50 protein-coding genes (2 of these 50 only partly in view) are annotated in these 57,671 nt (G+C 50.5%); 31 read left to right on the plus strand and 19 right to left on the minus strand.

The window, feature by feature from the left end; genetic code table 11:
• Positions 1-977, minus strand: the start of a protein-coding gene (locus JIG40_RS22410) for an EAL domain-containing protein (protein ID WP_024374249.1). The gene continues 1,069 nt to the left of window position 1, outside the view; the window shows 977 of its 2,046 coding nt (coding positions 1-977); the start codon lies at positions 975-977; its stop codon lies off the left edge, out of view.
• A gap of 208 nt (positions 978-1,185) precedes the next feature.
• Between JIG40_RS22410 and JIG40_RS22415 the strand changes: the two genes are divergently transcribed.
• The 4 genes from JIG40_RS22415 to rimI all read left to right on the plus strand — a co-directional run bounded on the left by JIG40_RS22415 (position 1,186) and on the right by rimI (position 3,197).
• Positions 1,186-1,713 carry an SCP2 domain-containing protein gene (locus JIG40_RS22415; protein ID WP_024374250.1) on the plus strand — a complete coding sequence of 176 codons (528 nt, stop codon included), beginning with the start codon at positions 1,186-1,188 and terminating at the stop codon, positions 1,711-1,713.
• Positions 1,697-2,203 carry an N-acetyltransferase gene (locus tag JIG40_RS22420; RefSeq protein ID WP_024374251.1) on the plus strand — a complete coding sequence of 169 codons (507 nt, stop codon included), beginning with the start codon at positions 1,697-1,699 and terminating at the stop codon, positions 2,201-2,203. The genes JIG40_RS22415 and JIG40_RS22420 overlap by 17 nt, the downstream gene beginning before the upstream one ends.
• Before the next feature lie 140 nt (positions 2,204-2,343).
• On the plus strand, positions 2,344-2,751 hold the full coding sequence (locus JIG40_RS22425) for a DNA polymerase III subunit psi (RefSeq protein WP_158151754.1): 408 nt from the start codon (positions 2,344-2,346) through the stop codon (positions 2,749-2,751).
• Positions 2,751-3,197, plus strand: a complete 447-nt coding sequence (gene rimI, locus JIG40_RS22430; RefSeq protein WP_143683192.1) for a ribosomal protein S18-alanine N-acetyltransferase — start codon at positions 2,751-2,753, stop codon at positions 3,195-3,197. Before JIG40_RS22425 ends, rimI begins: the two co-directional genes overlap by 1 nt.
• Here rimI and JIG40_RS22435 read toward each other — a convergent pair whose 3' ends face one another.
• Positions 3,198-5,255 carry an EAL domain-containing protein gene (locus JIG40_RS22435; protein ID WP_055452134.1) on the minus strand — a complete coding sequence of 686 codons (2,058 nt, stop codon included), beginning with the start codon at positions 5,253-5,255 and terminating at the stop codon, positions 3,198-3,200.
• Positions 5,256-5,463: 208 nt separating this feature from the next.
• Here JIG40_RS22435 and prfC point away from each other — a divergent pair, with 208 nt between their 5' ends.
• A complete protein-coding gene (gene prfC, locus JIG40_RS22440) occupies positions 5,464-7,053 on the plus strand; it encodes a peptide chain release factor 3 (protein WP_199466113.1) in 1,590 nt (529 codons plus the stop codon).
• 100 nt (positions 7,054-7,153) lie between these two features.
• On the opposite strand, the gene srmB is transcribed toward prfC, so the two are convergent.
• Together srmB and JIG40_RS22450 are read right to left on the minus strand one after the other, a co-directional pair.
• Positions 7,154-8,401, minus strand: coding sequence for an ATP-dependent RNA helicase SrmB (gene srmB / locus JIG40_RS22445; RefSeq protein WP_020332066.1), 1,248 nt, complete (start codon positions 8,399-8,401; stop codon positions 7,154-7,156).
• A gap of 91 nt (positions 8,402-8,492) precedes the next feature.
• Entirely contained in the window at positions 8,493-9,212 is a 720-nt protein-coding gene (locus tag JIG40_RS22450; RefSeq protein ID WP_199466114.1) for a tRNA1(Val) (adenine(37)-N6)-methyltransferase, read from the minus strand.
• A gap of 307 nt (positions 9,213-9,519) precedes the next feature.
• On the opposite strand from JIG40_RS22450, the gene brnQ reads away from it, so the two are divergent.
• From brnQ to JIG40_RS22475, 5 genes are all read left to right on the plus strand, one after another.
• Positions 9,520-10,833, plus strand: coding sequence for a branched-chain amino acid transport system II carrier protein (brnQ, locus tag JIG40_RS22455; protein ID WP_020332069.1), 1,314 nt, complete (start codon positions 9,520-9,522; stop codon positions 10,831-10,833).
• Between the two features lie 174 nt (positions 10,834-11,007).
• Positions 11,008-12,106 (plus strand): peptide chain release factor 2 gene (gene prfB / locus JIG40_RS22460; RefSeq protein ID WP_100268275.1). Its coding sequence is split into 2 segments (ribosomal slippage): positions 11,008-11,082 and positions 11,084-12,106, totalling 1,098 coding nucleotides; the frame shifts between segments, so codons are not numbered across the junction.
• A 32-nt stretch (positions 12,107-12,138) separates the two neighbouring features.
• Positions 12,139-13,671 carry a lysine--tRNA ligase gene (gene lysS, locus JIG40_RS22465; RefSeq protein WP_020332071.1) on the plus strand — a complete coding sequence of 511 codons (1,533 nt, stop codon included), beginning with the start codon at positions 12,139-12,141 and terminating at the stop codon, positions 13,669-13,671.
• Positions 13,672-13,939: 268 nt separating this feature from the next.
• Positions 13,940-15,274 (plus strand): cyclic-di-GMP-binding transcriptional regulator VpsR, encoded by a 1,335-nt coding sequence (gene vpsR / locus JIG40_RS22470; RefSeq protein WP_024374499.1) that lies wholly within the window; start codon positions 13,940-13,942, stop codon positions 15,272-15,274.
• A 519-nt stretch (positions 15,275-15,793) separates the two neighbouring features.
• The gene (locus JIG40_RS22475) at positions 15,794-16,045 is read left to right on the plus strand and encodes a DUF1127 domain-containing protein (RefSeq protein WP_199466115.1); all 252 of its coding nucleotides are present in this window, start codon (positions 15,794-15,796) and stop codon (positions 16,043-16,045) included.
• Between the two features lie 39 nt (positions 16,046-16,084).
• Here the strand turns inward: JIG40_RS22475 and JIG40_RS22480 are convergent, their stop codons facing one another.
• The gene (locus JIG40_RS22480; protein ID WP_199466116.1) at positions 16,085-17,119 is read right to left on the minus strand and encodes an NADP(H)-dependent aldo-keto reductase; all 1,035 of its coding nucleotides are present in this window, start codon (positions 17,117-17,119) and stop codon (positions 16,085-16,087) included.
• Positions 17,120-17,310: 191 nt separating this feature from the next.
• On the opposite strand from JIG40_RS22480, the gene JIG40_RS22485 reads away from it, so the two are divergent.
• The gene (locus JIG40_RS22485; protein ID WP_020332076.1) at positions 17,311-17,616 is read left to right on the plus strand and encodes a DUF6482 family protein; all 306 of its coding nucleotides are present in this window, start codon (positions 17,311-17,313) and stop codon (positions 17,614-17,616) included.
• Positions 17,617-17,633: 17 nt separating this feature from the next.
• Here the strand turns inward: JIG40_RS22485 and mutH are convergent, their stop codons facing one another.
• Positions 17,634-18,299: a DNA mismatch repair endonuclease MutH gene (gene mutH, locus JIG40_RS22490; RefSeq protein WP_061056180.1), complete on the minus strand. Its 666-nt coding sequence runs from the start codon at positions 18,297-18,299 to the stop codon at positions 17,634-17,636.
• 618 nt (positions 18,300-18,917) lie between these two features.
• Between mutH and rppH the strand changes: the two genes are divergently transcribed.
• The 5 genes from rppH to JIG40_RS22515 are packed head-to-tail and all read left to right on the plus strand — an operon-like array spanning position 18,918 to position 24,197.
• Positions 18,918-19,436: an RNA pyrophosphohydrolase gene (rppH, locus tag JIG40_RS22495; protein ID WP_020332079.1), complete on the plus strand. Its 519-nt coding sequence runs from the start codon at positions 18,918-18,920 to the stop codon at positions 19,434-19,436.
• Between the two features lie 2 nt (positions 19,437-19,438).
• Positions 19,439-21,685, plus strand: coding sequence for a phosphoenolpyruvate--protein phosphotransferase (ptsP, locus tag JIG40_RS22500; RefSeq protein WP_020332080.1), 2,247 nt, complete (start codon positions 19,439-19,441; stop codon positions 21,683-21,685).
• A 9-nt stretch (positions 21,686-21,694) separates the two neighbouring features.
• Positions 21,695-22,489, plus strand: coding sequence for a sulfite exporter TauE/SafE family protein (locus tag JIG40_RS22505; protein WP_020430552.1), 795 nt, complete (start codon positions 21,695-21,697; stop codon positions 22,487-22,489).
• 31 nt (positions 22,490-22,520) lie between these two features.
• Positions 22,521-23,336 carry a prolipoprotein diacylglyceryl transferase gene (gene lgt, locus JIG40_RS22510; RefSeq protein WP_020332082.1) on the plus strand — a complete coding sequence of 272 codons (816 nt, stop codon included), beginning with the start codon at positions 22,521-22,523 and terminating at the stop codon, positions 23,334-23,336.
• A 9-nt stretch (positions 23,337-23,345) separates the two neighbouring features.
• On the plus strand, positions 23,346-24,197 hold the full coding sequence (locus JIG40_RS22515; protein ID WP_024374501.1) for a thymidylate synthase: 852 nt from the start codon (positions 23,346-23,348) through the stop codon (positions 24,195-24,197).
• A gap of 97 nt (positions 24,198-24,294) precedes the next feature.
• Here JIG40_RS22515 and JIG40_RS22520 read toward each other — a convergent pair whose 3' ends face one another.
• Positions 24,295-25,443, minus strand: coding sequence for a Na/Pi symporter (locus JIG40_RS22520; protein ID WP_020332084.1), 1,149 nt, complete (start codon positions 25,441-25,443; stop codon positions 24,295-24,297).
• A gap of 396 nt (positions 25,444-25,839) precedes the next feature.
• Here JIG40_RS22520 and nhaR point away from each other — a divergent pair, with 396 nt between their 5' ends.
• Positions 25,840-26,730 carry a transcriptional activator NhaR gene (gene nhaR, locus JIG40_RS22525; RefSeq protein WP_020332086.1) on the plus strand — a complete coding sequence of 297 codons (891 nt, stop codon included), beginning with the start codon at positions 25,840-25,842 and terminating at the stop codon, positions 26,728-26,730.
• 257 nt (positions 26,731-26,987) lie between these two features.
• Positions 26,988-27,284, plus strand: a complete 297-nt coding sequence (locus JIG40_RS22530) for a metalloregulator ArsR/SmtB family transcription factor (protein ID WP_038129795.1) — start codon at positions 26,988-26,990, stop codon at positions 27,282-27,284.
• A 154-nt stretch (positions 27,285-27,438) separates the two neighbouring features.
• Here JIG40_RS22530 and rpsT read toward each other — a convergent pair whose 3' ends face one another.
• On the minus strand, positions 27,439-27,699 hold the full coding sequence (gene rpsT, locus JIG40_RS22535) for a 30S ribosomal protein S20 (RefSeq protein WP_004728884.1): 261 nt from the start codon (positions 27,697-27,699) through the stop codon (positions 27,439-27,441).
• Positions 27,700-27,957: 258 nt separating this feature from the next.
• On the opposite strand from rpsT, the gene murJ reads away from it, so the two are divergent.
• The 6 genes from murJ to ispH all read left to right on the plus strand — a co-directional run bounded on the left by murJ (position 27,958) and on the right by ispH (position 35,562).
• Entirely contained in the window at positions 27,958-29,520 is a 1,563-nt protein-coding gene (murJ, locus tag JIG40_RS22540; protein WP_020332088.1) for a murein biosynthesis integral membrane protein MurJ, read from the plus strand.
• Positions 29,521-29,591: 71 nt separating this feature from the next.
• Positions 29,592-30,527 carry a bifunctional riboflavin kinase/FAD synthetase gene (ribF, locus tag JIG40_RS22545; RefSeq protein ID WP_020430559.1) on the plus strand — a complete coding sequence of 312 codons (936 nt, stop codon included), beginning with the start codon at positions 29,592-29,594 and terminating at the stop codon, positions 30,525-30,527.
• Between the two features lie 63 nt (positions 30,528-30,590).
• Positions 30,591-33,437 carry an isoleucine--tRNA ligase gene (gene ileS, locus JIG40_RS22550; protein WP_143683199.1) on the plus strand — a complete coding sequence of 949 codons (2,847 nt, stop codon included), beginning with the start codon at positions 30,591-30,593 and terminating at the stop codon, positions 33,435-33,437.
• 9 nt (positions 33,438-33,446) lie between these two features.
• Positions 33,447-33,953 (plus strand): signal peptidase II, encoded by a 507-nt coding sequence (gene lspA / locus JIG40_RS22555; protein WP_020332090.1) that lies wholly within the window; start codon positions 33,447-33,449, stop codon positions 33,951-33,953.
• A gap of 166 nt (positions 33,954-34,119) precedes the next feature.
• The gene (fkpB, locus tag JIG40_RS22560; RefSeq protein WP_020332091.1) at positions 34,120-34,566 is read left to right on the plus strand and encodes an FKBP-type peptidyl-prolyl cis-trans isomerase; all 447 of its coding nucleotides are present in this window, start codon (positions 34,120-34,122) and stop codon (positions 34,564-34,566) included.
• A 33-nt stretch (positions 34,567-34,599) separates the two neighbouring features.
• Positions 34,600-35,562 carry a 4-hydroxy-3-methylbut-2-enyl diphosphate reductase gene (ispH, locus tag JIG40_RS22565; RefSeq protein ID WP_032081028.1) on the plus strand — a complete coding sequence of 321 codons (963 nt, stop codon included), beginning with the start codon at positions 34,600-34,602 and terminating at the stop codon, positions 35,560-35,562.
• A 107-nt stretch (positions 35,563-35,669) separates the two neighbouring features.
• On the opposite strand, the gene JIG40_RS22570 is transcribed toward ispH, so the two are convergent.
• On the minus strand, positions 35,670-37,154 hold the full coding sequence (locus tag JIG40_RS22570) for a carbon starvation protein A (protein WP_024373694.1): 1,485 nt from the start codon (positions 37,152-37,154) through the stop codon (positions 35,670-35,672).
• A 239-nt stretch (positions 37,155-37,393) separates the two neighbouring features.
• Here JIG40_RS22570 and JIG40_RS22575 point away from each other — a divergent pair, with 239 nt between their 5' ends.
• Positions 37,394-37,735: a DUF2799 domain-containing protein gene (locus tag JIG40_RS22575; RefSeq protein WP_020332094.1), complete on the plus strand. Its 342-nt coding sequence runs from the start codon at positions 37,394-37,396 to the stop codon at positions 37,733-37,735.
• Positions 37,736-37,757: 22 nt separating this feature from the next.
• A complete protein-coding gene (locus JIG40_RS22580; RefSeq protein ID WP_199466117.1) occupies positions 37,758-39,557 on the plus strand; it encodes a sodium:proton antiporter in 1,800 nt (599 codons plus the stop codon).
• On the opposite strand, the gene murQ is transcribed toward JIG40_RS22580, so the two are convergent.
• Both murQ and JIG40_RS22590 read right to left on the minus strand, forming a co-directional pair.
• Entirely contained in the window at positions 39,554-40,486 is a 933-nt protein-coding gene (gene murQ, locus JIG40_RS22585; protein ID WP_199466118.1) for an N-acetylmuramic acid 6-phosphate etherase, read from the minus strand. The two genes, JIG40_RS22580 and murQ, sit on opposite strands and share 4 nt — an antisense overlap.
• A 43-nt stretch (positions 40,487-40,529) precedes the next feature.
• Positions 40,530-41,642: an anhydro-N-acetylmuramic acid kinase gene (locus JIG40_RS22590; RefSeq protein ID WP_199466119.1), complete on the minus strand. Its 1,113-nt coding sequence runs from the start codon at positions 41,640-41,642 to the stop codon at positions 40,530-40,532.
• 136 nt (positions 41,643-41,778) lie between these two features.
• On the opposite strand from JIG40_RS22590, the gene nagZ reads away from it, so the two are divergent.
• Complete coding sequence (gene nagZ, locus JIG40_RS22595; protein ID WP_199466120.1) at positions 41,779-42,768, plus strand: beta-N-acetylhexosaminidase; 990 nt, start codon at positions 41,779-41,781, stop codon at positions 42,766-42,768.
• 60 nt (positions 42,769-42,828) lie between these two features.
• On the opposite strand, the gene btsR is transcribed toward nagZ, so the two are convergent.
• Complete coding sequence (btsR, locus tag JIG40_RS22600; RefSeq protein WP_199466121.1) at positions 42,829-43,545, minus strand: two-component system response regulator BtsR; 717 nt, start codon at positions 43,543-43,545, stop codon at positions 42,829-42,831.
• Positions 43,545-45,221: a sensor histidine kinase gene (locus tag JIG40_RS22605; protein WP_024373699.1), complete on the minus strand. Its 1,677-nt coding sequence runs from the start codon at positions 45,219-45,221 to the stop codon at positions 43,545-43,547. The genes btsR and JIG40_RS22605 overlap by 1 nt, the downstream gene beginning before the upstream one ends.
• Positions 45,222-45,541: 320 nt before the next feature.
• Between JIG40_RS22605 and JIG40_RS22610 the strand changes: the two genes are divergently transcribed.
• Both JIG40_RS22610 and tyrA read left to right on the plus strand, forming a co-directional pair.
• A complete protein-coding gene (locus JIG40_RS22610) occupies positions 45,542-46,615 on the plus strand; it encodes a 3-deoxy-7-phosphoheptulonate synthase (RefSeq protein WP_047461292.1) in 1,074 nt (357 codons plus the stop codon).
• 14 nt (positions 46,616-46,629) lie between these two features.
• Positions 46,630-47,757: a bifunctional chorismate mutase/prephenate dehydrogenase gene (tyrA, locus tag JIG40_RS22615; RefSeq protein ID WP_199466122.1), complete on the plus strand. Its 1,128-nt coding sequence runs from the start codon at positions 46,630-46,632 to the stop codon at positions 47,755-47,757.
• Positions 47,758-47,808: 51 nt separating this feature from the next.
• Here tyrA and JIG40_RS22620 read toward each other — a convergent pair whose 3' ends face one another.
• A complete protein-coding gene (locus tag JIG40_RS22620) occupies positions 47,809-48,186 on the minus strand; it encodes a PilZ domain-containing protein (protein ID WP_020332104.1) in 378 nt (125 codons plus the stop codon).
• 134 nt (positions 48,187-48,320) lie between these two features.
• Entirely contained in the window at positions 48,321-49,988 is a 1,668-nt protein-coding gene (gene ettA, locus JIG40_RS22625) for an energy-dependent translational throttle protein EttA (protein WP_020332105.1), read from the minus strand.
• Between the two features lie 257 nt (positions 49,989-50,245).
• On the opposite strand from ettA, the gene sltY reads away from it, so the two are divergent.
• Both sltY and trpR read left to right on the plus strand, forming a co-directional pair.
• Positions 50,246-52,192 (plus strand): murein transglycosylase, encoded by a 1,947-nt coding sequence (sltY, locus tag JIG40_RS22630; RefSeq protein WP_165881212.1) that lies wholly within the window; start codon positions 50,246-50,248, stop codon positions 52,190-52,192.
• Between the two features lie 55 nt (positions 52,193-52,247).
• Positions 52,248-52,541 (plus strand): trp operon repressor, encoded by a 294-nt coding sequence (gene trpR, locus JIG40_RS22635; protein ID WP_020332108.1) that lies wholly within the window; start codon positions 52,248-52,250, stop codon positions 52,539-52,541.
• Positions 52,542-52,592: 51 nt separating this feature from the next.
• Here the strand turns inward: trpR and yjjX are convergent, their stop codons facing one another.
• The 4 genes from yjjX to pheA form a co-directional block, all read right to left on the minus strand.
• Entirely contained in the window at positions 52,593-53,120 is a 528-nt protein-coding gene (gene yjjX / locus JIG40_RS22640) for an inosine/xanthosine triphosphatase (RefSeq protein ID WP_032081974.1), read from the minus strand.
• Complete coding sequence (locus JIG40_RS22645) at positions 53,092-55,440, minus strand: EAL domain-containing protein (RefSeq protein WP_199466123.1); 2,349 nt, start codon at positions 55,438-55,440, stop codon at positions 53,092-53,094. Before JIG40_RS22645 ends, yjjX begins: the two co-directional genes overlap by 29 nt.
• Positions 55,424-56,470: a spermidine/putrescine ABC transporter substrate-binding protein gene (locus JIG40_RS22650; RefSeq protein WP_199466124.1), complete on the minus strand. Its 1,047-nt coding sequence runs from the start codon at positions 56,468-56,470 to the stop codon at positions 55,424-55,426. The genes JIG40_RS22645 and JIG40_RS22650 overlap by 17 nt, the downstream gene beginning before the upstream one ends.
• A gap of 171 nt (positions 56,471-56,641) precedes the next feature.
• A protein-coding gene (gene pheA / locus JIG40_RS22655; protein WP_020332112.1) for a prephenate dehydratase crosses the window boundary here: on the minus strand, positions 56,642-57,671 show its 3' portion. It continues 152 nt past the right edge of the window; only the last 1,030 of its 1,182 coding nucleotides appear in the window; its start codon lies beyond the right edge, outside the window; the stop codon is at positions 56,642-56,644.

A 57,671-nucleotide genomic window follows, 5' to 3' on the forward strand; every position in this document is an offset into this window, starting at 1 on the left:
TGGCCCAACACCGCTTGTGGCGGCAGCAGACGTTTAAGGCGTGAAGAGACTTCTTTAATGACTTTGTCGCCGATGTGATGCCCCAGCGAGTCATTGATATTCTTGAAGTTATCAATGTCGAGGTAGAGCATTACCAGCGGAGTATCGTTCTGAATCAGTTGTTCCAGACGTTTGGTAAAGCCCAAACGGTTATACAAACCGGTTAAGGTATCGATATGCATATCCGTTTGGGTCGTCGCGGACAGCTGCTTAGTCGCCTGCGACGCATCCTGAATCAGGATCAGTTGAGAATTGCTGCCCAGAACACGAGTAGTGCCAGCGTTCAGCTGAACTTTACGCTCAAAGCCGCAGCGCGGACCTGTGAGGCAAACCAGAGGGGCTTCAGACAACAGCAGCCCGATTGGCGTAGTAAATACGGCTTTGGTTTTCTCATCTATAAACAGGCGTGACAGCTCTTCACCGAGAAGATCGGACGTGTCATCAAAACCGAGCAAACGAGCGGATGATGGGTTGGCAGAAATGATGCAGTCGTCTTCCACCAACAGTAAGCCATCCGGCAGCAGAGTAGTCAGGGTCGAGAACTTGTTCTCCGACTCTTCCAGCGAGCGGATTAGGATCTGTTTTTCGGAGGTGTCTATGGCGTGAAATACCACATATTCAACTTGGTTGTCGTTGAGTATCGGGGACAGGGAAAAGTGCAGGCTGGTCTCTAGATCGAGTTCATGCAGCGTCACTTCCGCTTCGAGAGTTTCTCCGTTAAACGCACGAGAGTAATACGGTTGGAGATGCTGGTAGAAGTGTTCACCCAAAACCTGAGTGTCGTTCATACCAATCAAGTCGTCAGCAGGAAGGCCGGCGATATCGCAATAGCGCTCATTGACCAGAACATACTGATGTTGGTCATTAAGCAGTGCAAAAAAGAACGGACTATTCGACGTAATTTTTGCAAACCAGTGCTGTATATTTTGCGAGGGCATGTGCGAAAGCATCAAGATACTACCAACCGTCCAGAGCGCGTACTATTCATTGAACTTGTTACTCTTACAAGAGATATTAACTATAACTTTGATTCGCGCTACTGAAAAGGTGCATCAGCGTACGGGTTTTTTGATGCATAACAGGAATCGGCGCAAATACATCCATTATGATGAGACACACTTAAATTAAAGGTAACGGATAACGCGCGTGATTAACAAGATTCGTACTCAACTAGTTCAAAATGCCGCATCAATTTTGAGATCCCCAATCCACTTATTGCCCAAATCTGTGCAAAAAAAAGCCTTGCTGGATGGGCTCAAACTCGCCTTTCATGAAGCGCTAGACGACGGAGACTTCGAATTTCTTGAAGATAAATGGCTTAAAGTCGAAATTCGTGACCTGAATTTACGCTGGTTTATCAGTTATGAGAATGACAATCTTATCGTGGCTGATAATGTGAAGCACGAAGATGTGAGTTTTAGTGGCGATCTGAATGACCTGATTCTGATTGCCGGACGCAAAGAAGATCCGGATACCTTATTTTTCCAGCGCCGCCTGTCGATTGAAGGTGACACAGAACTGGGACTGGAAGTGAAAAATTTGATGGACAGTGTGGATTTGGAACAATTACCCAAAGCATTGCAAATTTTACTTCACCAACTCGCCGATTTTGTGCATAAAGGCATGCAAACGCCAAATACACACAATGAGGTAGTGAATGCTTATTCGAACTGAGGCTCCAGCGGACATTCTGGCCGTCGACCGCTTACTGAAAGAGGTCTTTGACACCGAGGCTGAAGCCAATCTGGTCATGGCATTACGCGAAAACGGCCATCGGACTTTGTCATTGGTCGCGTGTGATGATGAGGGCGAAGTGGTTGGACATGCCATGTTTAGCCCGGTGCATCTCAACGGTGAAGATCTTAACTGGCAGGGGCTTGCTCCACTCGCCGTGAAGGCTGAATACCGTAAGCAGGGCTTGGGTGCAGAATTGGTGCACGAAGGTCTGGCTTCACTGGGTGAACTGGGGTACCCGGCGTGTGTTGTTCTGGGGGACCCGGCCTACTATTCCCGTTTTGGTTTTACGGCTGCCGATGAGCAGGGTTTTCGCTGTCAGTGGGATGTACCAGCTGGTGCGTTCCAGATTGTCGCGTTGTGGGACGATGAACTGAAAGGGCGCAGTGGCGAAATTCAGTACTGCCCAGAGTTTTCCGACTTGGCATAAACGGCTTGCCATTTTCCAAAGCAACGATGTGAAGGAGCCTGTGGGCTCCTTTGTTTTTTCGCTTTTTCGCGCTGCGCTTCTTGAGTGGATTCGCGGAAGTTTGTTAGCATGACGCGCATTGAAATTATGAGCAACTCAACATGTCTGATCACCAACAGCAATACTTACACGCCATGGGCATTCAGAGCTGGGAACTGGTACATCCGGAACGTCTGCAGGGCTATCAGCCGACGCTGGCACCATTGGACGAAGGTTGCCGCTTGCTGTTGGTCTGCGCCAGCCACCCGACGGCAGCAGAAGCGATACTGTTTGAGCGTGTGTTGAAGAGTTTCCATTTACCGTTGAGTACAGCACGACATGTCTACCCGCATCAACTGTCTCAGCTTGAACTGGCTGGCCTGGAGTGGATATGGTTTGCCGGCTGTGACGTGGCTGCTGACACTTCTGCGAATCGTCTGATCTCACCAGCGCTGGCTGAGATTGACGGTCATACCCAACATCGCCGTGATTTATGGCAGCAAATTTGCTCATACGGAGCACAATCTTAATGACGATTCAGTTTATGCCAATGGCACCGCAGCATACCCAAGCGGTGTATCAGATTGAGCAACGTGCCCATACCCATCCTTGGTCAGCAAACATGATTGGCGATTTATCCAGTCGGGGGGCCTGTCATTACGTTATGTTGGTGGATGAGACGCTGGTGGGCTATTTCTACGCGCAGAATATTGTCGGTGAAGTGACACTGCTCAATATCGCCGTTGATCCGCAGCAGCAGGGCAAAGGCTATGGTCGCCAATTGGCCGAGTATTTTCTGGAGATCTGTGAGCAAGCGGGCGCGGAGAGTGCCTGGTTGGAGGTGCGCGAAAGCAATCAACGCGCCTATGCTCTCTATTCGGACCTTGGATTTAACGATATTGACCGCCGGGTGAACTACTACCCTACGGCCAATGGGCACGAAGATGCGATCATCATGAGCTATCTGTTTCTGTGATCATTTAAGGCCAAACTGGCGGGCTGCTACTGGTTCCAGAAGCTCATGATAGCGGTTGTGAGTGAAACGCTGAGCCATCTCTTTCGCGTTGAGCGGCTTATCAAACAGATAACCTTGGAACTGCTCGCATCCCAGCGCTTTCAGCGCATTGAGTTCAAAAGTATCTTCTACTCCTTCGGCAATCACTTCCAGCCCCAGTCGGCGGGCAATCATGATGATGGTATCGACAATCGCCTGATCGCTGTCATCAAGATGCAACTGTGTCACGAATGAACGGTCGATCTTCAAGACATCGACCGCCAGATGTTTCAGGTAGCGCAGCGAGGAGTAGCCGGTACCGAAATCATCGATGGAAATGTTGAGCTGAAACTCTTTCAGGCGCGCCATTTTTTCAATCGCACTCTCTACATTTTCCAGCAGCAGGTTTTCGGTGATCTCCAGTTCGATGTGTTCACCAGTGATGCCAGCCTGATGCAATGTCTCGTGGATGTGATCGACAAACGAATCCTGAGCAAATTGCAGCGGACTGATGTTAATCGCCAGGCGTTGAAACTCGTCAGGCAGCACGCCGTCTTTCTTCCACTGCGCGTACTGATAGCAAGCCTGTTCAATAATCCAATTGCCGATTTGCAGTATCTGCCCGGTCTCTTCTGCAATCGACATGAACGCGCCCGGAGGCAGTACCCCTTTCTGTGGATGATTCCAGCGAATCAGTGCTTCCACGCCGATGATCTGATGATTGAGGTTCACCTGTGGCTGATAGTAGAGCTCAAACTGATTGCGGCTCAGCGCTTCATGCAAGCCTTTTTCGGTTTCGAGGAATGATTCCACCTGAGCCTGCATTTCCGGCTCATAAAACACGTATTTGTTGCGACCGCAGACTTTGGCCCGGTAGAGCGCGGTATCGGCCTGACGCAGAATATCGATGTTGGTGGTGCCCAGTGACGGGAACATCGAGATGCCGATACTGACGGAGCAGTAGAGCTGGTGATCATCAATCGAATACGGGTTGGAAATCAGCGCCAGCAACTGCTTGGCGACGTTCTCCACCCGATCATTGGGCAGAGTGGGGATCAAGACCACAAACTCATCACCGCCGATACGCGCGGCAATATAGTCGTGTTTAGCCCACGCTTGCAGACGGGTGGCGATCGCTTTGATCAGCTTGTCACCAATGGTGTGGCCGAGCGAATCATTGATGGTTTTAAACCGGTCCAGATCGAGGTAAAACAGCACACCACTCTGCTGCGTTTGCTCAGCCTGATCGAGGGATTTACTCAGCATCTGTAGCAACAGGCTGCGGTTGGCCAACCCTGTTAGACTGTCGTAATAGGCGAGCTGGTTGAGTTTGGCTTCGGCCAGTTCCCGTTCATGCCACAGGGTTTGAAACGAAGAAGCAAGTTCGCTCAGCTCGCTCTCCTGATTCAGTGGCGGCGGCGAAATGTTGTGTGGCGTATCCGGTAGTGAGCGCACCCAGTTGATCAGCGTGGTGATCGGCAGCGACAACTTACGGTAGAAGAACACCAGCAGAATCGACGTCAGCAAAATGTTGCGCAGCAGATCGAACAACAACACCCGTGTCGTCTTGGCAATGAAATCTTTGGCGATTGAACTACCGTCGATGGAAAACGTTAATGTTCCCACCACCACGTTGGAATTGGGTTGATGCAGGTCAGCCTGAAATGTTGGAACATCGGGAGTGAGATAGCGCGACAGCAACTGAATAAACACGCCCTGCGGTTTGACCTCCTGTTCCATGCGCGCCAGATCGTCACCAAAATCATCGACGATCGCCACGCGGTAGATACCGGGATCGGCCATCAGGCTGGTGGCTACTTGCTCTGCCAGTAAATGATTGAGATGGTACGCGGCTTGGCTGGCGTTCGCATAGCTTTGCATCAGGCGAAAATGGTAGTGTTCCTCAATTCGCCCGCGCTCCTGATGCAGGTCGACCAGCGTATGATAGAAGCTGAAGCACAACCCCAATAGTACGGAGACCAGAAAGACGGTCTTGGCTTGGCGAAACGCTAATGAATGTATCTGCTTGAATCTGGTCATAGAGGTTGAGCATTCCCTGTTCTTCCTTATCAGTTATAGTCCATAATTGCAGAGAAATTAATGGCAAAGTAAAAACTCAGCTTTTATTCCATTCGTGTCTTAAAGTTGCTCCCAAGGCCAAGATCAGCGAGAATACCGCGCAAATTTGAACCGAAAGGCTAGGGCGCGGCTTTAGTCCCCGTTTTAGCATCAAGAGAAGATCCGTTTCATGTCTACTACACCTTTTGTGGGCGAAGTATCCAAGCGTCGTACTTTCGCCATCATCTCGCACCCGGATGCGGGTAAAACAACCATCACTGAAAAAGTGTTGCTATTCGGACGCGCGATTCAAACGGCCGGTTCGGTCAAAGGACGTGGTTCAGCACAGCACGCGAAATCAGACTGGATGGAGATGGAAAAAGAACGGGGCATCTCGGTCACCACCTCTGTGATGCAGTTTCCTTACCGCGATGCGCTGGTTAACCTGCTTGATACCCCGGGACACGAAGACTTCTCCGAAGATACTTACCGTACCCTGACGGCGGTAGACTCGTGTCTGATGGTGATCGACGCGGCAAAAGGTGTTGAGGATCGTACCCGCAAACTGATGGAAGTCACCCGTCTGCGTGATACGCCGATCGTGACGTTCATGAACAAACTCGACCGTGAAATCCGCGATCCAATGGAATTGCTCGATGAAGTGGAAAACGAGTTAAGCATCGCGTGTGCGCCAGTGAGCTGGCCGATTGGTTGTGGTAAAGAGTTCAAAGGCGTATATCACATTCATCGTGATGAAACCGTGCTGTATGCGACCGGCCAAGGCCACACCATTCAGGAAGAGCGCTTTATCAAAGGCTTGGATAACCCAGAGCTTGATGCTCAAGTGGGTGAAGATCTGGCGATGCAACTGCGTGAAGAGCTGGAACTGGTGCTGGGTGCCTCACACGAGTTTGACCGCGAACTGTTCCTGAAAGGTGAACTGACGCCGGTATTCTTTGGTACGGCATTGGGTAACTTCGGTGTTGATCACATGCTGGACGGCCTGACAGAGTGGGCTCCGGCACCACTGCCACGTGAAGCAAATGAGCGTAAAGTCGAAGCGACCGAAGAGAAATTCAGTGGTTTCGTGTTTAAGATTCAGGCCAACATGGACCCGAAACACCGCGACCGTATCGCGTTCATGCGTATCGTATCCGGCACTTACAAGCAGGGTATGAAGATGAACCATGTACGTCTGGGCAAACAGGTGAGCATTTCTGATGCAGTCACCTTCATGGCAGGCGACCGTTCACGCGCAGAAGAAGCGTTTGCGGGCGATATCATCGGCCTGCACAACCACGGCACGATTCAGATTGGTGACACCTTTACCCAGGGGGAATCACTGAAGTTCTCGGGCATTCCTAACTTTGCACCAGAGCTGTTCCGTCGTATTCGCCTTAAAGATCCATTGAAGCAGAAACAGCTGCTGAAAGGTCTGGTTCAGTTGTCGGAAGAAGGTGCGGTGCAGGTGTTCCGTCCGCTGCAAAACAACGATCTGATCGTAGGCGCGGTGGGTGTGCTGCAGTTTGATGTGGTCGTGGCGCGTCTGAAATCAGAATACAACGTGGAAGCGATCTACGAAGGCGTGAACGTAGCGACGGCTCGCTGGGTAGAATGCAGCGATGTGAAGAAATTCGAAGAGTTCAAACGTAAGAACCAGAGCAACCTGGCGCTGGACGGTGGTGATAACCTGGCGTACATCGCGCCAACCATGGTGAACCTCAACCTGGCTCAGGAACGTTCTCCGGAAGTGACATTCCGCGCGACCCGCGAGCACTAAAAGAGTGTTGACCGCGTCAGCCTGTAGGGGGGCGCGGCAATCGACGGTCATAAAAAAGCCGATGCTGTGCATCGGCTTTTTTCGATCTTAAGAGTCAGAATTATTTTTTCTTCTTCTTTGCGCTGCTTTTTTTGCTGACAGGCTTTTTCGTGGCCGTCTTTTTCTTGCTGTCGTCTTTTTTCTTTTTCTTAAACACGGGTTTTTTGTGTTTAGGACGCATGCCATCGACATAGCGCTCTTTGATGTCTTCTTTCAGGTAGCGCGCTACACGGTCCATCATTGGTTGGTCGTGGGCTTCTACCAGAGAAATCGCGATGCCTTTCTTGCCCGCACGAGCAGTACGACCGATACGGTGCAGGTACACATCCGCGCTGCGTGGCAGATCGAAGTTGATCACGTGGCTCACATCCGGTACGTCGATACCACGTGCAGCAACGTCGGTCGCCAGCAGAATGTTAACGCTGCCGTCACGGAAGCGGCTGATGGCGTTGTTACGACGATCCTGTGGCATTTCACCCTGAATCCACGAACAGGCAATTTGCGCGCTTTCCAGCACCGCACGGACTTCCGCCAGACGCTCACGTGTTTTGAAGAAGACGATCGCACGCTCTGATTGCTGCGTCAGAATCGCTTTCAGCAGATCCAGTTTGTGGTTCATGTCATCGGCACGGTGATACCACTGAGAAATCTTTTTGCGCTCACGACGTGGCGGCTCAGCGTTGACTTCGGCCGGCTCTTTGAGCAGATCCGCGGTGAAACCTTCGACGCCACGACCTTCCAATGTGGCTGAGAACAGCAGCGTCTGTTTACGCCAGCGACACTCTGCTGACAGACGATCGACCACCGGGCCAAAACCCATGTCCAGCATGCGGTCCGCTTCGTCCAGGATCAGCCATTCAATCGCACGGCAGTCAAAACGTTCCGCTTCGATGTATTCCAGCAGACGACCCGGCGTTGCGACCACGATATCTTGCGTGGTTGCCAGAATGTCAGCGTGTTCCTGATACTGCACACCACCGGTGATGGTGAAAATGTTCAGCTTGGTGTACTTCGCCAGTTCACGTGCCTGCTCTGCAATCTGCATCGCCAGCTCACGAGTCGGAGTCAGCACCAGAATACGGGCCGGGCCCGCTTTCTTGCGTGGGAAATCCTGCAGGAATTGCAGCGCTGGGATCACGAACGCGGCGGTTTTACCGGTACCGGTCGGAGCGGATGCCAATACATCTCTGCCGTCCAGGGCTTGGGGAATCGCTTCGGCTTGAACTTGAGTCGGGCGTTCGAAGCCCATTTCCTCGATAGCTTCAAGAAGATTTGGGTCCAGTTCTAGGTCAGCAAAGGTTTTGATCACTGTTATTTACTCCGCGAGCGCTGGGCTGATCAGTCTAAATTAAAGGGCGCACATTATAGATGGATCATCGACCAGATCACATCTTTAATTTCTACATCTTCAGATAAAAAGCGCGAGTTAAGGCGATAAAGTCGGCACTGTAGTCTGCGCCATCCTGAATAATGAGCGTGCTGAGTTGCGTTTGGCACGGCTCTCTTTGTAGCTCAAACAATAAGCGGTGTACAGGTTTGCGCGCTGAAGGTTGCACGTCGCAGCGCCGTGCCAGATGCCAGCCTTGTTGTGTGGCCAGCGTAATCAATTGTTCGCCCTCCACGATGGGCAGAATCAGGCTGGCTTTGCCTTCTGGCGTAAGCAGACGCGCCATCGCACCGAGCAAATCGCTGTGGTTTAACGTATCAGTGTGGCGCGCGGTTGCCCGCTGCGCATGCTGAGATTGCTGGCCGTCATTAAAATACGGTGGGTTACAGATGATGGCATCAAACGCGGCATTGCTCTGAGTGGCGAGAATGTCTTGTTGATAAACATGAATGCGTGCCGACCACGGTGACTGTTGTGCATTGTAGCTGGCGGCCGCAAACGCATGCGGGTCGATATCGACGGCTTCAATTTGCGCGTTTGGAAAACGCTGGGCACACATCAGAGCAAGCAATCCGGTCCCCGTGCCGATGTCGAGAATACGTTGAGGCGGCTTTGAAAATGCCCACGCACCGAGCATGACACCGTCAGTACTGACCGGCATACCACTTTGCCCACCCTCAATGGCAAATTGCTTAAATTTGAAGCCTTTAGTCTTTAATGTGCTACTTTTCATGAAAATATCGATTTCATCCAATCATTAAGTAATTATGTCTGTTGTTATTTTATTGTGTGGTTTTTTGTGCTGACTGTTGTGGTTTTGTAGGTGCTAATGATCGAAATATCGTTCTGTCTATTTTTTAACAATCGGTGGATTTCACTGCTTTTTGGCGAAGATTATAAATTAATGTAGTGTTTTTGGCTTTGCTATTGCGAAAAGTCAATGGTTTCGTCATTATTCGCCCCCTAATTTAAGGTTGGGAGCTTAAGATTCCCCGCCTAATGCATACACAACATTCATGACATTTTAATAAGGGTTATCTGTGAAGCAGACGTTAAAACTAACAGATATTGCCGCTTTAGGCTTTATGCTTTTCGCGTTCTTTTTGGGCGCAGGGAACATCATTTTTCCTCCTTTGGCCGGCCAGATGGCGGGCGAAAACCTGATGCCAGCGATGGGCGGTTTCCTGCTCACGGCCGTGGGCCTTCCTCTGGTTTCGATCATCGCGGTGGCGATTGCTGGTGGTAGCTGGCAACACCTGACGAAAGATCTTCCGGCTAAAGTAGCCACTCTGATTGCGGTGCTGATTTTTATCATTATCGGTCCAGCTTTTGCGGCTCCGCGTACAGGTCTGGTGGCATATGAAATGGCGGTCAGCCCGCTGTTTGCTGAAACTTCGCAAATGCATCTGACTGCGTTCTCAGTACTGTTTTTTGTTGTCGCGATGTTTTTTTCCTGGTCACAAGGTCGTCTGATCGATCTGATCGGTAAACTGTTGACGCCAGCGTTGTTCATCGGCCTGATCGTTCTGGCGGTGGGCGTGTTTATGGATCCGCAAGGCGAGTGGATGCCAGCGTCTGGTCCATACGCGACTCAACCGTTCACCAAAGGTTTCCTGGAAGGCTACAACACCATGGATACTCTGGCGGCACTGATGTTCGGTATGCTGATTGTTGACGCGCTGCGCAGCAAAGGTATCACTGAAGCGCGTGCCACGACCAAGTATCTCATCAGCTCAGCGTTCATTGCTGCATTTGGTTTGGCATCGGTTTACGTGTCTCTGTTCTATCTCGGCGCAACCAGCTCGGCGATTGCAGGCGGTGCAGACAACGGCGGCTTCATTCTGAGCCAATACGTGCAGGCGCTGTTTGGCCCATACGGCCAGGTGGTTCTGTCGACTATCGTTCTGCTGGCGTGTCTGACTACCGCAATTGGCCTGATCTCGGCGTGTTCAGATTACTTCAGTTCGCTGACTAAAGTGCCTTACCGCGCCTGGGTTATCATCAACGGTGTGGCGTGTGCAATTGTGGCTAACGTAGGTCTGGCACAACTGATCGCACTGTCTATTCCGGTTCTGGTTGCCCTTTACCCAGTGGCGATTGCTCTGGTTCTGCTGGCGTTCGTGCGTCATAAACTGCCAAACCCGAAAGCGGCATTTCGCGTCGTCACGCTGGTGGCGTTCCTGTTCGCACTGATCGATGCGGCGAAAGTCGTCGGCATTGATGTTTCAGCATTTGAAGTTCTGCCACTGTTTGATGTTGGCATGGGCTGGGTGCTGCCAACCTTCGCGGCACTGGTGTGTATGTTTTTCGTTGCCGGTTCTGTGCGCGAAGAGCTGCAACAGAAAACAGCCTAATTGTTAGATTGAAAGCAAAGGCGGATGCGGTGTCATCCGCCTTTTTTATTTGCGGCGATTTTCCGTCTGAGCAGATAAAAACCCTGCGCAGAGAGGCGAATTTTTCCTGTATCTTCGTCACATTTTTCAGTAGAATTCTGCGGTTAAATTCTATTCATAAAGTCAAAATCAAACATGTTTGAAATCAATCCAATTAAAAACCGCATTCAGGATGTGTCAGAGCGCACAAACGTCCTGAGGGGGTATCTTTGACTATGACGCCAAGAAAGAGCGTCTAGAAGAAGTCAACGCAGAACTTGAACAACCGGATGTCTGGAACGAACCTGAGCGTGCACAAGCGCTGGGTAAAGAACGTTCAGCTCTGGAAGCGGTTGTTGAAACCATTAACCAGCTGGATCAAGGTGTCGATGATGTAGAAGGTTTACTGGAACTGGCGATTGAAGCCGAAGACCAGGAAACATTCGACGAAATCGGCCCTGAACTGGACGAGCTGGAAACTAAGCTGGAACAGCTGGAATTCCGCCGCATGTTCGCCGGCGATCACGACTCCTCTGACTGCTACCTGGACCTGCAAGCGGGTTCTGGCGGTACGGAAGCGCAGGACTGGACATCCATGATGCTGCGTATGTACCTGCGTTGGGCAGATGCCAAGGGCTTCAAAACTGAAGTGATCGAGGTATCGGAAGGTGACGTGGCTGGCCTGAAATCGGCGACCGTTCGCATCGTCGGCGATTACGCTTACGGTTGGCTGCGTACAGAAACCGGTGTTCACCGCTTAGTTCGTAAATCACCATTTGACTCAGGCGGTCGCCGTCACACGTCATTTGCGTCTGCGTTTGTTTACCCAGAGATTGATGAAAACATCGCGATCGACATTAACCCGGCGGATCTGCGTATCGACGTGTACCGCGCTTCGGGTGCGGGTGGTCAGCACGTTAACACCACGGAATCTGCGGTACGTATTACCCACCTTCCAACCAACACCGTTGTACAGTGTCAGAACGACCGTTCTCAGCACAAGAACAAAGATCAGGCGATGAAACAGCTTCGTGCGAAACTGTTTGAGCTTGAACTGCAAAAGCAGAACGCTGAGAAACAGGCTAACGAAGACGCGAAATCGGACATCGGCTGGGGTAGCCAAATCCGTTCATACGTGTTAGATGATTCTCGAATCAAAGATTTACGTACCGGCGTTGAAAACCGTAATACACAAGCGGTTCTTGACGGTGACTTAGACAAATTTATCGAAGCTAGCCTGAAATCAGGTCTTTAAGCTTTTTACCGACAAAACAGGGTACATGCAAAATGACTGATGCTGTTCAAAACGAAACGAATCAAGAACAAATCGCGCAAGAAGAAAACAAACTGATTGCAGAGCGTCGCAGCAAGTTAGAGCACATTCGTAAGAGTTGTAAGGCGAACGGTCACCCAAATGACTTCCGTCGTGACAGCCTGGCGGGTGATCTGCAAGCTGAGTTCGGTGAAAAGAGCAAAGAAGAACTGGAAGCGCTGAATCATGTTGTTGCCATCGCAGGCCGTGTAATGGCAAAACGTGGTCCATTCCTGGTTATTCAAGAGACTTCAGGCCGCATTCAGGCTTACGCATCTAAAGATGTGCAAAAAGAGCTTAAAGAGCAGTATCAAGGCCTGGATATCGGTGACATCATCGGTGTGAAAGGCGCGCTGCACAAATCCGGCAAAGGTGACCTGTACGTGAACATGGATGAGTACGAGCTGCTGACCAAAGCACTGCGTCCTCTGCCAGAAAAATTCCACGGTCTGACCGACCAGGAAATGCGTTACCGTCAGCGTTATGTTGATCTGATCGTGAACGAAGATTCACGTAACACTTTCATCATTCGTTCTAAGCTGGTGAGTGCAATCCGTAGCTTCATGACTTCTAAGGGCTACCTGGAAGTGGAAACGCCAATGATGCACGTGATCCCGGGTGGTGCTTCTGCACGTCCATTCGTGACGCACCACAATGCTCTGGATATCGATATGTACCTGCGTATCGCGCCAGAACTGTACCTGAAGCGTCTGGTTGTCGGTGGTTTTGACCGTGTGTTTGAAATCAACCGTAACTTCCGTAACGAAGGCCTGTCTCCTCGTCACAACCCAGAATTCACCATGATGGAATTCTACCAAGCGTACTCTGATTACGAAGATCTGATGGATCTGACTGAAGAGATGCTGAGCACGGTTGCGATGAACGTGCTGGGTTCCACTTCAATGCCTTACGGCGATGAAATGGTTGAGTTTGGCGGCAAGTACGCACGTATGAGCATGCTGGACGCGATCAAACACTACAATCCGAACCACACTGAAATCCAGGCTCTGGATTACGATAAAGTGCAGGATCGTGAGCACATGGTGGCGATTGCGAAATCTGTTCATGTTGAAGTGGAACCGTTCTGGACTTGTGGCCAGCTGCTGGAAGAGATCTTCGGCGAAACGGCTGAGCCTAAACTGATTCAGCCAACTTTCATCACTGGCTACCCAGCGGACATTTCTCCACTGGCACGTCGTAACGATGATTTCCCATTCATCACTGACCGTTTCGAGTTCTTCATTGGCGGTCGTGAAGTTGCAAATGGCTTCTCTGAGCTGAACGACGCGGAAGACCAAGATGCGCGCTTCAAGGCTCAGGTAGACGCAAAAGATGCGGGCGATGACGAAGCGATGTTCTACGATGCAGACTACATTACTGCACTGGAACACGGTCTGCCGCCAACCGCAGGCCAGGGTATCGGTATCGACCGTCTGGCGATGCTGTTCACCAACTCTCACACCATTCGTGATGTGATCTTGTTCCCAGCGATGCGTCCTCAACTATAATTGCTGATAGTGAATTGAAAAGCCGCCATTTATGGCGGCTTTTTTTATTTAAGCAGTAATAACTTCCATATATGAGGGGTTATCCCCACTGTTTATTTGCCAAGGGATGTGGCTTAATCCTGAGCGGTAGTAGAAAGTTTTCTAATTCCTTTCTAGTCTTACATTTGAGACAGATTCTAACCACAAGTCTCGTTAATGTAACGTCAGTGGTGAAGGTGCCAAATAAGTAGCACTGCAAAATAATTTTATAACAATAAGGATTCAGTTGATGGGCACTCAATTCCGTATGGACTCCGTGCCAGGCTCGTTAATCGTCGTTGGTGGTACCTACGAGCCGTGGCTTTCGGTGTTAGAACAAGTGGGGTGGCGATGTACTCAGTGTGCGGACTTGCGCAAAGCGGATCTGCTGTTTACTGAAACAGGGCCATGTATTGGTATTGTCGATTTAAGCCATGATGAATTTAGCCTCAATGGCATTGCGAATCTGGTGAGCAGCCATAAGCAAGTTCGCTGGCTGGCGTTTATTCGCGAATCTCAGCTCAGTTCCGATACGATTTGCCAGTTCATTGTGAACTTCTGTATCGACTTCTTTACCGCGCCGATCCCGGACACTCAACTACTCAGCACAATTGGCCACCAGCTTGGCATGTTAAAGCTTGAGAAAAAAGTCTGGCCGCATTATGGCTCCAACGGAGACATGGGGCTGATTGGTGACTCGATCCCGATGAAGCGTTTGCGTGATCAAATTAAACGTATCGGGCCGACGGACGTCAGCATTCTGATTTACGGTGAAAATGGTTCTGGTAAAGAAACCGTAGCGAAGGCCATTCATAAAACCTCTTCTCGTTCGCAAAAGCCGTTTGTTTCGGTTAACTGCCGAGCCATGTCAGAAAAGCGGATTGAATGTGAGCTGTTTGGTATTGGTTGTGATGATGATTCTGTCGCGCCGTTGCTGCTGCAAGCTGATGGGGGAACGCTGCTGCTCAATGACATTCTGACGCTGCCTAAAAGCCAACAGCTGAACCTCCTACGTTTTCTGCAGGAAGGTACGGTAGATACGTCAAATGGCAGTAAAGCGGTTGATGTCCGCGTTCTGGCCGCGAATTCATCGGACATTGAGAAAGCGCTGATCGACGGCGATTTCAATGAAGAGCTTTATCACTACATTAACGTGCTGCGCATCAATGTGCCGAGTCTGAAAGAGCGCGCGGCGGATGTTGCGGTACTGGCGAAGCACTTTTTGCGGGAATACTCCAAAGAGTACAACGCACAAGCTCGCAGCTTTTCGGAAGACGCAATGCGCGCGCTGACCCGTTACCACTGGCCAGGTAACGTTCGTGAGTTGATGAACCAACTTAAACGGGTTGTGTTGATGTCCGATACCATCATGCTGGAAGAGGCACATCTGGATTTGCCAAAGCGCGGCGATGGCAAACGCAGCCTGAAAAGCATTCGCGAACGTTCGGAGCGTGATGCATTGCTGCTGGTATTGGAGTCACATTCAGGACAAGTCTCGACAGCGGCCAAAGAGCTGGGGGTATCCCGCGCGACCATGTACCGTTTGCTCAACAAGCATAACTTGATTACCGACGGCACGTTTTGATGCTCAGCCAAGCCACCTACGGGTGGCTTGTTCATTTCAGCACACAATATCGGGTTGGCATGACATGAGCACAAACAAATATGTTGCATATTCGGTTATTACTCCGATGAATACATTATATCTTTCTGTTATTACGCAAAATGCTGGCGATATTGGTTGTTTTTTCGCTAAGTGTTAATTAAAGGTTGAAGATAATACTCAGTTGCATAGAATTTAACCGTGAGTCTAGCTCACTGAAAACACACTTCTTTTTGGATTAATGATTTTTGCTTGGAGGCGCATTATGAAACATTTCGTATCGATTCATACCCTTTGCGCTTCTATTAACGGTTCATCTGCCGCGACCGCAGCACCCATGTCTGCCGATCGTCGTTGCGATGATAACAAGAGCAAAGATATCTAATTAATCCGTAACCTCTGATAGGCTGCGGAAAATGGCAGCTAGCAGGGGTAATCCCAATCAATTCAGCGAAGTAGCGCCATTTTTCCAGTCTTAATTTTCTAAACTGGAGAAAAATCATGCGTCATTCTGTTTATCTACAACTAGCCACTCTATTGGTACGTGCTGATCTGCGTCGTGAAGAACGTGAATGGAAACGAAAAGTACGTCGTAGTGCATTTGATATTCCATGGCACAACGAACATTTACTGAAAGATATCGGCTTGCAAGTGGACGGTCGTCCAATGGGCAGTAGCGTACCTGATGCGATCAAAGCGGACCGCCATGTGCGTCATATCCGTCGTGTCTTAAGTGCGCGAATACCGACGTAAACAAGCGGGGCTGGCTGCTGCGCCAGCCCCGCTTAAACCCTAAGGGCAGGGATTGGAGTAGAGTGTGCCAATTTCCTGAATCTTAAGCAGTAACTCTTCACTCAACTCAAGTTCCAGACTATCAATGTTGGATTTCAGCTGTTGCAGGTTGGTGGCGCCGATGATGTTGGAAGCCACGAACGGACGCTGATTAACAAACGCCAACGCCATCTGGGCTGGATCGAGGCCAAACTCTCTAGCCAGATTGACGTACGCTTCCGTCGCCTTCAAGCCTTGTGGCGTAAAGTAGCGTTGAAAACGTTCGAACAAACTGCAACGCGCACCCGTTGGGCGGGCGCCATTGAGGTATTTGCCGCTGAGCACGCCAAATGCCATTGGTGAATAAGCCAGCAGTTTGACACCCTCATAGTGGCTGATTTCAGACAAGCCCACCTCAAAGCTGCGATTGAGCAGGTTGTAGGGGTTCTGAATCGAGACCATGCGCGGCAAGTCGTGTTTTTCAGCCAGACGCAGATACGTCATCAGCCCCCACGGTGTTTCGTTGGACACACCGATGTAACGCACTTTGCCCATGCGGACTAAATCACTGAGTGCTTCCAGAGTTTCAATCAGAGTGACATCTTCCTGCTGATCCGGATAAGGGTAATTGAGCTGACCAAAGGTATTGGTCTGGCGTTGTGGCCAGTGCAGTTGATACAGGTCGATGTAGTCGGTTTTCAGGCGGCTTAGGCTGTCGTCGATCGCTTGATGAATATGACGATGATCGAGCGCCATATTTTCTCTTATATAGGGAACGTTGCGTGGCCCCGCGACTTTGGTCGCCAGAACGACTTTTTCACGCTTACCGGATTTTTCCAACCAGTTCCCGATGAACTCTTCGGTTTTACCCTGAGTTTCGGCTTTTGGGGGGACCGGATACATCTCTGCCGTGTCGATGAAATTAATGCCACGCTCCAGCGCATAGTCTAACTGGCTGAAGGCTTCAGCCTGCGTATTCTGCTCGCCGAACGTCATGGTACCAAGACACAGTTTACTGATTTCAAGGCTCGAGTGAGGCAGTTTGGTATATTGCATAGCACTTCCTTGTTTGTGTTCGGAACACACCACTTATAGCTTATTGAAACTAAAGCGGCTTTTGATATGAATTTCACTATAAGCGAAGAAATGGTCGGAAAGGAAATGAAATTTGTGTCACTCGGTAGCGATGGAACAAGGGCTGGAGCTATTGGAATGCTCGACTACACTGAGTAACAGGAGGTGAAGCGATGCATAAACGACAACTCAACAAATGGATGAACGCGGCACACAAACCGGGCTTTGTTCCGCCTAAAGCCTACGTCATTGGGTGTGCTGATGCGACTCATTATACGCTGGGCGTTGAGGTGAAACACCATATCGAGCCGCTGCTCGACAGAGGTCAGCCTCTGCATTTTTCGTCATTGAATGCCGCCAAAGCTCAGCTGTCGCGTTTGGGGCTGACTCAGGCTTATTTGCGTATGAGCTGCGCATATGAGGAGTGTGGTTTCGCCGGGAGTCAGAAGTTCAGCGATATTCCGTTACCGCTGCGTTAACCATCAATCGATGTTGTTCAGGCGTAGTAGGTCTCGAGAATGCGGGCAGTAAACTGGGTGCGTAAATAGAAACCGCGCGGCAGGGTTTGGATTGGCCGGCCATTCGCGCCATAGGCTTCGGTTTTCACCCGACCGTTGGCGGCTTTGGGGCGCAGTTGCAGCACCTCTCCGTGGCGCGCACTGATTTCGGATACCTTACCCAGCACGATAAATTCCATCAACTCTTCCCAGTCCGCTTTGAGCTGTGCTTCTTCTTCCGCAGACGGGCTCCAGATTAAAGGGGAGCCCACTCGGCGCTCAGCCAGCGGGATTTCCCGCTCGCCTTCAACCGGTATCCAAAGCACGCGCGACAGTTTGTTGCGCACATGGCTTTGCTCCCAAGTCAGGCCGTGCACTCCGGTCAGTGGCGCAACACAGACGAAGGTGGTTTCCAGCGGCTTCCCGCTATAGCTGATCGGGATGCTTTTAAGTTCAATCCCCAGTTGCTCAAAGTCCTGCTGAGGTTTGCTTCCGGCACAGGCACCTAAATGCCATTCCAGTAATTGACCAACCCAGCCCTTATCTTTGCGTAGATCGGGCGGCACTGTCATTTCGGCTTCACTGGCCAGATCCGCAAAGTTCGCTCCCGCAATGAGTTGCGCGCGCTCTAGCAGTTCTTGTTCGCTCTGGGGTTCTGGTTTCATAAAAAGTGCCGTTAGAAAAAAGGCGATTGTAGCAAATTTTCGGCGGATGAGGATCGTGGAGAAAGAATGATCAATGTGAGTAAAAGATCTACTATTAACGAGTTATCCACAGTTGAGTCACTAAAGTAAACGAAATTAATGTGATATGTATGCATAAACAGGGGTTTTTGTACGATCCGCTGGGAGGCCAGTGTGCTGGAAAAGCGCATTTTCTCCAATGTGTGTGGATAACAGCGTGATTGGTGGATCTTTGAGCGCTTTAAGTGGGCGAATGATCTTTCATCATTTTTCAATCAAGCTTATTCGCTGATTTATCTTTTAAATTATGATTTTTAACAATAAATTTGTTTTTGTTCTGCTGGTGATAGCAATGCGATGTGACTAGTATGACGGATTTTTTGCACAGTTCACGAGCTTCTGCACATGGTTATTCACAGAAAACGTGAATAAATGTGGTCTATGTCGCACTCTTCTGTTGATAACTTAAGTTTTGAGCAAAACTTATTCAATTTGAATGTTATCCGCAATAAATATCGTGTGAATCACATTAGTAAGTTTGCTCCCGTTGGGGATATGTGGAAAAATCAAAGCAATTAAGATTTTACTAGAGGTTTGCCAGTGATAGATGGCGATGGTTACCGACTCAATGTGGGTATTGTGATTTGTAACAACCATGGTCAGGTATTCTGGGCGAAACGATACGGGCAACACTCATGGCAATTCCCGCAAGGTGGAATTGATGAGGGTGAATCTCCTGAGCAGGCGATGTTTCGGGAGCTTTACGAAGAGGTTGGCTTAACGAAGAAGGACGTCAAAATCATTGCGACCAGTCGGCATTGGCTAAGATACAAGTTGCCAAAACGCTTGGTGCGATGGGATTCGCAGCCTGTCTGTATTGGACAAAAACAGAAATGGTTCTTACTGCGTCTGGAATGTGATGAATCAAAAATCAACATGCAGCGTGGTAATGCCCCTGAATTTGATGGTTGGCGCTGGGTGAGTTACTGGTATCCGGTGAGACAAGTGGTCTCTTTCAAACGTGACGTTTATCGTCGGGCGATGAAAGAATTTGCGTCATTGGCGATGCCGTTTAAAGAACGTAAAGTAAAAGGTAAGCGCAAAAATCGAAGAGGATAGAGATGCTCTCTCAGCTAAGGGATATAGTTGAACAGGTTTCAAAAGTTGAAGATGTCTATCAGGCGTTGGATATTTTTGTAAAACAGACATGCAGTGCGATGAGTACTGAATGTTGTACTGTCTATTTAGCAAACGAAGAGATGCATCGCCTGGAATTGATGGCTACTCAAGGTCTGAAATTCAAAGGCGACAAAATTCTGATCGATTTCGATGAAGGTCTGGTTGGTTTGGTGAAGCGTTCTGCCGAACCCATCAACCTGGCTGAAGCGTCTAAACACCCCAATTTTAAATATTTCAAAGAGCTGGGCGAAGAGGTGTATAACTCTTTTCTCGGTACTCCGATTATCTACCGCAAACAAGTGTTAGGTGTGCTGGTTGTTCAGCAGAAATCACCGCGCCTGTTCAGTGAGATGGAAGTCTCTTTCCTGGTCACGCTGGCAGCGCAGCTGGCGGTGATCGTTGCACATGCGCAAACACAAGGTCACTGGCTGCTGACGAAAAAGCAGCAAGCCATCAGCGGTATTCCTGCTTCTTCTGGTGTCGCGATTGGCGAGCTCTGGTGGGATGACTCACAACCTCAACTTGCGGATGTTTATCCGGCGTCGACGCTGGATATCGAACGTGAACACGAGTGGCTGACGCGCGCCATTGAAAACGCTCTGAGTGATTTTCGCAAGATGCGTAAAAAGCTCGACAGCGAAATCAACAAAGAAGCGCTGGCGATCTTCGATCTGTTTACCCACCTGTTGAACGATCCGATGCTGCGTAAAGATCTTAAAGCGCAGATTCAAAAAGGCGATCGCGCCGACTGGGCACTGCGTCAGGTGGTCGAAACCTATTCCAACCGTTTTGCCCGCATGTCCGATGCTTATTTGCGTGAGCGTGCTCAGGATGTGCGTGAGCTTGGTCAGCGTCTGCTGTTTTTCCTCTACAACACTGAGCATGATCAGCAACAGCTGGACAAGCCTATCATTCTGGTCGTGCGTGAACTCACGGCGTCCATTCTGGCGGCTTTACCTAAAGATAAACTGCTGGCTGTCGTCTCGCTCGAAGGGGCGGCCAACTCGCACGCTGCCATTTTGTCGCGCGCTCTTGGCATTCCCGCCATCATGGGCGTGTCAGTTAACCTCAAACAGATCAACGGTAAAAAGGGCATTGTCGATGGTTACAGCGGCAAGCTGTTTATCTCGCCAGCCAAGCAGATCCTCTCTGAATATCGCGCGTTAGCCAGCGAAGAACGAGAGCTGTCGAAAATGGTTAACGAAGCCATTTCGGAGCCGGCGTTTACACAAGATGGTAAACGTATCGAATTGCTGCTCAATGCGGGCTTGAGTGCGGATACCAATATTGCTATCAACCAGGGCGTGGATGGCGTAGGCCTGTACCGGACTGAAATCTCATTCTTGTTGCAGCACCGTTTTCCGTCGGAAGAGGAGCAAATTCAGCAGTATCGCACGGTGTTGGGGGCCTACCCGAGCAAGCGGGTGGTGATGCGTACGCTGGACATCGGCGGCGATAAACCTCTGCCATATCTGCCGATAGAAGAGGACAATCCGTTCCTCGGTTGGCGCGGGATTCGCTTTACTCTCGATCACCCAGATATCTTTTTGATCCAATTACGGGCGATGATGCGTGCCAGCAGCGAATACAACAATCTCAGCATTCTGCTGCCGATGATTTCAGGCACCAAAGAGCTCGATGATGCGCTGAAACTGATTCACCAAGCGTATGAGGAAACCCTCAAACTGGATGATAAGGTGGTGATGCCGGAAATCGGCATCATGGTGGAAGTGCCATCAATGTTGTATCTCTTGCCACTGATTGCCGACAAAATTGACTTTGTTTCCGTTGGCACTAACGACTTAACTCAGTATCTGCTCGCCGTTGACCGGAACAATTCCCGTGTGGCTGATGTCTATGAATCGATGCACCCGGCGGTGGTCATGGCATTGAAGCAGATTCAACAAACCTGCGAGCAGTACCAGATTCCCGTCTGTGTGTGCGGTGAGTTAGCGGGTGATCCGATTGGCTCTTTGCTGTTGATTGGGTTAGGGTACACCACCTTAAGTATGAACACGTCGAATGTCGCGCGGGTGAAGTACTTAGTGCGTCACTCTGATTTAAACGATTTGCGCGTACTTGCTGACAAAGCGCTGATGCAACCGTACGGTCATGATATCTATAATATGATGCTCACACACTTCGAAGACAAAGGCTTCGCCGGCTTTGTGAGAGCGGGAAAAAAATAGGAACAGAATGTGAGTATCGAATTAATGGCCCTGTTGTTGGTGTTAGGGTCGGTAGTCGGTGTGCTGGCAGGTTTGCTGGGCATCGGCGGTGGTTTGGTCGTCGTACCGGCATTACTGTTTCTGCTGCCTCAGGCAGGTATTTCCCCTGATATTGTGATGCAACTTGCGCTGGCAACGTCGCTGGCGACGATTATCGTCACGTCAGGCTCATCGGCACTCAATCATCTCAAACTCGGCAACGTGGATATGTTTGTCGTCAAATGGCTGTTGCCTGGTGTATTGGTTGGCGGTTTTCTCGGTTCGGTGATTGCAGAGTGGATCCCCAATCAGTACCTGCCGAAGGTGTTTGGCGTGATTGTACTGGTGCTGGCGTTGCAAATGTTTCGCTCCATTCGTGCCACGCACACCAAGCCGATGCCTGGAGCAGTGATGACCACTGTGTACGGCGGCGGTATCGGTGTGGTGTCGAGTCTCGCGGGTATTGGTGGCGGCTCGCTGTCAGTGCCATTTCTCAATCATCATGGTGTGGAAATGCGTAAGGCTGTGGGTTCGTCGTCGGTATGCGGTTTTATGATTGCTATCTCCGGCATGCTGGGCTTTGTTCTGCACGGTTACCATGCTGAAGGCCTGCCGCAGTACAGTGTGGGTTATGTGTATTTACCTGCGCTGGTGGCAATTGCTTCCACCTCCATGCTAACCACTCGTATCGGTGCCAAGCTGGCAACTCAGTTGCCAACTAAGGTGCTTAAACGTTTCTTCGCGGTATTCCTTATGTTCGTTGCCATCACCATGTTGATGCAATGATCTGATTTTAAAAGAGAAGAGAACACTATTTATGTCTCAGGGCTATCTTGAATTTCCAAACATTGACCCCGTTTTAGTTTCTATTGGGCCGATTTCTGTGCGCTGGTACGGCATGATGTATCTGATTGGTTTTATGTTTGCCATGTGGCTGGCGAACCGTCGTGCTGACAAACCCGGTAGCGGCTGGACTCGTGAGCAGGTTTCCGACTTGCTGTTTGCCGGCTTCCTGGGTGTGGTCATTGGTGGCCGTATCGGTTACGTGCTGTTCTATAACTTCGATCTGTTCTTAGCCGATCCTCTTTACTTGTTTAAAGTCTGGACTGGTGGCATGTCGTTCCACGGCGGTCTGCTGGGTGTGATCTCCGCTATGTTCTGGTATGCACATAAAAATCAGCGCACCTTCTTTGGTGTGGCCGACTTTGTGGCGCCGCTGGTGCCGTTTGGTCTTGGCATGGGCCGTCTGGGCAACTTTATGAACGGTGAACTGTGGGGACGTGTCACGGATGTGCCATGGGCGATTATTTTCCCGAATGCAGGACCGCTGCCTCGCCACCCGTCACAGCTGTATGAATTTGTTTTAGAAGGGATTGTGCTATTCCTGATCCTCAACTGGTTTATTAAGAAGCCGCGTCCGTTGGGGTCGGTAGCCGGGCTATTCCTCGCTGGATATGGTACATTCCGCTTCCTGGTTGAATTTGTTCGAGAGCCGGATGCCCAATTAGGCTTATTCGGCGGTATCATCTCAATGGGACAAATCCTTTCAACACCAATGATTATTGCTGGCGTGCTGCTGATGGTATGGGCTTACAAACGTGGCCTCTATAAAGACAGCGTGGCCGCAAAGTAAGGGTTCGAAGTGAAACAGTATTTAGATCTTTGCCAGCGCATTGTCGATGAAGGTGTGTGGGTGGAAAATGAGCGAACAGGCAAACGTTGCCTGACCGTGATCAATGCCGATTTAACTTATGATGTGGCCAATAACCAGTTTCCACTGGTGACGACACGTAAGAGTTTCTGGAAAGCCGCAGTGGCTGAGCTGCTGGGCTACATTCGCGGTTATGATAATGCGGCGGATTTCCGTGCACTGGGCACCAAAACTTGGGATGCCAATGCTAACCTGAACGACGCTTGGCTCAACAACCCGCACCGTAAAGGTGAAGACGATATGGGCCGTGTATATGGAGTTCAGGGGCGCGCGTGGGCTAAGCCGGATGGCGGACATATTGACCAGTTGAAGAAAATTGTCGATGACCTGACGCGTGGCGTTGATGATCGCGGCGAAATTCTCAATTTCTACAACCCGGGTGAGTTTCATATGGGCTGCCTGCGTCCTTGTATGTACAGCCACCACTTCTCGCTGCTTGGTGACACCCTGTATCTCAATAGTACGCAACGCTCGTGTGATGTCCCGCTGGGGTTGAACTTTAACATGGTTCAGGTCTATGTGTTCCTGGCGATTATGGCTCAGATCACGGGTAAGAAACCGGGTCAGGCGTTTCATAAGATCGTGAACGCACACATCTATGAAGATCAACTGGCATTAATGCGTGATGTACAACTGAAACGTGAGCCACTGGCTGCGCCTCAGTTCCACATCAACCCGAAAATCAAGTCGCTACACGATTTGGAAACTTGGGTAACGTTGGATGATTTTGAAGTGAGCGGTTACGAGTTCCACGATCCGATTCAATATCCGTTTTCGGTGTAGGGATGAGATAGTAAAAAACGCTGGCTGTGCTGGCGTTTTTTTATGGTTGCAGAAAACAAAAAAGCTCCCCGAAGGGAGCTTTTCTTATTCGTCCGGATTAAGAGCTGAACGCCAGAATCATACCCGGAATCACGATGAATACCGACAGCAGGTAACCTGCAACCACAGCTTTGCTCTTAATTGCCCATTCTGAAATCGCTTCTGCACCTTTGAGTGGTAGTTCACGCAGGAACGGAACGCCGTAAATCAGCAGTGTCGCCAGCACGTTAAATGTCAGGTGGACCAGAGCGATTTGCAGTGCAAATACCGCGAATTCACCCGATACGGCTGTTGCTGCCAGCAGAGCGGTAATACAAGTACCGATGTTCGCGCCCAGCGTGAATGGGTAAACGTCACGTACTTTCAGTACGCCTGAGCCAACCAGCGGTACCATCAGACTGGTGGTGGTCGATGAAGACTGAACCAGAACCGTCACGATTGTACCAGACGCAATACCATGCAGAGGGCCACGACCAATGGCGTTCTTCAGAATGTCACGCGCACGGCCAACCATCAGGCTCTTCATGAGTTTACCCATCACGGTAATCGCCACAAAGATAGTGGCAATACCAAGTAGGATAAGAGCCACGCCACCGAATGTGTCACCAAATGTAGACAGCTGACCTTTCAGTGCGCCAATCACAGGTTTAGTGATCGGTTTGATGAAGTCGAAGCCTTTCAGGCTCATGTCGCCGGTTGCCAACAGTGGTGAAACCAACCAGTGAGAAATTTTTTCCAGAATGCCAAACATCATTTCCAGTGGTAGGAAGATGAATACGGCCAGCAAGTTAAAGAAGTCATGAATAGTGGCGCTGGCAAAAGCACGCTTGAATTCCTCTTTACAGCGCATGTGCCCCAGGCTGACCAGAGTGTTGGTAACGGTAGTACCGATGTTGGCACCCATAACCATAGGAATTGCGGTTTCAACTGGCAGGCCGCCAGCCACCAAACCAACAATAATAGAGGTGACCGTACTGGATGACTGAATCAGCGCCGTGGCAACCAAACCGATCATCAAGCCCGCAACCGGGTGTGAAGCAAATTCAAACAGGACTTTTGCCTGATCGCCCGTTGCCCATTTAAATCCGCTGCCCACCATCGCTACCGCAAGCAGTAGCAAATACAGCATGAAAGCCAAGTTTGCCCAGCGCAGCCAACGCGTAGTCGCTGAGATTGGCGCGGCAGTGGTAGTCGCTTGGTTTATCATTGTTTTCTCCATTGACCTTTTTATTACGTCTTCGGTCTGTTGTTGAATCTGTGCGCGATAGTAGAGGTTAAATATTTCAGTAATATGACAATGCTGAAACAAAACGAGAGAATTGTTAATTAGGCTGTTTTATGGGCAGGTTTTATTTTGATGCTTGATTTTAAGTTTTTGTTTTATATCATTTTATTATCAGTTTTATCTGTTGGGTAAGAACGGGTTTAAACTCTGTTTTACAGACGAATCGTGAGCAGAGTGTGTCAGAATTGTCATATTGGAAAATCAGTAATTCGGAAAAACAAGGCATTTATTCATGTATCGTTCGTATATTTCGATGTAATTGCGAGATGTCGGTTCATTTGTTATAACCAAGACTCTGTTCATCACGAGTGGCTTTCGATGTCTCATCTCAATTACAACCACCTTTATTACTTCTGGATGGTGTGCAAGCAGGGTTCCGTCACTAAGGCTGCCGACGCGCTGTTTCTTACTCCCCAAACGGTGACTGGCCAAATTAAAGCGCTGGAAGATCGTATGGCAGGCAAACTGACTAAACGCAACGGCCGCAGCATTGAACCAACCGAGCTGGGCCAATTGGTTTTCAAGTATGCGGACCGTATGTTCGGCCTCAGTTACGAAATGCTCGATATCGTCAATTACAGTCAACGTAACAATGTGTTGTTTGATGTTGGTGTTGCTGATGCGCTGTCCAAGCGTCTGGTGAGCAAAATACTGATGACGACGGTACCGGATGACAACAGCATTCACTTACGCTGCTTTGAGTCAACCCACGAAATGCTGCTTGAGCAGTTGTCTCAGCATAAGCTGGATATGATTTTGTCCGATTGTCCTGTCGACTCCAGCCAGAGTCCGGGCTTATTTAGTAAGAAACTGGGTGAAAGCCATATGGGCTTTTTCTCCAGTGGCCATGTTGAAAAGGGGCGTTATCCCGCAGTACTGGAAGAGCATAAGTTATTGATTCCGGGTAGCCGCACCGCGATGGGGCGCAAAGTCCGTCAGTGGTTCGACCGACAGGGCATTCAACCTAATATTCTCGGCGAGTTCGACGATGCTGCACTGATGAAAGCTTTCGCACGTTACCATCCGGATGTGATTTTCATGGCACCGCTGCTGTACATGAACGAAATGGAGCAGGATCTATCGCTGCAACTCATCAGTCGGATCGAAGAAATTAAAGAAGAGTATTATGTGATATTCGCAGAACGAATGATTCAACATCCTGCGGTAAAGAATGTCTGTGATGCAGATTTTAGTAATTTGTTTGAATGAGCGTTTTATTACTGTTAATAAATAGATTACTATCACGCCAACCGATTAAAACGCATTCTGTTGTCTTGTAATGACAGAAAAACGTGATCGGCATATTTAGGCATACTCTGTGTTCGTTGCTGTCTGATCGTTCATCCGATCATGAACCACCATAATAATGGGCGTTGCGAGGTAACTTGCCGCTGAAGGAAGGCAATCAGGCACTAACATGATGTGCGAGAGTAGCGCTTAAGCGGTTATTTCAAGGGGGCTTACTCGTGAACCTACAAGAAATGGAAAAGAACTCCGCCCAAGCAGTGGTGTTACTAAAAGCCATGGCGAATGAGAGACGTCTGCAGATTCTTTGCTTGTTGCACAACCAGGAACTTTCCGTGGGGGAATTGTGTGGCAAGCTGGAACTGAGTCAATCAGCGTTATCGCAACACCTAGCTTGGCTAAGAAGGGATGGCTTAGTGGAGACGCGCAAAGAAGCGCAAACCGTGTACTACACACTCAGCAGTGATGAAGTGAAATCGATGATCGAATTGCTTCACAATTTATACTGCAAGAGCTGACAAGGATGTCTGACTGAAGTTTTTATTCTGTTCACTACGCGTATAACGATAGTTACAAAGAATAAAGAGTAAGAACTTTGGTTTTCTGCAAACACAAGCAATAAAAAAACCGGCGAATGCCGGTTTTTTTTATCACTGGGATATCAGGCTCAAATTACAGAGCTTTGATAGCAGCAGCGAAACGAGACTTATGACGAGCTGCTTTATTCTTGTGAATAAGGCCTTTAGTTGCCATACGGTCTAGGATTGGTGTAACTACTGCGAATGCAGCAGTTGCAGCTTCTTTGTCGCCTGCAGCGATTGCAGCAACAGTTTTCTTCATGTAAGTGCGCATCATAGAACGACGGCTAGCATTGTGCTGACGACGTTTCTCAGATTGGATAGCGCGCTTCTTAGCAGATTTACAGTTTGCCAAGGGTCTAACTCCCAAAAACTTTAGTTCGGTGACAATTTAAGGGCCGGAAATATCCCCTATTTGCACTTAATTGTCAAATGATTTGTGCAAAAACCCATCTAGGCCAAACAAGTTTGGAATCGGAAGGTCTTCGCGGTTAAGATGGCGGGGATTCTAACAGTATTTTTTTGCCAATGCTAATACTTATCTGATCTCTCACTGACATTATTTCCCGGTGAAGAAAGATAATGTTGTTTTAGCGTATTTTTCGAGGTTACCGTGAGTAAACGCTTACTCAAGTCAGGCATGATTGTCAGTGCCATGACGTTGATTTCGCGCGTCTTGGGATTGGTGCGCGACATTGTCGTCGCCAACCTGATGGGTGCAGGCGCCAGCGCTGATGTATTCTTTTTTGCCAACCGCATTCCCAACTTCCTGCGCCGTCTGTTTGCAGAAGGGGCTTTTTCTCAAGCTTTTGTTCCGGTCCTGACGGAATATCATGCGTCAGGGGATATCAATAAAACCCGTGAACTGATTGCCCGTGCAGCGGGCACGCTGGGGGTATTGGTCACCATCGTGACTGTATTGGGCGTGGTATTCTCTGGCGTGGTAACTGCGCTGTTTGGTGCGGGGTGGTTTCTGGATTGGCTCAATGATGGCCCGGCGGCGCCGAAGTTTGAGCTCGCCAGTCTGCTGTTAAAAATTACCTTTCCTTATTTATGGTTCATTACCTTTGTCGCACTGTCAGGCGCGGTACTGAACACGCTGGGTAAGTTCGCGGTCTCTTCCTTTACGCCCGTCTTTCTCAACGTCATGATGATTCTGTCGGCATGGTATATCTCGCCGTTACTGGATCAGCCTGAGATTGGTTTGGCAATTGGTGTATTTTTAGGCGGCTTGGTTCAGTTTTTGTTCCAACTGCCTTTTTTGATCAAAGCTGGCGTGTTAGTCAGACCAAAATGGGGCTGGAAAGATCCTGGGGTGGTTAAAATTCGCACACTGATGATTCCGGCGCTATTCGGGGTTTCGGTTAGTCAAATCAACCTGTTATTTGATTCGTTTGTGGCGAGTTTTCTGCAAACGGGTTCCATCAGTTGGCTCTATTACTCCGACCGTTTGCTGGAATTTCCGCTCGGGCTGTTTGGTATTGCGATTGCAACCGTAATACTGCCCGCGCTGTCGCGCAAGCATGTAGATGCTCACAGCGACGGGTTTGCCCATACCATGGACTGGGGCGTACGGATGGTGATTCTGCTTGGTGTGCCTGCCATGCTTGGCTTGATGGTGTTGGCGAAACCGATGTTGATGGTGCTGTTTATGCGCGGCGAGTTTACTCCTGATGACGTGCACATGGCGTCGATGTCGCTGCTGGCGTATTCAGCGGGGTTGCTCAATTTCATGCTGATCAAAGTGTTGGCGCCGGGCTACTACTCGCGTCAGGATACGAAAACACCTGTGCGCTTTGGTATCATCGCGATGCTGAGCAATATTGTGTTTAACGCTATCTTTGGTTGGTTCTATGGTTATGTCGGTCTGGCGGCGGCAACGGCATTGTCGGCCTTTATTAATATGGCACTGCTGTATCGCGGTTTGCACAAACAAGGTGTTTACGTGATTAGCGCGCGCACGGTTGGCTATATTATCCGACTGTTGATCGCTGGCGGTGCTATGGTCGCGGCCATTTTGTGGCAGATGGAATCGATGTCGGTCTGGCTGAGTTGGGGGCTGACGCAACGGGCTCTGACGCTGACAGGGCTGATCGCACTCGGCGCGATTGTATATTTAGTCACCGCTCTGGTGCTGGGCGTCCGTTTAAAAGATTTAAAAGCGGCGACAGATTAACGCTGATTAGGTTATAATCCGTCGGTTTCACACCAAGATAATTGAGAACTATAGGTTTTAAGCGTATTCCAATGGAATTGATTCGCGGTATTCATAACATCAAACCACGCCATCATGGCTGTGTATTGACCATAGGTAACTTCGATGGTGTCCATTTGGGACATCAACAGGTATTAGATCAGGTCTCTGAGCGAGCGAAATCGCTGAACCTGCCTTCGGTCGTGATGACCTTTGAACCGCAACCTATGGAGCTGTTCTTAAAAGATAAGGCTCCGGCTCGGTTAACAAGATTGAGAGATAAGTTTGTCCAACTCGGCAAACTGGATATTGATCGTCTATTGTGTGTGAACTTCAACCATCACTTCGCCAACCTTGATGCACAGGCGTTTATCCGTGACTTGTTGGTCACTCGTTTGGGTGTTAAGTTTTTGGTCGTTGGCGACGATTTCTGCTTTGGCCAGGGGCGCAAAGGTAACTTTGCTATGCTGGAACAGGCAGGACGTGAATACGGCTTTGAAGTGGTGAGTACCCAGAGCTTCTGTTTACAGAAACTGCGTGTCAGCAGTACGGCAATTCGTGAGGCCTTAGCCGCTGATGAACTGGCCGTGGCCGCAGACATGCTGGGCCGCGATTACAGTATCAGCGGGCGCGTGTCTCACGGGCGTAAACTCGGACGGACCATCGGTTTTCCGACGGCCAATATTCCGCTCAAGCGTTGTGTGTCGCCAGTTTCTGGTGTGTACGTGGTGGAAGCATATGGGTTAGGTGAGCAACCTGTCGGCGGTGTAGCCAATATTGGCCAGCGTCCGACGGTAAATGGGGTTCGCCAACAATTAGAAGTGCATTTATTCGACTTTCATGGCAATTTGTACGGCAAACAGCTGGAAGTCGCACTTTTACATAAACTGCGCAACGAACATAAGTTTGAGTCCTTTGAAGCACTCAAACAACAAATAGAATTGGATGCTGAGGCAGCAAGGGTGTGGCTGCGTCAGCTTAAGGGTTAACCGGATGATTCCACCGGCTAACATAATGTCTAACTTCGCCCAATATAACGGAATTAAGAATCGATGAGTGAGTATAAAGATACCCTGAACTTACCTGAAACAGGGTTTCCAATGCGCGGCGATCTGGCTAAACGTGAGCCAGAAATGCTTGAACGTTGGTACAAAGAAGATCTTTACGGTGCAATCCGTGAAGCAAAAAAAGGCAAAAAATCTTTCGTATTGCACGATGGCCCTCCATACGCCAACGGTGATATTCACATTGGTCACGCACTAAACAAGATTCTTAAAGACATTATTATTAAATCCAAAACACTTTCAGGTTTTGACGCACCTTACATCCCGGGTTGGGACTGCCACGGTCTGCCAATCGAACTGATGGTAGAGAAGAAAGTGGGTAAGCCTGGTCAGAAAGTGACCGCGGCTGAATTCCGTGAAAAATGTCGCGAGTACGCAGCGGGTCAGGTTGAAGGCCAGAAAGAAGGCTTCAAGCGTCTGGGCATCCTGGGTGAGTGGGACAAACCGTACCGCACCATGGATTTCTCAACCGAAGCGAACATCATTCGCGCGCTGGGTAAAATTGCCGACAACGGCCACCTGCTGAAAGGTTTCAAACCGGTTCACTGGTGTACCGATTGTGGTAGTGCGCTGGCTGAAGCGGAAGTGGAATACAAAGATAAAGTGTCTCCGTCTATCGACGTTCGTTTCAAAACGGCCGACGAAGCGGCGCTGCTGTCTAAATTTACCCTGACCGAAGGTCACGAAGGTAAAGGTGACGTATCCATCGTTATCTGGACCACCACGCCATGGACACTGCCGGCAAACCGCGCAGTATGTCTGCGTGACGATCTGGAATACGTGCTGATCCAAATCGAAGGTGAACAGCCTGAGCGTATCATCGTTGCGTCTGAACTGGCGAAATCTGTAATGGATCGTGCGGGTGTCGAACATTTCCACTTCCTGGGCTTTGCCAAAGGCGCGGATCTGGAACTGTCTCAGTTCAACCATCCGTTCTACAACTTCACTGTACCGGCAATTCTGGGCGATCACGTCACCACAGATTCTGGTACAGGTGTGGTTCACACGGCTCCTGGCCACGGTCAGGAAGACTTTGCAGTCGGTCAGAAATACGGTCTGGAAGTCGCCAACCCTGTGGGTTCAAACGGTGTTTATCTGCCAGATACTGAACTGTTTGCGGGTCAACATGTATTTAAAGCCAACGATGCTGTGATTGAAGTGCTGAAAGAGCACGGCGCACTGTTGCATCACCATGCTTACGAGCACAGCTACCCACACTGCTGGCGCCATAAAACACCTATCATCTTCCGTGCGACACCACAATGGTTCGTATCGATGGATCAAGCGGGTCTGCGTGAGAACGCACTCAGCGCGATTAAAGGCGTGAAATGGATGCCGGATTGGGGTCAAAGCCGTATCGAAGGTATGGTGGAAGGCCGTCCTGAATGGTGTATCTCACGTCAACGTACATGGGGCGTGCCAATTGCTCTGTTTGTTCACAAAGAAACCGCAGAGCTGCATCCTAATACTTCTGAGCTGATTGAAAAAGTCGCTCAACTGGTTGAACAGAAAGGCATTCAGGCTTGGTGGGATGTAGACGCCGCTGAGCTGCTGGGCGATGACGCTGAACAGTACGAAAAAGTACTGGATACCCTGGATGTTTGGTTTGATTCAGGTGTGACTCACTATGCGGTGGTTGATAACCGTGAAGAGTTCCATGGCGCTGAAGCGGATATGTACCTGGAAGGTTCTGACCAACACCGCGGCTGGTTCCAGTCTTCTTTGATTTCATCGATCGCGATGAAGGGCAAAGCACCTTACAAAGAAGTACTGACGCACGGTTTCGTGGTTGACGGCCAAGGCCGTAAAATGTCGAAATCGATCGGTAACGTGGTTGCGCCAAAAGATGTGACCAACAAACTGGGTGCAGACATTCTGCGTTTGTGGGTGGCATCAACTGACTACACGGGCGAAGTGGCGGTTTCAGACGAAATCCTGAAACGCAGCGCAGATTCTTACCGTCGTATTCGTAACACGGCACGCTTCTTCCTGGCGAACCTGAACGGCTTCAACCCGGCAACCGACATCATTGCGGCTGACGAGATGGTGGCACTGGATCGTTGGGCGGTTGCCCGTGCAATGGCTGCTCAACAAGAGATCGTCAAAGCGTACGCAGAGTACAACACTCACGCTGTGGTTCAGCGTCTGATGCACTTCTGTTCGGTTGAAATGGGCTCATTCTACCTGGATGTAATCAAAGACCGTCAGTACACCGCGAAACTGGGCGGCAACGCGCAGCGCAGCTGTCAGACTGCACTGTACTACATCGTAGAAGCGCTGGTTCGCTGGATGGCTCCAATCATGTCGTTCACTGCCGATGAAATCTGGAACGAAATGCCGACTAACCAAGCCAACGGCGAAGCTCGCGGTAAATTCGTATTTGCTGATGAGTGGTACGAAGGTCTGTTTGGTCTGGCTGAAGGCGAAGAGCTGAACAACGAATTCTGGACTGATATTCAGAAAGTTCGTGGTGCGGTGAACAAGCTGCTGGAAAATGCGCGTAACGAGAAAACCATCGGTGGTTCTCTGCAAGCGGAAGTGACGTTGTTTGCAAGCGACGAGCTGGCAGCCAAAATCAACAAGCTGGAAGATGAACTGCGCTTTGTATTGCTGACTTCAAAAGCGAACGTGAAACCGCTGGCCGAGAAGAGCGACGCGGCTCAGGCAACCGACATCGACGGTCTGTTTGTTCAAGTGAACAAAACAGAAGCTGAGAAGTGTGATCGCTGCTGGCACTACACCCCAGACGTGGGCACCATCAAAGGTCATGAAACTATTTGTGGCCGTTGTGTGTCGAACGTTGACGGTGAAGGCGAAGTTCGCAAGTTTGCTTAAAGGAACTGCATGACACAGCAAGCATTAACGCTTAAACAATCGGGAGTTCGCTGGCTATGGCTGGCGCTCCTTGTTTTTGTCGCTGATATCGCTATCAAATTGGTGGTGATGAACAGCATGGGGTATGGCTGGGAGAATCGCATCGAGATTCTGCCGTTTTTCAATCTGCTGTACGTGCATAACTACGGCGCCGCATTTAGCTTTCTGAGTGATCAGGCAGGCTGGCAGCGCTGGTTGTTTACCGGTATCGCGTTTGCTGTGGTCGGCCTGTTGGCCTTCTGGATGCGCCGCCTACCGTCCAGCGATAAATGGAATAACATGGCTTATGCACTCATTATCGGTGGTGCGGTAGGCAATGTGTTCGACCGGGTAGTGCACGGATTTGTGGTCGATTATCTCGACTTCTACTGGGGCACTTACCACTGGCCAGCGTTTAACCTCGCTGACAGCGCCATCTGTATTGGTGCTGCGATGATCATTTTGGATGGTTTTCGCGGTAAAAAGCAGACGGCGTAAGTGATTAAGCCGAAATAACCCTAAGCGCCGCCCGTTGATTCGGGGGGCGCTTTTTGTTATCAAGCAGTTTAGATTCAATCCACTCTGTACCAACCTCATCACCGTAAGAAATGAGGGGAACATTGACGAAGGTATGACCTTCGATTTGCATTAAGGAAGCCAGAACGTGACGACGACACATTCAAAAACTATTACTCAGAACTCAGCGGTAACGCTGCACTTTACCATCAAGCTGAAAGATGGCTCAGTGGCCGACAGCACTCACAACTTTGGTAAAGCGGCCAAGCTGGTGATCGGCGATGGCAGTCTGAGCGACAACTTCGAGCAGTGCCTGCTGGGCATGCAAGAGGGCGAAAGTAAATCCATTGAACTGGCGGCGGTTGACGCGTTTGGCGCGCCTAACCCAGACAACATCCATCATATGGATCGTGCCCGCTTTGTCGGTGACGCCGAAGTGGAAGTCGGTACCATTATGGGGTTCAGCGGACCGGACGGTATGGAAATTCCGGGCATCATTACCAACATCGCTGGTGATTCAGTGACGGTGGATTTCAACCACCCGTTAGCCGGACAAGATGTGATCTTCGACGTTGAAATTTTGTCTGTCGAATAACTTGCCGTAGAATAGCCAGCCAGAAAGAGAACCATGAGCAAATCCATGAAAATACTGTTAGCAAACCCGCGCGGCTTTTGTGCCGGCGTTGATCGCGCCATCAGCATCGTTGAGCGTGCACTTGAAATGTATCAGCCTCCGATTTATGTCCGTCATGAAGTGGTGCACAACCGCTTTGTGGTTGAAGGTTTGAAGCAGCGCGGTGCGATTTTCGTTGAAGAGCTGCACGAAGTGCCAGACGACAACATTGTGATTTTCTCTGCTCATGGGGTCTCGCAAGCGGTGCGCCAGGAAGCCAAAGAACGTGCATTGACGGTATTTGATGCCACGTGCCCGTTGGTAACAAAAGTGCACATGGAAGTGGCTCGTGCCAGCCGCCGTAATATGGAAGTGGTCCTGATTGGCCACGCCGGTCACCCGGAAGTCGAAGGTACCATGGGCCAATACGCCAGTGATACGGGTGGTATGTATCTGGTTGAAAAGCCGGAAGATGTGGTTGCACTGCAAAGCAAAGTTAAAGACCCATCGCACCTGCATTACGTGAGTCAGACGACGCTGTCGGTCGATGAAACCGCAGACGTGATTGATAAGCTGCGTGAAGTGTTCCCTGAGATTCAAGGGCCGCGCAAAGATGACATCTGCTACGCAACACAAAACCGTCAGGATGCGGTGCGTATTCTGGCTCAGGAAGTGGATGTGATGGTCGTGGTTGGCTCTAAGAACTCATCGAACTCGACCCGCCTTAAAGAACTGGCCGAGAAACTCGGAACGCCGGGTTATCTGACGGACTGTCCGGAAGACATTCATCCGGAGTGGTTCGACGGTGTAAGCAAGATAGGTGTCACCGCGGGCGCTTCTGCGCCAGAAGAACTGGTGAATCAGATTCTGAACCGCATCAAAGAGCTGGGGGCAACCTCAGTGGATGAAGTGCTGGGACGGGAAGAAAACATGTTCTTTGAAGTACCCAAAGAGCTGCAAATTAAGCAGGTTGACTAAGCAAGTTTGATGATTGTACCTGCTGTATCAGAGGGCAGATTCAATCCAACGAATCAATAAAAAAGGGCTCCCATCGGGAGCCCTTTTGCTATGCGTGTGTGGCAGGGTTAAGCGGTTTCGGTGACGCCCGAAGGTTTGTCTTCGTCAGCCAGTTCAGTTTCGCCTTTGCCTTTGGAAATCTTAATTACGTACAGGGTAATTGCCAGCGTTGCGACCACACCGATGATGGTGGAGATTTGCATTGGCATACCAAAGCCCAGAGAGCTGTTGTTCAGGATGAAGGCAATACATACCGTGGTCATGAACGCTGCCGGAATGGTGGTGATCCAGTGCAGTTTGTTGTGACGTAGCAGGTAAGCCGACGCAGTCCACAGCATCATTACGGCTGTTGTCTGGTTAGCAAAACCGAAGTAGCGCCAGATGATACCGAAGTCTACTTGGGTCAGGATGCCACCAATCACGAACAGAGGCATCGCCATCAGCAGACGGTTACGCAGTGTTTTCTGTTCCATGTTGAAGTATTCAGCCAGGATCAGACGGCTTGAACGGAACGCCGTGTCACCTGAAGTGATTGGCAGGATAACCACACCCAGGAACGCGATGATACCGCCAAATACGCCCAGCAGACCAAACGATGCGCTGTAAACTACGTTACCAGGGCCGCCGTTTTTCACTGCTTCAGACAGAGAGTCCAGTGAGCCGAAGAATGACAGAGCAATCGCACACCAGATCAGAGCGATGATACCTTCACCGATCATTGCGCCGTAGAATACGAAGCGACCGTTCTTCTCATTCTCGATACAACGTGCCATCAGTGGTGACTGAGTGGCGTGGAAACCTGAGATAGCACCACAAGCGATGGTGATGAACAGCGCAGGCCACAGTGGCATGTCGTTCGGGTTCATGTTTTGCAGCATGTCGCTGACTTCAAAACCGCCCAGAATCTGGTGCTCGCTTGACACTGCGATTGCAGTGATCAAGCCAACTGACATGAAAATCAGTAGCGCGCCGAACAGTGGGTAAAAACGACCGATGATTTTATCCACTGGCACGATGGTAGCGATGATGTAGTAAGCAAAGATAATCACGACCATCGTCGACATGCTGACTGTCATGCTGGTTTGTTCGTTGATCAGGTTAGTGATCATGCCTGCAGGCGCCGAAACGAAAACCACACCAACCAGCAGCAGCAGAACAATGGCAAAAATGTTCATGAAGTGTTTTGCGCCATTGCCCAGGTAGCGGCCGGACAGAGAAGGAACAGAGGCGCCACCGTTACGGATTGACAGCATGCCTGAGAAGTAGTCGTGTGTTGCGCCGGCAAAGATACAGCCAATCACGATCCATAGCATGGCGGCAGGTCCATACAGTGCACCCATGATCGGACCGAAAATAGGGCCGACACCAGCAATATTAAGTAGTTGAACAAGATAGACTTTTGGCGTAGACATAGGAACGTAGTCGACACCGTCGGTTTTCGTGTGGGCAGGGGTTTGGCGTTTCTCATTGATGCCAAATACTTTCTCCACGAACGCGCCGTAGATGAAGTAACCGCCAATCAAGGCAGCGACACAGGTTAGAAACCACAACATAGCGTTTGTCCTTTGTTATTGAATTAGGTGTTAATGAATTAAGCTCAGACTGGATACTAAATTATCAATAAGCGAGCTTCATTGGGTTTCCGGGTCAGTGGTCGTATAGTGAATTAAGTGGTGTTTAACGCCGCTGAGTGGTTTTTAACGATTGGTTAGCGGTAAGTGACGCAGAGTCAGTGGTTATTGCCTATTTTTAAGGGTGAACGATTCATCCGATGGCTAAGTAAAGGTAAATAATGAAAAAAATAATGATGATGTTGGTCGTGGCTGGGCTGATGGGCTGCGCGGCCAGTGACAGTGAACTGGCTAAACAGGGCGACTGGTATCAAATAGGCTATAAAGATGGTGCGACAGGACATACTCAGCGTTCTAACAAAGCGTTGGCGGAACTGGGGCAAGCCAATCAGGCCGATTACAATCAGGGCTACGTCGAGGGAGTTAACGAGTACTGCAACCCGAACTTTGCCTACCAGATGGGCGTCAACGGCCAGTACTACGAAGGGGTGTGCGAAGGCACCGAACAAGCGCAGAAATTCCGTATGGAGTGGCAGCGCGGTTGGAACGAATACAACAACTAATCGACGCTGAGTAACAATAGCCATGCATGAAGAATATATCGCTCTGGCGTTAGCGGCGGTCGGCGTCGTGGGGCTGGGATGTCAGTGGCTGGCGTGGAAACTGCGTCTGCCAGCCATCTTGTTTTTGTTACTGGCGGGAATTGTCGCCGGGCCAGTGACCGGGCTGCTTAATCCGCAGCAACTGTTAGGCGAGCTGCTGTTTCCGCTGATTTCACTCGCGGTTGCCGTGATTCTGTTTGAAGGCAGTTTGACGCTCAATTTCAAAGAGATTCGCGGTGTAAGCAACACCGTGTGGAGCATTGTGTCACTTGGCGCGCTCATCTCCTGGGGCGTCACCTCGTTTGCGACGCATGCACTTTTGGGGTTTGATTGGCCGCTTGCGTTGCTGTTTGGTAGCTTGACCGTGGTCACCGGCCCAACGGTGATCGTGCCGTTGCTGCGCACCGTGCGCCCGAACGCCAAACTCTCCAATATTCTGCGCTGGGAAGGGATTCTGATTGACCCGCTCGGCGCGTTGTTTGTGGTGATGGTGTACGAGTTTATTGTCTCCAGCAGTGAAGCACACAGCTTGCACGTGTTTGGGTTGATTTTGCTGGTCGGCGTTGGGCTGGGAGTGTTATCTGGCGCGGCAGTGGCGTATGTGCTGCGCAACGGTGGTTTGCCGGAATATCTGCAGCCGTTTGCGGTTCTGAGCGTGGTGCTGGGCGTGTTTGCTGCATCCAATGCGCTGGAGTCAGAATCCGGGCTGCTCACTGTGACCATCATGGGCATGTGGCTGGCCAATGCTAAAGACGTCAATATTCAGCATATTCTGCACTTTAAGGAAAACCTCACTGTCCTCCTCATCACCGGGCTGTTTATTTTGCTTGCGGCGCGGATTGAAGTGGACGACTTCGCTGTGCTGGGGTGGAGTGCGTTGGCCTTGTTTGTGGTGATGCAATTAGTGTCGCGTCCGCTGTCGATCTTTCTCGCCACGCTGCGCAGCAGTCTGCAGTGGAAAGAGAAAGCGTTTCTGGCTTGGGTTGCGCCGCGCGGGATTGTCGCGGCATCGATATCGTCACTGTTTGCCATTAAGCTTGATTCGTTTGGTATGGCGGAAGCCAACTTGCTGGTGCCGCTGACGTTTATGGTCATTATCGGTACCGTGGTGCTGCAAAGCATGACGGCCAGACCCGTTGCCGTAGCACTGAAAGTGGCTGAACCAGCGCCGAAAGGTTTCCTGATCCTCGGTGCGAACGATGTGGCGCGTCAGATTGGCGCGGCGATTGCCAAGTACGACTGTCGAGTGGTGTTGACCGATTCCAACTGGGATTACATTCGCCAGGCACGCATGGCGGGGCTGGAGCATTATTATGGCAATCCGATCTCCAGTCACGCTGACGAATACCTTAACCTGATTGGGATCGGCCACGTGTTGGCTCTCAGTCCGGATAAACACTTCAATATTATGGCGTGTATGCAGTTTCTGTCCGACTTTGGTGACAAGCGCGTGTTCTGTTTGCATGACAATGCCAATGGTAACAACAGTGATAAACACACCGTGGCGCAGGAGTCTCACGGACTGCCATTTTTAGGTGGCGAGGTGAGTTATAAAAAACTGGCCAGCCTGCTGAATCAGGGCGGTGAAATCAAGCACACCAAACTGAGCGAAAACTTCACTTTTGACGATTATCAGCAGCAGCACAAAGAGAGTTATGTCCTGCCGCTGTTTGTAGTCGACCATCGTGGTCGGATTCAGATGTGTGCCGATGTCGCCAATTTCAGCGCTAAAGAGGGCGAAACTGTGGTTGCCCTGATCAAGAAAAGCCAGGAGAGCCGTTAACGGCTCTCGTTTTCTTCCTCTTCCATCGCGCGGCGCAGAAAACCGTCGGAGTCGGACAGTTTGGCTTTGGCTTGCGCGGCATCAACACCAGTCAGGTGCATCAGAATCGCTACCTTGGCATTGTTGTCACTCTCGGCCAGCAGCGCTTCGGCGGTATGGCGGTCGCAATCTGTTGCTTGCATAACAATTCTTACGGCGCGTGCTACCAGCTTTTTGTTGGTCGCTTTCACGTCCACCATCAGGTTCTGATAGCTTTTCCCAAGGCGAATCATGCTGGCGGTGGTGAGCATATTGAGCACCAGTTTTTGGGCGGTGCCCGATTTCAAACGAGTTGAACCGGTTAATGCTTCCGGACCGACCACCGGACTGATGGCGATACTGGCCAATTCGGCAATCGGCGAGTTGGGGTTACATGATAGCGCCACGGTGACGGCGCCCAGATCGTTGGCGTATTCCAGTGCGCCAATCACATACGGCGTGCGACCACTGGCCGCAATGCCGACCAATACGTCCTGCGTGCTAAAGCCAATCGCTTTGAGATCATCGATACCCAGCAGCGGAGAATCCTCAGCGCCTTCCTGGGCGGTAAACATCGCGTCGCGTCCGCCCGCAATCAAACCGATCACCATTTGATCTGAGACGCCAAACGTTGGCGGGCATTCAGAGGCATCGAGCACACCTAAACGGCCGCTGGTGCCTGCGCCCATGTAAATCAGGCGTCCACCTTGTTTGAAGGCTTCGGTAATCCTATCGACCGCCAGTGCGATTTGTGGCAGGACTTTCTCAACGGCTAATGGAACTAATTTGTCTTGTTGATTGAGACGCTGCACGATTTCCTGCGAAGAAAGCAGGTCGATATCCATGGTGTCGGGATTACGACCTTCAGAAACCAGATGGGAAAGGGCAGCGAGCAGAGCATCGTTCGTCATGGTGGTTGTCCATATCTGTCATTTCAAAAATACAAAGCGTGGCCTAGTCGGCCGGATAAATCACACCGAGTGAGGTAAAGCGTGCGGCGCCAGTGACGCTGGGAAGATTGCTCGGCAGATTGTGCATGCGGCGTTGCGCCAGCCAGGCAAACGCCATCGCTTCCATATAATCGCCATCGACGCCTTTGGCGGTGGTCGGAGCCACTTGCCAACCTGGCAGCAAGGATTGCAATCGCTCCATTAACAGCGCGTTTTGCGCGCCGCCGCCGCACACCAAAAGCTCAGGCTGAGGACCTTGAGCAAAGCACTGCACATCCTTGGCGATGCTGCGTGCGGTGAGTTCACACAGGGTGCGCTGCACATCGATGGCAGAGGCATCATGAGCGGCCAGTTTGTTGTCCAGCCATGGCAGGTTGAACCATTCGCGCCCGGTACTTTTTGGCGCAGGTTTAGCAAAATAGTCATCATTCAGCAGTGTGGTGAGCAGCGCGGTATCGAGTTCGCCGCTGCGTGCCCAATCACCATTGCTGTCATAAGCCTGACCGATGTGGCGCTGACACCAGCCATCCATCAATACGTTACCGGGGCCGGTATCATAACCAATCACGTTGCCGCCGGGTTTGAGTACCGACACGTTGGCGATGCCGCCGATATTGAGCACCACTACGCTGGAATCGCGCACATCAAAAATCGTGCGGTGGAACGCTGGCACCAGTGGCGCGCCCTGGCCTCCCAGCGCGATGTCTTTACGACGAAAATCCGCCACGGTGGTAATGCCCGTGCGGGCAGCAAGAATATTGGCGTCGCCAATTTGCAGGGTGAACGGCGTATCGCCGTTTGGCTGATGGAACACGGTCTGACCGTGGTTACCTAGCGCGCGAATCTGATTGGCGTGATGGCCGCTGTGCTCAAGCAGCTTGAACACCGCATCGGCATACAGGTGACCGAGCAAATGATCCAGCGTACCAATCTCTTGCAAATTGGTTTCCTGGCCCAGACATACCGCCAATAGGCGCTGTTTGAGGTCGGCAGGCATCGGCAGAAAATCGTGTGCCAGCAGTTCAATCTGATTACCCGTCAGGGCGACCAGCGCCGTGTCGACGCCGTCCATGCTGGTGCCGGACATGATACCTATGTACAGTTCGCGTTCAGTCATTCTGTTATCCGATTGTCAGATTTCTCGTTTCCGAGGGCTAAGTCCTTAAAACTCATTGTAATTGAAAAACAAACTGAATAACCTCATTTGCTGTGACAAATTTTGACAATCCATCTTGATGAATTAAGGGGAAAAAATGGGACCGTTATGGCTAGACGTCGAAGGTTGTGAACTGACGGCGGAAGACCGCGAAATACTGGCGCATCCTACCGTTGGCGGTGTCATTCTGTTTGCTCGTAACTACCACGACAACCAGCAGTTACTGGCGCTGAACAAAGCGATTCGTCAGGCGGCGAAGCGTCCGATCCTGATTGGTGTGGATCAGGAAGGCGGCCGCGTGCAGCGTTTTCGTGACGGTTTCAGTAAGATCCCCGCGGCGCAACTGTACGCGCGCAGCGACAATGGCGAGCAGTTGGCCGAAGAGGGTGGCTGGTTGATGGCGGCGGAACTGATCGCGCACGATATCGATCTCAGCTTTGCGCCCGTACTGGATAAAGGCTTTGACTGCCGTGCGATTGGCAACCGCGCCTTTGGCGATGATGTGCAAAGCGTACTGACTTACAGCAGCGCTTACATGCGCGGGATGAAATCCGTCGGTATGGCAACCACCGGTAAACATTTTCCCGGCCATGGTGCGGTGATTGCCGATTCGCATCTGGAAACGCCTTACGATGAGCGTGATTCCATTGCCGCCGATATGGCGATTTTCCGCGCGCAGATTGAGGCCGGCATTCTGGATGCCATGATGCCAGCACACGTGATTTATCCGCACTATGATGCCCAGCCCGCCAGCGGTTCTCCCTATTGGCTTAAACAGGTACTGCGTCAGGAACTGGGTTTTAAAGGCATTGTGTTCTCGGATGATCTGAGCATGGAAGGCGCGGCGATCATGGGTGGCCCGGCAGAGCGCGCGCAGCAGTCGCTGGATGCCGGTTGCGATATGGTGCTGATGTGCAACAAGCGCGAATCGGCGGTAGCGGTGCTGGATAAGCTGCCGATCAGTGAAGTGCCGCAGGCACTGCCTTTGCTCAAACAGCAGAATTTCACCTTCAGTGAACTGAAAGCGACCGAGCGCTGGAAGCTGGCTTCTCAAACCATGCAGCGTCTGATTGACGCGCACAGTTAGAAGACAAAGAAAAAGGCTCCCAGGGAGCCTTTTTCATCGCAAGTGCTTAGTAGACAGTGCCTAGTGGAAGCCCAGCTTCTCTTTGAGCTCCTTCAGATAGCGGCGACTGACCGGCACCTGATGTCCCGAGCGGGTGATGATCTCTGCCAACCCGTTCTCCAGTAATTTGATTTCTTTGATCGCTTTAGTGTTGACCAGATACTGGCGATGGCAGCGCACCAAAGGCGTTTTCTCTTCCAGAATTTTGAGCGTTAACTGGCTGGTGGCACGCTGCTGATGGGTTTGCACGTGTACGCCACTGATATCACTGAAGGCAAACTCGACATCAATTGTCGGTACAATCACGATGCGGTTAAGGCCAATGCACGGCACCTGATCGAGGTTGCTCGGCGCCAGTACCGAGTAGTCTTGGGGTTTACTCATGCTGCGCACCAGGCGCTGAATGGTTTTTTCCAGCCTTGTTGGGTCAATCGGTTTGAGCAGGTAATCAAACGCATTATCTTCAAATGCTTGCAGCGCATATTGGTCGTAGGCAGTGACAAACACCACTTTGGGCATGGTGTCCGGGTCGAGCATACTCAGCAGTTCAATGCCGGTGATTTGCGGCATCTGAATATCCAGAAACACCACCTCCGGTTTGAGCTGGTTGATTTTTTTCAGCCCTTCGATGGCGTTGTTGGCTTCGCCAATGACCTCGATTTCGCCGCTCTCTTCCAGCAATTCCGTCAGCTCTTCCCGAGCGAAGAGTTCGTCATCAATGACCAGTGCAGATAACATTAATACGTTCCTTTATGCGGAATGAGGAAGCTCATTCGCGTGTATTTATCGTGTTCCACTTCGATGTTGAGCGCAGAGGCAGCACCGAATTTGTAGGTCAGGCGTTTGGCAACAATTTGCATGCCGAGGCCATCATGATCTTCGCTCGGCGCTTGGTAGCTGCCAGCGTTATCTTCCACCACAATCCGGTGCCCGTGCTCCTCTTCAATACTGTAGATACGCACTTTGCCGCCTTCCAGCAGATTGGACGTGCCGTGCTTGATGGCGTTCTCGACCAAGGGCTGCAAGGTAAAGCTGGGCACATTGCGCTCCAGCAGCGCCTCGTCGATATCGATGTCGACGTCAAGGCGGTCACTAAAGCGCGCTTTTTCAATCGTCAGGTAGGCGTTGACGTGCGCCAGCTCTTCTTTGAGCGTTACGGTGCCGATATTCTGTTTGAGGTTACTGCGAAAAAACTGCGACAGATGCTGGATCAGCTCGCGCGCTTTGTTGGGATCGCGGCGGATCACCGCGCTGATGGTATTGAGCGCGTTAAACAGAAAGTGCGGATTGACCTGCGCTTGCAGCAGTTTGATTTCCGCGCGCGACAGCAGTATCTGTTTCTCCTGATACTCACCATACAGAATCTGGCTCGACAACATCTGCGCGATACCCTCGGCCATCGACATATTGATGGTCGAAAACAGCTTACGTTTCGGTTCGTACAGCTTAATGGTGCCGATAACCCGATCACCTGCGCGGAGCGGAATGATCAGCGCCGAGCCGAGTTTACAGGTTTTCGACAAAGAACACTGATACGGGTGCTCTTTGCCATCAAGATAAATAATCGCGTTACGCGCAATGGCATCCAGCGTGCTTTGCGAAGAAATCGGTGTATTGGGTTTATGGTGATCATCGCCGATGCCCACGAAGGCGAGAATCTTCTCGCGGTCGGTAATCGATACCGCGCCGACGTTGGTTTGCTCATACACGATGCGCGCTATCTTCTCGGCATTCTGCGGGTTAAACCCCGCGGCCAGAATACCGACCGAACGCTCAGCAATGTTCAGTGCGCGGCGTGAAAACGTGGCGGAGTACTCTTCAAAGATGGTTTTACGATCCTGCAGAATGCTCATGAACAGCGCCGCGCCGACAGAGTTGGCAATGATCATCGGCGCTGCGATGGTGGAGACCAGCGCGTAGGCTTCGTCATACGGTTCAGCGATCAACAAGATAAGCAGCATCTGCACAATTTCGGCAAACAGCGTGACGGCAAACACCACGCTGGGACTGAACAGCAAACGGCCTTTGCCTTTGCGCAGCAGATACGTATGCAGCAGGCCGCCGATGATGCCCTCGGCCGTGGTCGAGACCGCGCACGCCACATCAGTAAAGCCACCTAAGGTATAGCGATGAATCCCGCCGGTAAAGCCGACCGCAAAACCAATGAATGGCCCGCCGAACAGACCGCCCATTACGGCGCCAATCGCCCGCGTGTTGGCAATCGCATCGTTGATTTGCAGACCAAAGTAGGTGCCCATGATGCAGAACAGAGAAAACAGCACGTAGACGCTAAGCTTATGGTTTAAGCGGCGCGAAATATTGAGCAGCGGTAAGAAGATGGGGGTCTTGCTCAGCATGTAAGCCAGAACCAGATACACACACATCTGCTGCAACAGAGAGAGAACTAAATCCATATACCTTTCTTCATTGAGTGCGTGACGATAATGCCCGGCCTTCAACCTCATGTTTATCACCGCTTTCTATGGTCTGCGGTTGGCAGGTCAGAGAAAGGGTGTGAATAGGGATATTTTAGGGGAGATAGAGCGAATAAAACACGCTTCATTCGTTAGTTTAGGTATTAAGATGCGAAAATGATGTGTGTAAATTATTTTTTACACAATATGTTTTTTAAAATTTACACTTGCATTGTTTTTAAAGGCTGTTAATTTGTTGGTTATTCGGTTTAAACGCTCAGAGATAACGTGAGTGTAAATTAATTTATACAGGTGATGCGATGAAAAAAAGTGAATTAAGCGATATCAACATTGTTGATGAACAGATACTGATTACTCCGGATGCACTCAAGGATAAGTTGCCGCTGAGCGACAACGCGCGCCGTTTTATCCGTGAATCACGTCAGACTATCGCAGACATTATTCACAAACGTGATCATCGCCTGCTGATTGTGTGTGGCCCGTGTTCTATCCACGATGTGGAAGCGGCGAAAGAGTACGCCAAGCGCCTGAAAGCCCTGTCAGAACAACTGAAAGATCAACTCTACATCGTCATGCGTGTGTACTTCGAAAAACCACGCACTACCGTGGGCTGGAAAGGGCTGATTAACGACCCGCATCTCGACGGCACTTTTGATATTGAGCATGGCCTGCATGTCGGTCGCCAACTGCTGGTGGAACTGGCTGAGATGGAAATCCCTCTGGCGACGGAAGCTCTGGACCCGATCAGTCCGCAGTACCTGGCAGATACCTTCAGCTGGGCTGCGATTGGTGCACGTACCACTGAGTCGCAAACTCACCGTGAAATGGCCAGTGGCCTGTCGATGCCAATCGGCTTCAAAAACGGCACAGACGGCAGCTTGTCGACCGCCATCAACGCGATGCAGGCTGCGTCATCCAGCCACCGTTTCATGGGAATCAACCGTGAAGGTCAGGTTGCACTGCTGACCACTCAAGGCAATGCGAATGGTCACGTGATTCTGCGCGGCGGCAAGCAAACGAACTACGATTCAGTGTCCGTCGCCGAGTGTGAAGAAGAGCTGGCGAAAGTGGGGCTTGATTCTGCACTGATGGTCGATTGTAGCCATGCGAACTCGCGTAAAGATTACCGTCGCCAACCGCTGGTCGCTGAAGATGTGATTCATCAAATTCGTGAAGGTAATCAGTCTATTATTGGTTTGATGATTGAAAGTCACCTCAATGAAGGTAACCAGTCGTCTGACCTGCCGCTTGATCAAATGGCGTACGGCGTGTCTATCACGGATGCGTGTATTAATTGGGCATCAACTGAGGCATTATTACGCCACGCTCATCAAGAGCTGATTCCATTTTTAGAAAATCGCCTCAAAGGTTAAGTAAAGGATTGCCCATGGCCGTAGAACTGAATGAATTGCGTGATCAGATTGATGCTGTCGACAAGCAGATGGTGGAACTGTTGGCTCGTCGCCTGGCATTAGTGGAGAAGGTGGGGGAGGTCAAAAGTAAACATGGCCTGCCTATCTATGTTCCCGACCGAGAAGCGGCCATGCTGGCTTCTCGCCGTGAAGAAGCTGAGCGTAAAGGCGTTCCGCCGCAACTCATTGAAGATATTCTGCGCCGCACGATGCGTGAGTCCTACGCCAGTGAAAAAGACTCCGGTTTTAAATGCCTCAACCCTGAACTGCGTTCGGTGGTGATTATCGGCGGTAACGGCCAGTTGGGTGGCCTGTTTGGTCGCATGTTCAGACTATCAGGTTACCAGGTTAAAGTTCTGGGCAGTAAAGACTGGGATCGCGCCGATGAAATGCTCAGCGACGCAGGCTTGGTGGTGGTCACCGTGCCAATTCACCTCACCTTGGGTGTGATTGAAAAACTGGCCAATCTGCCTGAAGACTGCATTTTGTGCGACCTGACGTCGATCAAGTCTAAACCGCTGCAAGCCATGCTCAATGTGCATAAAGGCCCGGTAGTCGGCTTACACCCGATGTTTGGTCCGGATGTGCCGAGCATGGCGAAGCAGGTAGTGGTGTACTGTGACGGTCGTGGCGAAGAGCATTATCGGTGGTTGCTGAAACAATTTGGTATCTGGGGCGCGAGCCTGTGCCAGATTGATGCGGCAGAACACGATCACGGCATGACCCTGATTCAGGCATTGCGTCACTTTACGTCGTTCGCTTACGGTCTTCACCTGTCGAAAGTGAACCCGAATCTGGCCCAGTTGCTGAAACTCAGTTCTCCGATTTACCGTCTTGAGCTGGCGATGGTCGGGCGCCTGTTTGGTCAGGATCCGAATTTGTACGGCGACATTATTCTTTCTTCGGAAGAGAACGTAGAAATGATTCAGCACTTCTACCGTAACTTTGGTGAAGCCGTAAAACTGATTGCTGAACACGACAAAGAGGGGTTTGTGCAGAATTTTGAAAAAGTCAGCCAATGGTTTGGCGACTACTCTCAGCAGTTCATGCTAGAGAGCCAGAATTTATTAAAACAAGCAAATGACTCGATTCATCGAGGCTAATCTCCCCCGGTAATTCGCGCTGCTTCGGCAGCGCTTTTTTTCGCCTGTCAGTTACTCTGCTTCGCTGTCACCTAAGTCGGCCAAATATTCCATCTCGCGATGCAGCAGACTATCACTACCCACATTGAGCTCGACCAGACGTTTCAGATGACTGATGCTGTCGATATCAATATGATCGATTTTAAGGCGCAGAATGCGTTCATCCTGACTGATCAGGCGCGCAGTCAGCGCGATGTTGATGTCGCTGTCGGGCAACAGAAAGGTGACATCGACCAGTCGGGCCGGATCTAAATCCGGTTCATCGACCGCCCAAAGCAGCAGCCCGTGCAAAGACAAGTCCTGAATACAGGTCGCCAGCTGATAGTCTCCCTGAAAAAGGGTGGCCGGAGCCTGATAGATGATGCGGGAAAATCGGCGACGTTCAATCATAGCGTTCTCACTTTACTGGCTGATTAAGCTTTTCAAGCATAGCAAACGTAGGGACATTGCACCGAAAGAGTGATCGCGAAACACGGCAATAAAAAAGGCCGCGTAAAGCGGCCTTTGAACATTCCGGTGTGGAATTACTTAGAAATACGTTTGTATTTGATGCGGTGTGGTTCTGCCGCTTCAGGGCCAAGCGTTTTCTTCAGCCATTCCATGTATTCGCTGTAGTTACCTTCGTAGAAGTTAACCTGACCTTCATCACGGTAGTCAATGATGTGGGTCGCGATACGGTCGAGGAACCAACGGTCGTGCGAGATCACCATGGCACAGCCAGGGAACTCCAGCAGCGCTTCTTCCAGTGCACGCAGCGTTTCTACGTCCAGGTCGTTGGTTGGTTCATCGAGCAGCAGTACGTTGCCGCCAGCTTTCAGCAGTTTCGCCAGGTGCACACGGTTACGCTCACCACCAGACAGTTCGCCGATCACTTTTTGTTGATCCGAACCTTTGAAGTTAAAGCGAGAGCAGTACGCACGCGCTGGAATTTCAAAGTTGTTGATCTTGATGATGTCTGCGCCTTCCGAGATCTCCTGGAACACGGTGTTCTTGTCGTTCATTGAATCACGGAACTGATCCACTGACGCCAGTTTGACGGTGTCACCCATTTCGATAGTGCCTGAATCGGGTTGTTCAACGCCGCTCAGCATCTTGAAGAGTGTCGACTTACCTGCACCGTTGGCACCGATGATGCCGACAATCGCACCTTTTGGCATGTTGAATGACAGGTCATCGATCAGAACGCGGCCGTCAAATGACTTGCTCAGGTTCTTCACTTCGATCACTTTGTCACCCAGACGCTCGCCTGGCGGAATGAACAGTTCGTTAGTCTCGTTACGTTTCTGGTGATCCGTGCTTTGCAGTTCTTCAAAGCGAGCCATACGCGCTTTCGATTTCGCTTGGCGACCTTTAGGGTTTTTACGAACCCATTCGAGTTCTTTCTCGATGGTCTTTTGACGAGCGCTTTCTTGAGACGCTTCTTGTTGCAGACGCGCATCTTTTTGCTCTAGCCAAGAGGTGTAGTTACCTTGCCATGGAATACCTTCACCACGGTCAAGTTCCAGAATCCAGCCAGCAGCGTTGTCCAGGAAGTAACGGTCGTGCGTGATGGCCACAACAGTACCCGAGTAATCAACCAGGAAGCGTTCCAGCCAAGCCACGGATTCCGCATCCAGGTGGTTGGTTGGTTCGTCGAGCAGCAGCATGTCTGGTTTTTCCAGCAGCAGACGACAGATAGCGACACGGCGGCGTTCACCACCTGACAGATGGGCAATTTTCTGATCCCATTCTGGCAGGCGCAGCGCGTTAGCTGCACGCTCCAGCGCGTTCTCCAGATTGTGGCCATCTTTCGCTTGGATCAGCGCTTCCAGATCGCCTTGCTCTTTAGCCAGCGCATCGAAGTCGGCACCGTCTTCGGCGTATGCCGCGTAGACTTCGTCCAGACGCTTCAGCGCGCCAGCCACATCAGAGACAGCTTCTTCAACCACTTCGCGAACGGTTTTTGATTCATCCAGCACAGGTTCCTGAGGCAGGTAACCTACTTTCAGACCTGGTTGTGGACGAGCTTCACCATCGATATCGGTGTCGATGCCCGCCATGATACGTAGCAGAGTCGATTTACCCGCACCGTTCAGACCCAAAACACCGATTTTTGCCCCTGGGAAGAAACTCAGGGAAATGTCTTTCAGAATTTGACGCTTAGGTGGCACAACTTTGCTCACCCGTGACATGGTATATACGTATTCAGCCATTGCCGATCGTTCCTAATCTTTCCAACAGAATAAAGTCGACATTCTATACTAAAGCAATGCCATTTGTTACTAGGGCCAGCGCTTTTCCAGCGTAAATGATGTAGCACTCAAATAGTGAATACTTACTTTGCAACCTATGCTGGCTTTTTATTCTCTGTCTCATTATTTACATCAAGTTTACATCTGGCTGCTTTACATTTAGCGCTAGAATTAGCGTAATGAACGTCGGTTAATTTAGCTTTAAAGGAATAAGAGCCATGACGCTTTGGTGGGTTTCAAAGCCGCATCGTCTTGTATCGTCAATGTTGATGTTCAGTTCATTGATCAGCGGCACAGCGTTTTCGAGCTCTTTGGATCTGGATGCTCAACGTGATCTCTACGATCAGGCCCAGCAATGGCTTGACGATAAAAATGTCGACGCGTTTAAAAAGAATCGGCGCAAGATCGCCGACTATCCATTAACGCCTTACCTCGACTATCGCAGTTTTCTGATTGATCTCGGCTCCAAACCGCCCATCGCGGTGCGGGCGTTTATCGATACGCATGACGATTTCCCCTTTTCCAACCGCATCAGCGCCCCATATCTGGATGCGTTGGCGAAGCAGGAGAAGTGGGGAACCTTGTTGCAATTCTCTCCCAATGAACCCAATGGTGAGACGTACCGCTGTTATTACTACAACGCCAAACTGCAAACGGGCAAACGTGCCGAAGCGTATGCGGGCGCGAAACGTTTGTGGCTCAGTGGTGGCAGTGTTGCGGATGCCTGTGACCCGCTGTTTGATGCCTGGGATAAACAGGGCGGTTTAACGGATGCTCTGGTCTTAGAGCGTATGGTGCTCGCGTTTGAAGGTCGCAACCGGGCGCTGATGAAATATCTGGTGAAAAAACTTGATAGTAAAGCCAGTGTTAACATCGCGCAGGAGATGATCGATCTATACGACAAACCAGAAACCGTGGTGGCTTTTGCTCAGCGGCATCCGAAAGATGCGCTGGCGCACCGACAGGCAGAACTGGCACTGGAAAAGCTGGCGCGTATTGATGCGCTGAAAGCGCAGAGCCTGCTGGCCAATGTGGTCAATGCTCAGCGCTGGAGTGCCTCGCAACAAGCGCGCAGTGGTCAGTATATTGCGCGGCGAATGATGGATGTCGAGCCGCTTGAACTTCGCCAATGGCGTGATGGTGTGATTGCTGGCAGTGAGAACGTCGATTTGATTGAAACCCGCATCCGTGTGGCGCTACGCAATCTCGATTGGCAGGGTGTTGCTGATTGGATTGGCCAGTTACCGAACACGGAGCAAGCGACGACACGTTGGCAATACTGGCTCGGGCGCAGTGAAATGGCGCTGGGGCAACAAGACGCGGGAGCAAAACGGTTACAGGCGATTTTGGGCGAGCGCAATTTCTACAGTGTCGCAGCCGCCAAAGCGGTGCAGCAGTCGGTGAAGTATCCGGTTTCGACGCTGGAGCTTGATCAAAACAAAGTACAGCCATATCAGACTTCGCTGGTGAGAATTCAGGAACTGATCGATCGCGACAAAATTGCCGCGGCGAAAAGTGAATGGAGCTGGCTGTTGAGCCGCGTCAGCCTGGCAGAAAAAGAGATGCTGGCAGCGTATGCCGCAAGCAAGAGCTGGCATCACCTGACAGTCACCGCATCGATTTCAGCGCGCATGTGGGACAATATGGCGCTGCGCTTTCCGATGGCACACCAGTGGTGGTTTAACTTCTATGGCGAAAAGCACGGCATTGACCCGATCATGCTGATGTCGCTTGCCCGTCAGGAGAGTGCAATGGATAGCGAAGCCCGTTCGCCTGTGGGCGCGCGCGGTATCATGCAAATCATGCCAGCCACGGCGCGTTATACGGCGAAGAAGTATCAGCTCAGCTACGATAATGCGGACGATTTGTATCAGGTGGGCAAGAACATTGAAATCGGCAGTCACTATCTCAACAGCTTGTTGGAAAAGTACGACAACAACCGTATCTTTGCGTTTGCTGCCTACAATGCCGGCCCGCAGCGGGTTGACCGCTGGCGTAAAGAAACGGATGGCAAGCTGGATGCTTACGCGTTCATTGAAGCCATTCCGTTTTCCGAAACGCGTGGCTATGTGCAGAACATTCTGATGTTTGAAACTTACTATCGGGACCTGATGGGAGTCGATGGTGCGTTTTTAAATGAGCATGAGGTTAAGACAAAATATTGATTCCGCTTGTGTGATCTCTACAATAGAGGGCATGTATCACTCAACGAGTACAATCATGTCACAACAACCTGAGTACAGTGACTGGTCGCAGCTGATGACATTAGTAAAACAAGCCGCAGACCAAGGACAGCATGAGATGCTGTTAACGATGTTAATGACCCCGGACGAGCGTGAAGCGCTGGTGGCCAGGGTCAATATTCTCTGCGAACTGTTAAAAGGCGAGATGTCACAGCGCCAGGTGAGTCAGATGCTGGGCGTGGGTATCGCGACGATTACTCGGGGCTCAAATGAGTTGAAGTCGCGCTCCGACAGCGACAGAGAAACGTTGAGTCAGTTGATTCTGAAATAAGTAAAGCCAGCCTTCGGGCTGGCTTTATTGTCTTGGTTCCCCGTCAATTTTCTACAGATTGTTCGGGAAATGTTCTGGGTTGGTAAACGGGATCAGCGCTAGAATCAAAGCCTGATGGTAAACCGAGCTGCGGGTCAGGTGGTGCTGTGTCAGCAAACCAATCGCGCCGCCTTTCTGTTTGATGTTATCGGTACCGAACACTTCGTCCATCACATCGCCGAGCTCGTTGGCATCCGCCAGTTTGCTGAGGACTTCAGGTGGCAGCATCAGGCTGGCCGAGCGTGATTCACCGCGTTGTGTGGCCGATTCAATGATCATCCAGGCAAATGTCACGTCGCCATCAATACCCGCTTCCAACCCGACATAAAAATCGCCGTCGGTAATACGCTGCTTGGCATTGCGGACTCGGTTGAGAGCGCCGAGCTTAGTCTCATGATCGCTCATGGGCTGATCGGCCACTTCGCTGGGTACGCTCACCCCCTGAAAAACACAGCGGTAATCAGGAAATACGGTTGAAAAAGCACTTTCCACTGCACGGATTTTGGCAGGGTTAAGAGAAGCAATGATCACCTTTTTCATAGAGTTCTGTAATCTCGTATTGTTGCTGCCACGCTCGCACTTCACTCAGCGACATCGGCTTGCCAAAGAAGAAACCTTGCATGTAGTCGCATCGATAGCTGGCGAGCCACTGATGCATCTCTTCGCTTTCAATACCTTCCGCCGTCACTTTCATGCGTTGCGAATGGCATAGGTCGATGAGTGGCTTGATGACTTTTTGTTTGTTGGTGGCGATCAGTGTATCTAAAAACGCCCGATCAAACTTAATTTTGTGCACTGGATACTGCACCAGTTGGGCAATAGAAGTGTAGCCAGAGCCAAAATCGTCAATCGTGAGGCCATACCCCATGAGCGACAGTTCATGCAAAAGAGAGAAGCTTTTGGAGTCGGCGGCAAAGGTTTCGGTAATTTCAAAATCGACCCAACGCGGCGTGACTTGGTGCAATTGAGCCTGCTGGTGGATAAACTGCGCCAAATGCTGAGAGTCGAGTTCTGCCGACGACAGGTTAATCGAAATCTGCACAGGCTGGGTAAACAGATTGCGTAAAGTATTGAGCTCGGCAAAGGCAGATTCAACCACCCAGCGGTCGATTAGGCCAAACAATCCGGTCTGTTCAGCAATCGGAATAAATTCATCCGGCGATACTTCGCCCAGTTGCTCGGATTCCCAACGCAAGAGCACTTCAAATCCGGCCACTTTATGCCCGGAGTAGGTGAAATAAGGCTGATAGACCAGACTGAATTCCTGGTCAAAGTTGCCCAGTCGCAGCGCCCGTTCAATATTGTTGCGTCGCTGAACAATCTCATCGAGCTGCTGTGAATAGTGCGCGATCTGGTTTTTACCTGCGTTCTTAGCCTGATACATCGCAGTATCGGCGTTGAGTAACAATTTCTCGATATGGTCGCCATCTTCCGGATAGGTCGCGATACCGATACTGGCGGTGATCGGGAAATGCCCCAAAGGCGAGTCGTCGTGTTTTTGAATCGGATCGAGCAGGCGCAGGGCAAACTGATTGGCATTGTCATTTTTACGGTTGGGCGCGCAGAGCAGAATAGCAAACTCATCGCCGGAAAGGCGGGCAGCCAGACTGTAGGTGAAGTCCCGCAGTTTGAACTCCTCGCATAACCGGCGCACATGATCGGCGAAGCTGACCAACAACGAATCACCAATCTGATGACCGTATTTGTCGTTCACATATTTGAAGTTGTCGAGGTCGATATACAGCACCCAGATATGGCTGTTGCGCGGCGTTTCCTGCAAGGTGCGTTCGGCCTGAACCTGAAACTGACGACGGTTTGCCAGCTTGGTCAGGTGATCATATTCGGCAAGCGTCTTGGTACGCTGATAGGTGGTATCAAGCTCGGTGTACATCGCGTAGAAGCGCGAAGAAAGACGGCTGAGTTCATCACTGCCGTTGAGAATTTCGATATTTTTGCGTTGTTTGTTTTCGACTTCCTGAAGCTGCTTATCGAGGCGCAAAATCGGGTTAATCATGTACTTATAGAGTAGAATCAGCAGTAGCAACACCGTGATGAGTGCCGACATGCCAAAAGAGAGAGTCAGTTCTTTGTATATCTGATCCAGATGGGTACGTAATAACATTGGCGCCGGGTCGAGAATCGCATACATACCGGGTTGCAGTTCAACACTTTGAGTCAGTTTTTGCGGATTTTCCGGAGGATGGTCCTGAAAGAAAATCTGGCTTCGGTTGTCGAACTCAATCTGCTGACGCAGGGCGTTGAACTTATCCAATACGACATACACCACAATAAAGAACACTTCATTGCGGTTATAACTCAGCGGCGTTTGCAGGGTTTTGGTATCGAGGGCGTCGTAGCGAACCAAAATGCCTTCACCTGCGGAGTTTTCGGTGTAGCTGATGTCGGACGTTTTACCGGTCTGATTAAAGCGCTGGTCGACGAACTGTTTCACCAACGGATCCATTTGTGCAAACGGGTCGTAGCTGTTTTCCGCGTAATACAGGATCTTGCGGTTACCATCGAGAATGGAGAGCGCGACGTACTGGGAATCGTTCGGTTGCAGAATTCTGATGGTTTCGTGCAGGTTATCCACCAGTTCCAGTTCGCGATAGGGATTGTGTTCGTAATAGAAATAGTGGCGAATGATGTCGCTTTTGGCGAGGGTGAACGAATAGCTATTGACCAGAGCGCTGGTTTGTCTGAAATGGCTGGCCAGTTTCTCCATATTTAACTGCAGGTAGCTATCGGTCTTTTTAAGCAGTGCGTCTTTCTGACTGCTGTAAATAATATAGCTGGACGCTGCTGCACTGAGCAGAATCACCGGAGCAATCAGCAGAAGAATTCTATGGTTGAGCTTCATGTTGGTTGATCACACTGTTAATTATTTTAGCTCTGACGTTTAGGTTGTCCGGTGAAATCTCGCTGTCAATGATGCCCCGGTCAATCAAGTAGGGGGAGGGAAACAGGCTTGAGTCGTTGCGATACTCTTCCGTCATCAATGAGATGGCACTCAGGTTGGGCGTAGCGGCTTGTATATCTTCGGCGTTCATGGCTGCGATTTCAGGCAGCATCAGGAAATCAAGAAACGCTTTGGCCTCCTGTTTGTTCACGGAATGACTGTTGACTGCCATGCAGTCCACCCACAGGTAAGGTCGCCCTTCCGGCAGGCTAAAGCCCCAGTCATCGTTTTCATAGAAGCGGTTTAACGAATATTGATCGCCACTGTACGCCAATGCCATATATAAGTTATCAGTTTTGGCATGGCTTCGAACGTAACTTAATGCATATTCGTAGGTCAAGATATTTGGATTAGATTGCTCAAGTGCCTGATAAGCCGCTTTCAATGCCTCCACTGATTCGGTGATCGGCGAGTATCCGAGGGCGTAGAGAGCTGGTAGCAAAGTTTCGACGCTGTCAGAAATCAGCCCGACATGGCCTTTCATATCATCACTGATATTGACCAGTTGCGACCATTGAGTCGGCGGTGCCGGCAATTTGCTTTTGCGATAAGCAATGCCTACATAGCCCCAAAAATAGGGGACGGCATGAGAGCCGCACGCCTGGTTCCATTTCTCGGCATTATTGTTGCGATGGGGCAAAGTCGAGAGATCTTCAAACACATCCTGGCGAGAGAAGATATGTGCGGAGACATTATCCAGCACCACAATATCAAACGGCAGTTGAATACTTTTCAGCATCAACAGGCTGCGTTCATCGTCGTTATCGAAGTGATACAGATGAATCGCGCTATCAGGATTGGCTTGGTTCCAGGCGTCAATGACCCGTGGTGAAAGGGTATCTTCCCACAAGTAAACATTGAGTTCGGAACTCTTGACGGGCACCGACAGGATACTGAGCCCTAACAGTGCCGAGAGAATAGTTTTTGTCATCCGTTTGAGTTCGTCCGGCCACTACCGGAACGATATCCTTGTTCTGCGACACTCAAATGCGACGAACGTATCCGCCGGCAGTGCACTTATGACCACTCGTTAAATTTGCAGTGGTCATTATAGGGATTGGATATGCAACTACCAGCGTTTGCAGCGAAATGTATGATTCAGTTATCGTTCAGCAAGCTTAACCTGAGTCGGCTTCACATTTTCGCTTGGATAACAGCCCAGCACTTTGAGGTGACGAGTCAGGCGCGTGAGTTCAACCAGAGCCTGCTGCATCTCTTCGGAATCCAGATGTGCCTCCAGATCGACGTAAAACATCTCTTCCCATGGGTTCCCCATGATTGGGCGTGATTCCAGCTTAGTCATGTTGATGCCGTATCGTTGCAGCACCAGCAGCGTGGAGACCAATGAGCCCGCTTCTTGCGAGGTGGACATGATCAGCGTGGTTTTAGCCGGGATTTGCGGTGAGACTTCAACCGGTTTGCGCGCGACCACAATAAAGCGGGTATGGTTTTCGGTCTGATTGGCGATGTTGCCCTGAATGGCTTGCAGGCCGTAAAGTTTACCGCTTGATGCATTGCCAATCGCAGCAACATCTGTGCGATTCAGTTCCTGTACCTTCTTCATTGCATCGGCCGTACTCGCGCAAGTTTCCAGCTTGACGCCTTTCAGGCGGCTTAGGAATTCGCTGCATTGCTGATGTGGCTGTGGGTGTGAATACAGCACTTTGAGGTCTTCCAGGCGAATGTCTTTCGTCGCAACCAGGCAGTGCTCAATCGGCTGAGTGATTTCACCGACAATATACAGCGTGGTGTGTTGCAGAAGGTCGTACACTTCGTTGATTGAACCGGAACTGGTATTTTCAATCGGCAGTACGCCGTAGTCGGCATGGCCGGACTCTACGGTTCGGGTGACTTCTTTGAACTGCTCACAGTTGAGTTCAATCAGCTCGGTATTTTTGCGGCTGAAGTATTCACGAGTGGCCAGATGTGAGTAGGAGCCTTTAGAGCCAAGAAACGCCACACGCGCCAATGGTTTGCGACTTTGTGGGTTAGCCAGATTCTGTAAGTAAGCCTGCTGCAGGAGAACCGAATCTTCAATGATGGTGTGGAATAGTTTGGTGATGTACTGAGCATCAAGCTGGTATTTGTCTTTACCCGCGTGGATCAGTTTGACAAGCAGTTGCTGCTCACGT

The organism is Vibrio sp. bablab_jr001 (genome assembly GCF_016464285.1).
Lineage (GTDB): Bacteria > Pseudomonadota > Gammaproteobacteria > Enterobacterales > Vibrionaceae > Vibrio > Vibrio fluvialis.

What these genes read in the sequence shown, in the direction of transcription:
- JIG40_RS22420 (WP_024374251.1), top strand. Translation starts at nt 1,697, where the DNA reads ATGCTTATTCGAACTGAGGCTCCAGCGGACATTCTGGCCGTCGACCGC.
- JIG40_RS22425 (WP_158151754.1), top strand. Translation starts at nt 2,344, where the DNA reads ATGTCTGATCACCAACAGCAATACTTACACGCCATGGGCATTCAGAGC.
- rimI (WP_143683192.1), top strand. Translation starts at nt 2,751, where the DNA reads ATGACGATTCAGTTTATGCCAATGGCACCGCAGCATACCCAAGCGGTG.
- JIG40_RS22435 (WP_055452134.1), bottom strand. Translation starts at nt 5,255, where the DNA reads ATGACCAGATTCAAGCAGATACATTCATTAGCGTTTCGCCAAGCCAAG.
- prfC (WP_199466113.1), top strand. Translation starts at nt 5,464, where the DNA reads ATGTCTACTACACCTTTTGTGGGCGAAGTATCCAAGCGTCGTACTTTC.
- JIG40_RS22450 (WP_199466114.1), bottom strand. Translation starts at nt 9,212, where the DNA reads ATGAAAAGTAGCACATTAAAGACTAAAGGCTTCAAATTTAAGCAATTT.
- lysS (WP_020332071.1), top strand. Translation starts at nt 12,139, where the DNA reads ATGACTGATGCTGTTCAAAACGAAACGAATCAAGAACAAATCGCGCAA.
- vpsR (WP_024374499.1), top strand. Translation starts at nt 13,940, where the DNA reads ATGGGCACTCAATTCCGTATGGACTCCGTGCCAGGCTCGTTAATCGTC.
- JIG40_RS22475 (WP_199466115.1), top strand. Translation starts at nt 15,794, where the DNA reads ATGCGTCATTCTGTTTATCTACAACTAGCCACTCTATTGGTACGTGCT.
- JIG40_RS22480 (WP_199466116.1), bottom strand. Translation starts at nt 17,119, where the DNA reads ATGCAATATACCAAACTGCCTCACTCGAGCCTTGAAATCAGTAAACTG.
- JIG40_RS22485 (WP_020332076.1), top strand. Translation starts at nt 17,311, where the DNA reads ATGCATAAACGACAACTCAACAAATGGATGAACGCGGCACACAAACCG.
- mutH (WP_061056180.1), bottom strand. Translation starts at nt 18,299, where the DNA reads ATGAAACCAGAACCCCAGAGCGAACAAGAACTGCTAGAGCGCGCGCAA.
- ptsP (WP_020332080.1), top strand. Translation starts at nt 19,439, where the DNA reads ATGCTCTCTCAGCTAAGGGATATAGTTGAACAGGTTTCAAAAGTTGAA.
- lgt (WP_020332082.1), top strand. Translation starts at nt 22,521, where the DNA reads ATGTCTCAGGGCTATCTTGAATTTCCAAACATTGACCCCGTTTTAGTT.
- JIG40_RS22520 (WP_020332084.1), bottom strand. Translation starts at nt 25,443, where the DNA reads ATGATAAACCAAGCGACTACCACTGCCGCGCCAATCTCAGCGACTACG.
- nhaR (WP_020332086.1), top strand. Translation starts at nt 25,840, where the DNA reads ATGTCTCATCTCAATTACAACCACCTTTATTACTTCTGGATGGTGTGC.
- ribF (WP_020430559.1), top strand. Translation starts at nt 29,592, where the DNA reads ATGGAATTGATTCGCGGTATTCATAACATCAAACCACGCCATCATGGC.
- ileS (WP_143683199.1), top strand. Translation starts at nt 30,591, where the DNA reads ATGAGTGAGTATAAAGATACCCTGAACTTACCTGAAACAGGGTTTCCA.
- lspA (WP_020332090.1), top strand. Translation starts at nt 33,447, where the DNA reads ATGACACAGCAAGCATTAACGCTTAAACAATCGGGAGTTCGCTGGCTA.
- ispH (WP_032081028.1), top strand. Translation starts at nt 34,600, where the DNA reads ATGAGCAAATCCATGAAAATACTGTTAGCAAACCCGCGCGGCTTTTGT.
- JIG40_RS22570 (WP_024373694.1), bottom strand. Translation starts at nt 37,154, where the DNA reads ATGTTGTGGTTTCTAACCTGTGTCGCTGCCTTGATTGGCGGTTACTTC.
- JIG40_RS22575 (WP_020332094.1), top strand. Translation starts at nt 37,394, where the DNA reads ATGAAAAAAATAATGATGATGTTGGTCGTGGCTGGGCTGATGGGCTGC.
- JIG40_RS22580 (WP_199466117.1), top strand. Translation starts at nt 37,758, where the DNA reads ATGCATGAAGAATATATCGCTCTGGCGTTAGCGGCGGTCGGCGTCGTG.
- murQ (WP_199466118.1), bottom strand. Translation starts at nt 40,486, where the DNA reads ATGACGAACGATGCTCTGCTCGCTGCCCTTTCCCATCTGGTTTCTGAA.
- JIG40_RS22590 (WP_199466119.1), bottom strand. Translation starts at nt 41,642, where the DNA reads ATGACTGAACGCGAACTGTACATAGGTATCATGTCCGGCACCAGCATG.
- nagZ (WP_199466120.1), top strand. Translation starts at nt 41,779, where the DNA reads ATGGGACCGTTATGGCTAGACGTCGAAGGTTGTGAACTGACGGCGGAA.
- btsR (WP_199466121.1), bottom strand. Translation starts at nt 43,545, where the DNA reads ATGTTATCTGCACTGGTCATTGATGACGAACTCTTCGCTCGGGAAGAG.
- JIG40_RS22605 (WP_024373699.1), bottom strand. Translation starts at nt 45,221, where the DNA reads ATGGATTTAGTTCTCTCTCTGTTGCAGCAGATGTGTGTGTATCTGGTT.
- JIG40_RS22610 (WP_047461292.1), top strand. Translation starts at nt 45,542, where the DNA reads ATGAAAAAAAGTGAATTAAGCGATATCAACATTGTTGATGAACAGATA.
- tyrA (WP_199466122.1), top strand. Translation starts at nt 46,630, where the DNA reads ATGGCCGTAGAACTGAATGAATTGCGTGATCAGATTGATGCTGTCGAC.
- JIG40_RS22620 (WP_020332104.1), bottom strand. Translation starts at nt 48,186, where the DNA reads ATGATTGAACGTCGCCGATTTTCCCGCATCATCTATCAGGCTCCGGCC.
- ettA (WP_020332105.1), bottom strand. Translation starts at nt 49,988, where the DNA reads ATGGCTGAATACGTATATACCATGTCACGGGTGAGCAAAGTTGTGCCA.
- sltY (WP_165881212.1), top strand. Translation starts at nt 50,246, where the DNA reads ATGACGCTTTGGTGGGTTTCAAAGCCGCATCGTCTTGTATCGTCAATG.
- trpR (WP_020332108.1), top strand. Translation starts at nt 52,248, where the DNA reads ATGTCACAACAACCTGAGTACAGTGACTGGTCGCAGCTGATGACATTA.
- yjjX (WP_032081974.1), bottom strand. Translation starts at nt 53,120, where the DNA reads ATGAAAAAGGTGATCATTGCTTCTCTTAACCCTGCCAAAATCCGTGCA.
- JIG40_RS22645 (WP_199466123.1), bottom strand. Translation starts at nt 55,440, where the DNA reads ATGAAGCTCAACCATAGAATTCTTCTGCTGATTGCTCCGGTGATTCTG.
- JIG40_RS22650 (WP_199466124.1), bottom strand. Translation starts at nt 56,470, where the DNA reads ATGACAAAAACTATTCTCTCGGCACTGTTAGGGCTCAGTATCCTGTCG.